The sequence below is a fragment of the Streptomyces sp. 6N223 genome (assembly GCF_052246635.1).
Classification (GTDB): Bacteria; Actinomycetota; Actinomycetes; order Streptomycetales; family Streptomycetaceae; genus Streptomyces.
Map to the genome: position 1 here is coordinate 1 of NZ_JBQQCA010000062.1, position 42,466 is coordinate 42,466.

Genomic DNA, 42,466 nt, shown 5'->3' on the forward strand with positions numbered 1-42,466 from the left:
TCCAGGAACGCACCGATCGCCAACGGTCCGGACTGCCCTTGGACCAGGACTCCAGCACCCGGCTCTGCCGCTGCGGAGAGCGAAATATCCGACCAACGCTCAACTCTGAGCAATAAGTAGGAAGCAGCCTACCTTTGCGAGGTAGTCGTCGATTTTCCGTCTCATGAAGCGCGACGACTCCTCGGCCCGGTCCTCCCACGCGAAGACGCAGGAGGTGAGGGTGCCGTCGAAGCCGTTGGCCCTGAGCTCGCGGAACAGCTCGTCGAAGTTCACCTCGCCCTGCCCGATGTCCAGGTGCTGGTGGACGCGGACGGGGGCGCCGGGCGGGTTGACGATGTAGCGGTTGCCGGAGGAGGCGGTGTGGTCGAAGGCGTCGGCCAGGTGGACGATGCGCAGCAGCCCGCCGGCGTGCTCGATGATGCCGGGCGCGTCGTTGCCCTGGTGGAAGGTGTGGGGGGCGCAATAGACGAAGCCGAGCAGCGGGCTGTTGATGCCGTGGATCATGTCCACGGCGGCGTGGCCGTCCTCGATGAAGTCGTACGGGTGGGGCTCCAGGGCGAGGCGAACGCCCGCGCGCTCGAAGACGGGGAGGAGTTCCTCCGTGGAGCGCCAGAACTGGGCCTCGCAGCGGGCGGCTTCGGTGTAGGCGCCGTTGAACTCGGAGTTCATCTGGTCGACGCCGAGCGCGGCGGTGATCTCGATGGCGCGCTTCCAGTAGCGCACGGCGGCCTGCCGGTCGTCCTCGTCCGGGCCCGCCCAGCGGAAGAGCGGCAGGACGGAGGAGATCCCGACGCCGGCGGCGGCCAGGGCCTTGCGGAAGGCGGTGACCGTGGCGTCGTCGACGCGGGGGTGGGCGTAGAAGGGGATGAAGTCCTCGCGCGGGGAGAGCTCGATCCACTCGTAGCCCAGCTCGGCGACGACGCCGGGGAGGTCGAGGAGGGGGACGTGGCGGAGCATGTAGGGGTCAAGGGCGATCTTCATCCGCGTCAGCCTCCCTCGGGGGCGTAGAGCGCGGGGCGGTCGATCATGGTCACGGCCCGGCGCTCGCCCGTGCGCTGGGCGGCGACGCCCGCCTCGCAGACCGCGGCGGCGGCGTAGCCGTCCCACGCGCTGGGGCCGGTGACCGCGCCGCGCCGCGTGGCGTCGGCCCAGGCCTGCACCTCGCGGTCGTAGGCGTCGGCGAAGCGGCCGATGAAGTCGGGGGCGATCTCGCCGCCCCAGCGGCCCTCGACGTTGGTCATCAGGCCGTGGGCCTCGCCGATGCGGGCGGTGCCGCGTTCGCAGACGGCCTCGGCCTGCACCTGGTAGCCGAAGCCGCAGGTGGCGAAGATCTCGACGTTGACGACCGCGCCGCGCTCGGTCTCGAGGACGACGAACTGCGGGTCGCTCAGCCCGGCGGGGGCGTGGGAGCTGGGGGCCGGGAGGATCACGGTCACGGCGGTGATCTCCTGGCCGAGGAGCCAGCGCGTGGCGTCCATCTCGTGCACCACGGCGTCGTTGATGAGCATCTCGCTGGTGAAGTAGGGGTGGAGGGACGCGTTGCGGTGGCGGCAGTGCAGCAGGAGGGGGCGGCCGAGGGTGCCGGCGGCCAGCAGCGCGTGGAGCTGCTGGTACTCGGCGTCGAAGCGGCGCATGAAGCCGACCTGGATGCGGCGGCGGCCGAGCTTCTGCTCGGCTTCGAGGACGCGCTGCGCGCTGGCGGCGTCCGGCGTCAGCGGCTTCTCGCACAGCACGGGCAGGTCGCGCTCCAGCGCCGCGAGCAGCGCGGCCTCGTGGGCGGGGCCCGGGGAGGCGATGAGCACGGCGTCCACGCCGGGGGCGTCCATGGCGGCGACGGGGTCGGTGTGGGCGGTGCAGCCGTCGATCCCGGCCGCGAGGCCGCCGGCCCGGGCGTCGTCGATGTCGGCGACGGCCGCGACGCGCGCGCCGCTGGTCACCTGGTCGAGGCGACGGACGTGGTCGGCGCCCATCATGCCGGCGCCGATGACGGCCACGCCGAGGGTGCCGGTGGGTGGGAGGGAGGCGTTGGTCATGCGTGGTTCCTCCTACGCCCCGCAGCTCGCCAGGAAGCGGCGGGTGCGCCGGGCGACGGGGAAGGGCTGGTCGGGCGGGCAGGGGTACATGTCCTGCTCGACGATGGCGAACAGGTCGACGCCGAGCGCCTGCGCGGCCTGGAGCACGGGAGGCATCTCGGGGATGCCGCGCGGGGGTTCCTGGAAGACGCCGCGCCGCACGGCCGGGCCGAAGGGGGTGGCGTCGCGCACGACCTCGGCGAGGATGGCGGGGTCCACCTGCTTGAGGTGGAGGTAGCCGATGCGCTCGCCGTAGGTCTCGATGAGCTTGACGCTGTCACCGCCGCAGTAGGCGTAGTGGCCGGTGTCGAGGCAGACGCCGACGAGGCCGGCGTCGGTGGCGTCGAGGAAGCGGGAGACGTTCTCCTCGCCGTCGATGTGGGTGTCGGCGTGGGGGTGGACGACGATGCGCAGGCCGAAGGTGTCGCGGACCGCGCGGCCGAGGCGTTCCATGCCGGAGGCGAGGTCGGCGAACTGCGCGGTGGTCAGCTCGGCGGGCTCGGTCTGCTCGCCGGTGACGGGGTCGCGCCAGAACTCGGGGATGACGACGAGGTGCTTCGCGCCCATGGCCCGGGTGAGGGTGGCGACCTGGGAGACGTGCTCCCAGGTGGCGTCCCAGACGGCGGGGCCCCGGTGGAGGGCGGTGAAGACGGTGCCGGCGGAGACCCGCAGGTCGCGCCTGGCGAGCTCGTCGCCGAGGCGGGCGGGGTCGGTCGGCAGGTAGCCGTAGGGGCCGAGCTCGATCCAGGGGTAGCCGGCCTCGGCGACCTCGTCGAGGAAGCGCTGCCAGGGCACCTGCTGGGGGTCGTCGGGGAACCACACGCCCCAGGAGTCGGGGGCCGAGCCGACCCGGAGGCGGTCCAGCACGGGCATGGACATGGGGGTGATCTCCTTCTTACGCGGACTTGCTGGTGGTGCCGGTCGTGCCGGTCGTGCTGGTCGTGCCGGTCGTGCCGGGTTCCGGGGCGGGTTGCGCGGCGGGGGTGTCGCCGACCTCGGCCCCCCCGGGCAGGGCCTCCACGTCCACGCCCCTGACCTGGGCGAGTTCGTGCTTGAGCGCGGCGAGCTCGACGCCGCCGGCCATGTGGTTGGTGAGCTCCTCCAGGCTGACGCTGTCGCGGGGCGCGCTGAGCTCGACCGTGCCCAGGCGCAGCACCGTGAAGTGGTCGCCGACCATGTAGGCGTGGTGGGGGTTGTGGGTGATGAAGACGACGCCGAGGCCGCGTTCGCGGGCGGCGGCGATGTACCGCAGCACGACGCCGGACTGCTTGACGCCGAGGGCGGCGGTCGGCTCGTCGAGGATGAGCACGCGGGCGCCGAAGTAGACGGCGCGGGCGATGGCGACCGACTGGCGCTGGCCGCCGGAGAGCGAGCCGACGGGCTGGTCGAGGTCGTCCAGGACGATGCCCATCTGGCGCAGCTCGGCGTCGGCGATCCGCTTCATCTCGGCGATGTCGAGCCAGCGGACGGGCCAGCGGCCCTTGGTGATCTCGGAGCCGAGGAAGAAGTTGCGCCACACCGGCATGAGCGTGACGGTGGCGAGGTCCTGGTAGACGGCGGCGATGCCGCGGTCGAGGGCCTCGCGGGGGCTGGAGAGGCGTACGGACTTCCCGTCGATGCGGAAGTCGCCCTCGGTGTGCTGGTGCAGACCGGAGATGATCTTGATGAGGGTGGACTTGCCGGCGCCGTTGTCGCCCAGCACGCACGTGACCCGGCCGGGTTCGACGGCGAGGTCGACGCCGCGGAGGGCGCGGATGTTCCCGTAGGACTTGCCGACGCCGGAGAGCTCGACGAGAGGGGGTGTCGTGGTGCTTGCCATGGGTGTCACCTCCGGGTGGCCTGCTTGCGGACGTACAGGTTCAGCAGCACGGCCAGCAGGAGCATCGCGCCGAGGAAGAACATGAACCAGTCGGGGTCCCAGTCGGCGTAGACGATGCCCTGGGAGACCATGCCGAACAGCAGGGCGCCGATCACCGGGCCGAGAATGGAGCCGTAGCCGCCGGTCAGCAGCACGCCGCCGATGACCGCGGCGGCGATGTAGAGCAGCTCGTTGCCGACGCCGCCGCCCGACTGGACGGTGTTGAAGGCGAAGAGCTGGTGCATGCCGACGAACCAGGCGGCGAGGCCGACGGTCATGAAGAGGCTGATCTTGACGAAGGTGACCGGAACGCCGACCGCCCGCGCGCTGTCCTTGTTGCCGCCGACGGCGAAGACCCAGCTGCCGTACTTGGTGCGGAAGAGCACCCAGGTGGCGAGGGCGGCGAAGGCGAGCCAGTAGAAGACGGTGATGCGGATGTTGGTGCCGAGGACGCTGACGTTGGAGGCGAAGACGCTCTCCGCCTGGTCGAAGCCCTCCATGTCGCGGATGGAGTCGGTGGCGACGTTGCCGCTGACGGCCTTGGTGATGGCGAGGTTGAGGCCCTGAAGCATCATGAAGGTGCCCAGCGTCACCAGGAAGCTGGGCAGGCCGGTCTTCACCAGCAGGATGCCGTTGAACGCGCCGATGGCGAGGGAGAGGACGAGCGCGACGAGCACGCCCATCCACACGTTCAGCGTGTACTGGTAGGCGAACATGCTGGCGGTCAGCGCCGAGGAGATGACGGCGACGCCGGAGGAGAGGTCGAACTCGCCGCCGATCATCAGGAGCGCGACGGCCACGCCCATGATGCCCAGGGTGGAGGCCTGGTAGAGGACGGTGGAGAAGGAGTCGAACTGCCGGAAGGGCTCGGCGACGACGTAGAAGAAGACGTAGACGGCCATGGCGCCGAGCAGGGCGCCCATCTCGGGGCGGGCCAGCAGGCGGCGCGGCAGGGAACGCCGGGTGGTCCTGCCGTCGTGCCCGGAGGGGGTGCCCCCCGCCGCCGTGACGGCGGGGGACGACGCGGCGTCCGCGGGCTGGCCCTGTTTGCTCACGGCTGTGTGGCTCATGGGATCACCGGGTGCCGTTCGCGGCGAACGCGGCCACTTGCTCGATGTTCGTCTCGTCGACGAAGGCGGGCCCGGTCAGCACCGGCTCCTCGCTGCCGCCGGGGAAGTTGCCGTTGGTGGCGTACAGCCAGAGGGTGTCGACGGACATGTAGCCCTGGAGGTACGGCTGCTGGTCGACGGCGAACCGCACGTCGCCGGCCTCGATGGCCTGCGCCAGCTCGTTGTTGAGGTCGAAGGTGGCGACCTGGGCGTCGCTGCCGGCGTCGCTGACCGCGCTGACGGCGGTCATGGCGAACGGCGCGCCGAGGGTGACGACGTAGTCGATGGAGTCGTCCTGGCGCAGCTTGGCCTCGATGGAGGACTTCACGGCGGGCATGTCCGTGCCCTCGACGTAGAGGGTCTCGGTCTCGCCCTCGAAGGTGTCCTTGACGCCCGCGCAGCGCTGCTCCAGGGCGATGTTGCCCTGCTCCATGATCACGCAGACGGCGTGCTGGGCGCCCTCCTCGTTCAGCCGCTCGCCGAAGGCCTGGCCCGCGACCTCCTCGTCCTGGCCGAAGTGGGCCAGCGCGCCGACGTCCTTCCAGGCGGAGAGGCCGGAGTTGAAGCTGACCACGGGGATGCCGGCGTCCTGGGCGTCGGCGATGGCGCCGCGCAGGCCCTCGGGGTTGGCCAGCGAGACGGCGATGCCGTCGACCTCCTGGTTGATGGCGTTCTGGATCAGGTTGGCCTGCTCGGCGACGTCGGGGTCGCTGGAGTAGACGAGGTTGACGTTGTCCTTCTTGGCGGCCATCTCGGCGCCCTTCTGGACGATGTCCCAGAAGGTGTCGCCGGGGGCCGCGTGGGTGATCATGGCGATCTTGAGTTCCTCGGTGCCGGCGTTGCCGACGACGGCGTCCTGTGCCTGCTCCTCGGCCTCGGCGCCACCGGAGTCGCTGGAGCAGCCGGCGACCAGCAGTGCTCCTGCGGCTCCGAGGGCGGCGAGGGCGGAGAGTCTGCGTGAACTGCGGAAACGAGCGATGCCGTTCATCGTCCTGGTACCTCACTTCGGTGTGAGCGGGGTCGGCGTCCGGGCAGGTGCCCGGGGGAGGGCCGTTGCGACGGGAGCAAACCCCCACCGGAGTGAATCTGTCAATAGATTGTCAGGACAATACTTCATCTTTACGTAACGACAGCACAACGATCCCAGGCGCCCCAGATCCGGACGTCCATATGTAATGACAAACTATTGACAGGTGATCCATCCCGGACCGACCCTTGGGTGGATCCGGCACGCACAGGGCCGACCCAGGGAAGCGAGCGTGGGCATGCCACTCGACGTCATCACGATGGGGCGCATCGGGGTGGATATCTACCCGCTGGAAACCGGCGTTCCACTCCCCCAGGTCGAGTCCTTCGCGAAGTTCCTGGGCGGCTCCCCCACCAACGTCGCCGTGGCCGCCGCCCGCCTCGGCCGCGCCGCGGCCGTCATCACCCGCACCGGGCGCGACCCCTTCGGCGACTACTGCCACCAGGCGCTGAAGGAGTTCGGCGTCGACGACCGCTGGGTGACGGCGGTGGAGGCGTACCCCACGCCCGTCACCTTCTGCGAGATCTTCCCGCCGGACGACTTCCCGCTCTACTTCTACCGGCTGCCCAAGGCCCCCGACCTCGTCATCCACGCCGACGAGCTGGACCTGGAGGCGATCCGGGCCGCCCGCGTGTTCTGGATGACCGGTACCGGGCTGTGCGAGGAGCCGAGCCGCACGGCCACGCTCACGGCGCTCGCCGAACGCGGCGCGGAGCGGGCGGCGCAGCGCGCGGACACCCGGGTCGCCACCGTCTTCGACCTCGACTGGCGGCCCATGTTCTGGGCGGACGGCGACGCGGCCGCGGCCCGCCCCCACTACCGCGAGGCGCTCGCCCACGCCACCGTCGCCGTCGGCAACCTCGCCGAGTGCGAGGTCGCCACCGGCGAGCGCGAGCCGCGCGCCTGCGCCGAGGCGCTGCTGGCCGCCGGGGTCGAGCTGGCCGTCGTCAAGCGCGGCCCGGAGGGGGTGCTCGCCCTGCACCGCGACGGCCGCGTCGCCGAGGTGCCGCCGCACCCCGTGGAGGTCGTCAACGGCCTGGGCGCGGGCGACGCCTTCGGCGGCGCGCTCTGCCACGGCCTGCTGGCGGGCTGGGGCCTCGCGCCGATGATGCGCTTCTGCAACGCCGCCGGCGCGCTGGTCGCCTCCCGCCTCGCCTGCTCCTCCGCCATGCCCTTCGCCCCGGAGGTCGAGGCCCTGCTGAAGAACGCCCCGGGCGCCCCGCACGCCCGGAACGCCGCCGGGAACGCCGCCGGGAACGCCGCCGAGGACGCCCAGGAAGGAAGCCCGAGTTGAGCGTCAGCATCTCCGACCTCGTCCGCGTGCGCACCCGGCACCCCGAGGCCATCGCCGAGGCCGCCGCCCGCCGCGTGCGCCGCCCGCTGATCGGCGAGAGCGGCCGGCTGATGATCGTCGCCGCCGACCACCCGGCGCGCGGCGCCCTGTCCGTCGGCGGCGACCGGCTCGCCATGGCCAACCGCTGCGAGCTGCTGGAACGCCTCATGCTCGCGCTGTCGCGCCCCGGCGTCGACGGCGTACTCGCCACCGCCGACATCCTGGAGGACCTGCTGCTGCTCGGCGCCCTCGACGGCAAGGTCGTCATGGGCTCGATGAACCGCGGCGGCCTGGCGGGTGCGGCATTCGAGCTCGACGACCGCTTCACCGGGCACCGGGCCGAGGACATCCGGCGCCTCGGCTTCGACGCGGGCAAGCTGCTGCTGCGCATCGACTACAGCGACGCGGGCTCGCTGGCCACGATGTTCTCCACCGCCCGCGCCATCGACGAGATGGCCCGGCACCGGCTGCCGGTCTTCGTCGAGCCGTTCATCTCCCGCCGCATAGCGGGGAAGGTGACCAACGACCTGAGCGCGGAGGCCGTGGCCACCTCCATCGCCATCGCCTCCGGCCTCGGCGGCACCTCGGCGTACACCTGGCTGAAGGTGCCGGTCACGGAGAACGTGGACGACATGGCCCAGGTGATGGAGACCTCGACGCTGCCGGCCGTGCTGCTGGGCGGCGAGGTCAACGGCGACCAGGAGGGCGCGTACGAGAAGTGGCGCAAGGCGCTGCGGCTGCCCACCGTGCAGGGGCTGGTCGTCGGCCGCTCGCTGCTCTACCCGGCCGACGGGGACGTGGCCGCGGCCGTGGACACCGCCGTCGGCCTGCTGTGAACGAAAGACGACTGCCGGACTGCCGGACTGCCGCGATGAAGGGGCGTAAGAGCACCGTGACCACCTCCTCCCACTCCTCCGACTCCCACCCCTCCGACTTCTACGTCCCGGCCGGGTCGTCCGGCTCGGGGTCCTACACCCTGGACCTCTCCCCCGAGCGGAGCGTGCTGGGCCACTCCTCGCTGCGCGTGCTGCCGCTCGCGCCCGGCGGCTCGCACGCCTTCTACGCCGGGGAGAGCGAGTGGATCGTGCTGCCGCTGGCCGGCTCCTGCACGGTCACCGCCGACGGGCAGCGCTTCGAACTGCGCGGGCGCGCCAGCGTCTTCGCGGGCGTCAGCGACTTCGCCTACGTGCCGCCCGGCGCGCGGGTCGGCGTCTCCTCGCGCGGCGGCGGCCGCTTCGCGCTCGCCGGGGCCCGCTGCGGTGGCGAACGCCGCCTGCCCGCCCGGTACCGGCCCGCCTCCGAGGTGCCGGTGGAACTGCGCGGCGCCGGGGCCTGCTCGCGGCAGGTCAACAACTTCGCCGCCGCCGGCACCTTCGACGCCGAGAAGCTGATCGCCGTGGAGGTGCTGACCCCCGGCGGCAACTGGTCGTCCTACCCGCCGCACAAGCACGACGAGTGCCGGCCCGGCGTCGAGTCGGAGCTGGAGGAGATCTACTACTTCGAGATCGCCGCGGCGGCGGCCGGCAACCCGGCCGCCGAGGGCGTGGGCTACCAGCGGGTGACGCCCTCCGGGCAGGGTAAGGGCACCGAGGTCCTGGCGGAGGTCCGCACCGGCGACGCCGTCCTGATCCCCGACGGCTGGCACGGCCCGTCGATCGCCGCGCCCGGCCACGACATGTACTACCTCAACGTGATGGCGGGCCCGGAGCCCGACAGGCAGTGGCTGATCTGCGACCACCCCGACCACGCCTGGATCCGCGGCGCGTGGGCGACGCAGCCGGTGGACCCGCGCCTGCCGCTGTACGAGGCGCCGGCGCCGGAGGTGGAGCGGTGAGGGCGCCCGCAACGCCGCGACACGGCGGCGGCGCGGCGGGCCCGGCGGGCCCGGTCTCCGGCCGGAGCCGAGCGCCCGCTGAGGCGATCCGGCATCAGGCAAGCGGAGGCTCGCGCCCTCGGGGCGTGACCGGGGGCTCCGCCCCCTGGCCCCCGGCCGCCGACGCCCCTGCACCCCACCCAGCGCTGGACGCCGTCGTCAGCCACCCCGGCCAAGTGGGCGCGGCCGCGCCGCGCCGCGGCCGACGGCCGTGCGCCGAACACCGCGCCGGAGGCGGAGTGGCCAGCCGCACGACGGCCTGCCCGGCCCCCACCGGCCGGAGCCGAGCGCCCGCTCAGGCAATCCGGCCGCGACCGACCGCGACCCCGGGGCTGGGCGCCGCCGTCAGCCACCCCATCCCAGCCGTCCCAAGCCGTCCGCAGGACACCGCACCGGAGGTGCACCCATGACGCACGAGAACACGGCGGCGTCTGCCGGCCGTCCGCAGGACGGAGCCCACCGCCTCACCGTCGCGCAGGCCCTCGTCCGCTTTCTCGCCGCGCAGTACACCGAGCGGGACGGGCGGCGGGAGCGGCTGATCGAGTCCTGCTGGGGGATCTTCGGCCACGGCAACGTGGCCGGGATCGGGCAGGCGCTGGTGGAGAGCGGGCAGGGTCCGGACGCCGCCCTGCCGTTTCACCAGGGGCGCAACGAGCAGGCGATGGTGCACGCCGCCGTCGCGTACGCCCGGCAGAAGGACCGGCTCTCCGCGCAGGCCGTCACCACCTCCATCGGGCCCGGCGCCACCAACCTGGTGACCGGCGCCGCCCTGGCCACCGTCAACCGGCTGCCGGTGCTGCTGCTGCCCGGCGACGCCTTCGCCACCCGGCCCGCCGACCCGGTGCTGCAGCAGCTCGAACACCCGGGCGCGGGCGACGTCTCCGTCAACGACGCGCTGCGCCCGGTCTCCCGCTACTTCGACCGCGTCCACCGGCCCGAGGCGCTCGTCCCGGCGGCGATGCAGGCGATGCGCGTGCTGGCCGACCCGGTCGAGACGGGCGCCGTGACCCTCGCGCTGCCGCAGGACGTGCAGGCGGAAGCCTTCGACTGGCCGGAGGCGTTCTTCGCCGAGCGGGTCTGGCGCGTGCCCCGGCCCGCGCCCGAGCCCGGCGCCCTGGCCGAGGCGGTGCGGGCGGTGCGCGCCGCCCGGCGCCCGCTGATCATCGCCGGCGGCGGGGTGCACCACAGCCGGGCCGGGGCCGCGCTCGCCGCGCTCGCCGACGCCACCGGCATCCCGGTGGCCACCACCCAGGCGGGCAAGGGCGCGCTGCGGCACGACCACCCCTGTGAGGTGGGCGGCATCGGCCACACCGGCACGGCCGTCGCCGACGACCTGGCGCGCCGCGCCGACCTGGTGATCGGCGTCGGCACCCGCTACACCGACTTCACGACCGCCTCCGGCACGCTCTTCGCCGAGCCCGGGGTGCGCTTCCTGAACCTGACCATCTCCCCCTTCGACGCGCACAAGATGGGCGGCCTGCCGCTGGTGGCCGACGCCCGCGCGGGTCTTGAGGCGCTGGGCGAGATGCTGCGCGCGGCCGGGTACGCCGTGGACGCGGCGTACCGCGAGGCGTACGCCGAGGGCCGGCTGCGGTGGGCGCGGGTCACCGACGCCGCCTTCGCCCCGGCATCCGAGGCGGCACGGCCGACGCAGACGCAGGTGCTCGGCGCGCTCGACGCCGTCGTCGGCGACGAGGACGTGGTGATCAACGCCGCCGGCTCGCTCCCCGGCGACCTGCACAAGCTGTGGCGGGCCCGCTCGCCGCGCCAGTACCACCTGGAGTACGGCTACTCCTGCATGGGGTACGAGATCCCGGCCGCGATCGGCGTGCGGCTGGCCGCGCCGGACCGGCCGGTGTGGGCGCTGGTCGGCGACGGGACGTACCTGATGATGCCGACGGAGATCGTCACGGCCGTGCAGGAGGGCCTCGCGATCAACGTGGTGATCCTCCAGAACCACGGCTACGCCTCGATCGGCGGGCTGTCGGAGGAGACGGGCGCGGAGCGCTTCGGCACCGCGTACCGGTACCGCGCGGCGGACGGCTCCTACACCGGGGAGCCGCTGCCGGTGGACCTCGCCGCCAACGCCGCCTCGCTGGGCATGGAGGTGCTGCGCGCCGAGAGCTACGCGCAGCTGCGCGCGGCGCTGGCGACGGCGCGCGCCTCGACGCGCCCGACCTGCGTGTACGTGGAGACGGACGCCTCTTCGGGCGCGGCGCCGACCGCCCCGGCGGCGCAGGCGTGGTGGGACGTGCCCGTCGCCGAGACCTCGACCCGCGACGCCGCCCGCAAGGCGCGCGAGGAGTACGAACGCCACGCCGCCACCCGGCGCCGCCACCTGTGAAGGGACCTGACATGCCTGGCACGACCGATTTGCGCACCATTTCTCACTTCATCGACAACGAGACCGCGCCGGGCACGTCCGGCCGCTCCGGGCCGGTGTTCAACCCCGCCACGGGCGCGCAGACGGGCGAGGTCGCCTTCGCCTCCGACGCCGAGGTGGACCGGGCGGTCGCGGCGGCCAAGGCGGCGTACCGCTCCTGGGGCACCGTCTCGCTGGCGCGCCGCACCGCGCTCCTGTACGCCTACCGGGAGCTGCTGCACGCCCGCCGCGAGGACCTGGCCCGCCTCATCACCGCCGAGCACGGCAAGGTGCACGCCGACGCGCTGGGCGAGGTGGCCCGCGGGATGGAGATCGTGGAGCTGGCCTGCGGCATCGCGGAGAAGCTCAAGGGGGAGCTGTCCACGCAGGTCTCGTCGGGCGTGGACGTGGCCTCGATCCGGCAGCCGCTGGGCGTGGTCGCGGGCATCACGCCGTTCAACTTCCCGGCGATGGTGCCGCTGTGGATGTTCCCGGTGGCCATCGCCTGCGGCAACACCTTCGTGCTGAAGCCGAGCGAGAAGGACCCCTCGGCCTCGCTGCTGCTGGCGGAGCTGGCGCGCGAGGCGGGCTTCCCGCCCGGCGTGCTGAACGTCGTCAACGGCGACCGGTCGGCGGTGGAGCGGATCCTGGCCCACCCGGACATCGCGGCCGTCAGCTTCGTCGGCTCGACGCCGGTGGCGCGCGCGATCCAGCGGGGCGCGCTGGAGCACGGCAAGCGCGTGCAGGCGCTGGGCGGGGCGAAGAACCACATGCTGGTGCTGCCCGACGCGGACCTGGAGGTGGCCGCCGACAACGCGATCAACGCCGCGTACGGGTCGGCGGGCGAGCGGTGCATGGCGGTGTCGGTGGTCGTGACCGTGGGGGACGCGGCCGGGGACGCGCTGGTGGAGAGGATCGCCAAGCGGGCGGCGGCGTTGCGGATCGGGCCGGGGGACGACCCGGCCTCGGAGATGGGGCCGCTGATCACGGCGGAGCACCGGGAGAAGGTGGCCTCGTACGTGCCGTCCGCGCGGGCGCAGGGCGCCGAGGTGGTGGTCGACGGCACCGGACTTGCGGTGCCGGGCCACGAGAGCGGCTTCTTCCTCGGCGTCTCGCTGCTGGACCGGGTCACGCCTGAGATGGACGCCTACCGGGACGAGATCTTCGGGCCGGTGCTGTGCGTGGCGCGGACGGGCTCGTACGACGAGGCGCTGGAGCTGATCAACTCCTCGCGCTGGGGCAACGGCACGGCCGTCTTCACGCGCGACGGCGGCGCGGCGCGGCGTTTCCAGCTGGAGGTGGAGGCGGGCATGGTCGGCGTGAACGTGCCGATCCCGGTGCCGGTGGGCTACCACTCCTTCGGCGGCTGGAAGGAGTCGCTCTTCGGCGACCACCACATCTACGGCAACGACGGGGTGCGGTTCTACACGCGCGGCAAGGTCATCACCACCCGGTGGCCGGACCCGGCGACGGCGGAGGGCGGCATCAACCTCGGCTTCCCCAGCAACCACTGAGCTGCCGCCGCCGGTCGGGGTCGGGGGCGGGCGGCCCGCCGGATGCCCGGACGCGGCTCCCGGTGGGGCGGGCGGCCCGGGCGGCGGCGCGGCGGGAGCGCCTGCTGAGGAGCTGGGCGGCGGTCGCGACGAGGAGGGAGAGGGCGGGGCCGATGGCCAGGGCGACCCAGGTGTTGTCGAGGACGGAGCCGCCCCAGTAGCCGATGCCGACGGAGTAGGACGCCCATATCGCCTCGGCGATGGCCGCGCCGAGGAGGAAGCGGTGCAGGGGGTAGCGGACGATGGCGGCGGTCAGCCCGCCGATGAGGCGGCCGCTGGGCAGGAAGCGGACGGCGGCCACGAACGGCACGCCGTGGGCGTGGATGCGGCCGGCGACCCACTCCAGGGCGGCGCGGCGGCGTTTGGTGCGGGAGAGCCAGCCCAGGGCGCGGCCGCTGGTCAGGCGTCCGAGGCCGAAGACGGCGGCGTCGCCGGCGAGGGCGGAGCCGGCCACCACCAGCAGCAGGACGACGAGGTTGAGTTCGCCGTCGGCGGCGAGGGCTCCCGCGGTGGCGATCATCGCGGAGTTGGGGACGAGCGGGGGCGCGGTGCCCAACGCCAGCAGGGCGTACATCCACAACGCACCGTCCATGCCTGCCCGTCCGTTTCCGTCGACTTACCTGAAAGCCAAAGCTGACACGTCTAGCCCACGGCCGGAACAAGCTCGGGCCGATACTGGGGACTTACCCGGGCAGGCGCGTTCCGTCCCCTAGGGGGCGGGTGACGGCACGTGCGTGCGGCTTCATGCCGGTGTCATACCGCACTTCATACCCCTCAGGGGTATTGCGTATGGTGGGGGGAAGCCGACAGGAGGAAGCCCATGACCACCACCACGTACAAGGTCTCCGGAATGAGCTGCGGACACTGCGAGGGCGCCGTCTCCTCGGAGGTCTCGGCCCTGCCGGGCGTCACCGAGGTCAAGGCCACCGCCGCCACCGGGCTGGTGACCGTCGTCTCCGAGGCGCCACTGACCGACGACGCCGTGCGGGCCGCCATCGACGAGGCCGGGTACGAGCTCGTCGGCAAGGCCTGACCGCCGGGAAGCGCACAGGGAGAAGCGCCCCGCTACGGGTCCCCCCACAGGGCCCGGCGCGGGGCGCTTCCTGCCGTCCGCTCAGAGCGTCCCCCCACGGGACCCCGGCTGGACGGCCGCCGGCGTGGATCCAGCCGAATCCGCGCCAACGTCGACCGGTTAGACCCACAGCTCGGAAAAAGGTTGCAGAGCAGTTGGTGTGACCCGTGTCACAGTATAGGGCGCTGCCCGCAACCCTTCCACCGCGGGTTCAACCACTTCTCCTAACGCTGCTCCACCGGCAGGTAGTCACGCTCCACCACACCCGTGTAGACCTGCCGCGGGCGGCCGATCCGCGTGGACGGGTCGGTGATCATCTCGTGCCACTGGGCGATCCAGCCCGGCAGCCGCCCCAGCGCGAAGAGCACCGTGAACATGCTGGCCGGAAAGCCCATGGCCCGGTAGATGAGACCGGTGTAGAAGTCGACGTTCGGATAGAGCTTGCGCGACACGAAGTAGTCGTCGCTCAGGGCGTGTTCCTCCAGGCGCAGGGCGATGTCCAGCAGCTCGTCGGACTTGCCCAGCGCGGACAGCACGTCGTGCGCCGCCGCCTTGATGATCTTCGCGCGCGGGTCGAAGTTCTTGTAGACCCGGTGCCCGAAGCCCATGAGCTTGACGCCCTGCTCCTTGTTCTTCACCTTGCGGATGAAGGTGTCCACGTCGCCGCCCTCGCGCTGGATGCTCTCCAGCATCTCCAGCACCGCCGCGTTCGCCCCGCCGTGGAGGGGGCCCCACAGCGCGTTGATCCCGGCGGAGACGGAGACGAAGAGGTTGGCCTGCGAGGAGCCGACGATCCGCACCGTGGAGGTGGAGCAGTTCTGCTCGTGGTCGGCGTGCAGGATGAGCAGCTTGTCCAGCGCGCCGGTCACGACCGGGTCGAGCTGATAGTCCTCGGCCGGGACCGAGAAGGTCATGCGCAGGAAGTTCTCCACGTACCCCAGGTCGTTGCTGGGGTAGACGAAGGGATGGCCCATGGCCTTCTTGTAGGCGTACGCCGCGATCGTCGGCAGCTTCGCCAGCAGCCGGATCGTGGAGATGTGCCGCTGCTCGGGGTCGAGCGGGTTGTGGCTGTCCTGGTAGAACGTGGACAGCGCGCTCACCACGGAGGTGAGCATCGCCATCGGGTGGGCGTCCCGGGGGAACCCGTCAAAGAAGCGCTTGACGTCCTCGTGCAGCAGCGTGTGCTGGGTGATCTCGTTACGGAACGCCGCCAGCTCGTCCACCGTCGGCAGCTCGCCGTAGATCAGCAGGTACGCCGTCTCCAGGAAGGAGCCGCGCTCCGCGAGCTGCTCGATCGGATACCCACGGTAACGAAGAATGCCCTTCTCGCCATCGAGGTACGTAATCGCCGAAGTGCACGCCGAAGTGTTGCCGTAACCGGAGTCCAGGGTCACCAGACCGGTCTGGGCGCGCAGCTTGCCGATGTCGAAGCCCTGATCGCCGACCGAGCTCTCCACCAGCGGGTAGCGGTACTCGTTCTCTCCGTACCGCAGGAATACTGCTTTGTCTGCTGTGTCGTCGTAGCGGTTTTCGCTCACGTCATCCCTCACCGACGTTGTGCCTCTTCTTCGAGGTGCCCTGACTCCTTCCACTGTCCCTCATCCGGGGCCGAATGGTGCACTCGGGGTCGGATTTTGGCTCAGCTTCTGGCACGCGGTGCCGCATTCGCGCCCCCCAAACACCGCATAGCGGGAGCTTCAGGGCCGCGGCTCGGCCAGCGACTCCAGCCGCCCCGCCAGGCGGGCGTCGAGCGCGGTGCACCGCCGGCCCGCCGAGACGCTGCGCACGGCCTGGCCGAGCGCCCGCCGCGAACCGACCAGCACCACCAGCTTCTTGGCCCGGGTGACGGCCGTATACAACAGGTTCCGCTGGAGCATCATCCAGGCGCTCATCGTCACAGGAACGACCACGCAGGGATACTCGCTGCCCTGGGAGCGGTGGATGGTGACGGCGTAGGCGTGGGCCAGCTCGTCCAGCTCCGAGAAGTCGTACCCCACCTCCTCGTCCTCGTCGGTGACCACGGTCAGTCGCTGCTCGTCCGCATCCAGGCCCGTCACCACGCCGACCGTGCCGTTGAAGACGCCGTTGGCGCCCTTCTCATAATTATTTCTGATCTGCGTAACTTTGTCGCCCACGCGGAAGACGCGGCCGCCGAAGCGCTTCTCCGGCAGCCCCGGGCGGGCCGGGGTGACCGCCTGCTGGAGCAGCCCGTTCAGCACCCCCGCCCCGGCCGGGCCCCGGTGCATGGGCGTGAGCACCTGCACGTCCCGCCGCGCGTCGAGCCCGAAACGGGCGGGGACGCGGCGGGCGGCCACGTCCACCGCCAGCTTCCCCGCCTCCTCGGTGTCGTCCTCCACGAAGAGGAAGAAGTCGGCCAGCCCCTGGGTGACCGGCGGCATGCCGGCGTTGATGCGGTGGGCGTTGGTCACCACACCCGACTGCTGCGCCTGCCGGAAGATCCGCGTCAGCCGCACCGCCGGCACCGGCCCGCCCTCGGCCAGCAGGTCCCGCAGCACCTCCCCCGCCCCCACCGAGGGCAGCTGGTCCACGTCCCCCACCAGCAGCAGGTGCGCGCCCGGCGCCACGGCCTTGACCAGCTTGTTCGCCAGCAGCAGGTCGAGCATGGACGCCTCGTCCACCACCACCAGGTCCGCGTCCAGCGGCCGGTCCCGGTCGTACGCCGCGTCCCCGCCGGGCTTGAGCTCCAGCAGCCGGTGCACGGTGGACGCCTCGGCGCCCGTCAGCTCCGCCAGCCTCTTCGCCGCCCGGCCGGTGGGCGCCGCCAGCACCACCTTGGCCCGCTTGGCGCGCGCCAGCTCCACCACCGAGCGCACGGTGAAGGACTTGCCGCAGCCGGGCCCGCCGGTCAGCACCGCGACCCGCTCGGTCAGCGCCAGCCGCACCGCGTCCCGCTGCTCCGGCGCCAGCTCCGCCCCCGTCCGCTGCGCCAGCCACCCCAGCGCCCTCTCCCAGTCCACGCCCTGAAACGCCGCCAGCCGGTCCTCCTCCGCGCGCAGCAGCCGCCGCACCTGCCCCGCCAGCGACAGCTCGGCCCGGTGGAACGGCACCAGGTACACCGCCGTCACCGTGCCGTCGGGGTGCTCCGGGTCGGGCACCGCCTCGCGCACCACGCCCTCCGGGTCGGCGGCCAGCTCGCCCAGGCAGTCGATCACCAGGCCCGTGTCCACCTGGAGCAGCTTCACCGCGTCGGCGATCAGCCGCTCCTCCGGCAGGTAGCAGTGGCCGGCGTCGGTGGCCTGGGACAGCGCGTACTGCAGGCCCGCCTTGACCCGCTCGGGGCTGTCGGGCGGGATGCCCACCGCCCGCGCGATGCGGTCCGCGGTGAGGAACCCGATGCCCCACACCTCGGCCGCCAGCCGGTAGGGCTGGTTCTTCACCACGGAGATCGAGGCGTCGCCGTACTTCTTGTAGATCCGCACCGCGATGGAGGTGGAGACCTCCACGCCCTGGAGGAAGACCATCACCTCCTTGATGGCCTTCTGCTCCTCCCAGGCGGCGGCGATCAGCGCCGTGCGCTTGGGGCCCAGGCCCGGCACCTCGATCAGCCGCTTCGGCTCGGCCTCGATCACATCGAGGGTCTCCAGCCCGAAGTGGTCCACGATGCGCTCGGCGGTCTTCGGCCCGATCCCCTTGATCAGCCCCGACCCCAGGTACCGGCGTATGCCCTGGACGGTGGCCGGGAGGACGGTCGTGTAGTTCTCCACCGTGAACTGGCGGCCGTACTGCGGGTGGGACCCCCAGCGGCCGGTCATCCGCAGCGACTCGCCCACCTGCGCGCCCAGCAGCGACCCCACGACCGTCAGCAACTCGCCGCCGCCCCGGCCGGTGTCGACCCGGGCCACGGTGTACCCGTTCTCCTCGTTGGCGTACGTGATGCGCTCCAGCACGCCCTCAAGCACCGCGTTCCCCGACAACATGCCTCAGACGTTAGACCCCGGCACTGACACTCGGCGACTACGCGGCGTAACGGCATGGTGAGGCCCGGGGGACGGCGTGACGGCGAAGGGCCCGGCCCCCCACCCTCCGGGCCCTTCGCTCCCCTCCTGTGAACCTTTCTGACCCACCACGCCCCGGAATGGTTGCGTCCTCAGCAGGCGTTACCCAGTGGCGAGATCTCCGACACTTCCCGTTTTGCTGTCAGGTACCCGTGCTTTCCCGGCGTCTTTCATCACGGGCCGGTCGGATCGGAGGAGGCAGATGTTGAACATCGACGTCAACAGCGGTCGCGATCCAGAACCAGAGACCGAGGGACGGCCGGAGGGAGAGCCGCCGTGGCAGCCGGACGGCATCGCGCTGCCCCTCACCGACCAGCGGGCCCGGCACGCCCAGCTGACCGGCGGCAAGGCGTCCGCGCTGGCCCGCGCAGCCGGGGCGGGCCTGCCGGTGCTGCCGGGCTTCGTCGTGCTGCCGCCCGGCCCGGGGAACGCGGGAACACGCCCCGCCGCCGGGCCCGGACTCCTCACCGCCTGGCGGAAGCTGAGCCTCAACGGGGCCAGGCCGCTGGTGGTCCGCTCCTCCTCCGCGGCCGAGGACACCGCCGAGTCCTCCATGGCCGGCCAGTTCGACTCCGTGCTCGACGTGCGCGGCTGGGACGCCTTCACCGAGGCGCGCACCGTGCGCGCCTCCGCCGCGCGCCTGGAGTCCGAGGCGGCGATGGCCGTGCTGGTGCAGCCGATGGTGCGCGCCCGCCTCGGCGGCGTGCTCTTCGGCGCCGACCCGGTGGCCGGACGCACCGACCGCTTCCTGGTGAGCGTGGTCCGCGGCGGCCCCGACAGCCTCGTCAGCGGCGCCCAGCAGGGCACCAGCTTCCACCTCACCCCGCACGGCAGGCTGGAGCCGGGCGCCGACCCCATCGTGATCGCGCGCCTGCTGAGCGCCGCCGAGCTGCGGCGGCTGGCCTCGCTGGCCCGCCGCGCGGCCCACGTCTTCGGCGGGCCGCAGGACATCGAGTTCGCCTTCGACGGGCGCACCGGCACGCTGTGGCTCTTCCAGAGCCGCCCCATCACCGCCATGGCGCCCCGCCCCGCCCGCCGCGCCCGGCTGCTGGGCCCCGGCCCGGTGGCCGAGACGCTGCCGGGCGTGCTCCAGCCGCTGGAGGAGGACCTGTGGGTCACGCCGATGGCCCACGGCCTGGCCGCCGCGCTGGACCTCGCCGGGGCCGCGCCCCGCGCGCGGCTGCGCGAGGTGCCCGTGGTCTCCACCGTCGAGGGGCACGCCGTGGCCGACCTGACGCTGCTGGGCGTCGCGCCGCGCCGCCACCGCCTCCTCAACGCCCTCAACCCGCTGCCCCCCATGCGGCGCCTCGCCGCCGCCTGGCGCGTCGGCCGGCTGCACGGCACGCTGCCGGACCTGGCCGCCGCGCTGGTGGCCGAGGTGGACGGGCAGCTCGCCGAGGCGCCGCCGCCGACGGAGCTGAGCGCGGCCGGGCTGGTCACGGCGTTGCGCTGGTCGCGCGGGACGCTCGTGGCGCTCCACGCCCAGGAGGCCCTCGCCGGGGCGCTGCTCGAAGCCGGCGGGCCCGGCGGGCCGGGCGGGCCGGGCCGCCAGGCCACCGGCACCGGCACCGCCGCCGCGAGCGCCCTGGCGGCGTTGCACCACGGCCGCGCGGAGGGGCTCGACGACGCGCGGATCGTCGCGGCCCGCCCCGAGGTGCTGGCGCTCGTGCCGCCCTCGCTGACCGAGCCGCTGCGGCTGCCCGCGCAGGGCCTGGCCGGATCCGGGCCCGGCACCGGGAGCCTGGGGCCGAGGGAGGCGCTGCGGCTGCGCGTCCGGTGGGTCCAGGAGTTCCAGGTACGTCTGGTGCGGGAGGTGGCGTACCGCATCGCCGCCCGGGACGGCCTGGCGTGGCCGGAGCCCGAGCGGTTGGCGAGGATCGCGCTGCTGCGCTGGCCGGAGCTGGTCGGCGCGGCCGAGGGCGGCCCGCTGCCGGAGGACCTGCCCCAGCGGCAGCCGCGTCCGGGCGGGGCCCCGCTGCCGGACGCCTTCCGGCTGGCCGAGGGCGGCCTGGTGGTCGCCGAGCGGGCCGGGGCCGGCGGCGCGGACGCCGCGTCGGCGCCGGGCGGCGGGCAGGGCGTCTCCGGCGGCCGTGTCTCGGGCGTGGTCTGGGACGGCACCGGGCCGCGCCCGGACGGGGCCGTGCTGGTGGTGCGCACCCTCGACCCGGCGCTCGCGCCGGTGCTGCCACGGCTGACCGCGCTGGTGGCGCAGACAGGCAGCCCGCTGTCCCATCTCGCGGTGCTGGCAAGGGAGTTGCGGCTGCCGACGGTGACGGGGGCGACGGGCGCGGTGGACCGCTTCCCACCGGGGACGCGGGTGGTGGTGGACGGCTCGACCGGCGAGGTGGCGGCCGTCGCCGACTCCGGCTCCGGCTCCGGAACGCCGGGTGAGCCGGACGCGGATGCCGGGCCGGAGGACGGGGCCGGGGGCGCCCGGCGGCTGGCGAGTGAGGCGCGGTCATGAGGTCGGCGAGGCTGCTGGCGTACCTCTTCGCCGGGATGGTCGCGCTCGGCGCGGCCAGCTACGTCGTGGTCTACCTCTACCGCTGGCAGTGGCAGCGCGCCATCCTCAGCGGCGTCCTGCTGCTCGTCGTCGAGGTGCTGCTGCTCGGCCTGATGCTGCTGGACCGGATAGGGCGGCTGGAGCAGCGGGTGCGCGACGGCGACCGCAGGCAGGAGGAGATCCTCACGCGGCTGCGCGAGGCCGGGCGCATCGGGGACGCCGGGGGAGCCGAGTTCCCCGAACGCGGCGAACTCCCCGGCCGCGTGGGCCGCGCCGCGCCCGCCGCCCGCTTCGCCTGGCTGGACCAGGCGCTGGAGCGCGAGCGGCACACCTTCGTCTTCGTGCCGGTGCTGATGGCGGCCGGGGTGGCCATGTCCGGGCTCGCCTGGGTGGTCGAGCGCGTCGCCCGCCGCACCGTACGGCCCGCCGCCACCCGGCGTCTGGCCGCCCGCCTCGCGCCGCTGGCCGCGCCCCCGGGCGGCGTCGGCGGCGAGGTGGCCGACCTGCCCGAACGCCCGGCGCTCGGCCGCGGTCCCGGCCGCGGTCCCGGCCCCGGTCCTGGCCCCGGAGGCGGACGTGGGCGCGGCTGGCTGCGGGCCGCCGGCTGGGTGGCGCTGGCCGCGGGCAGCGTCGGCCTGGTCATCGGCCTGGCCAAGCTGACCCAGACCCAGCCGCCGGCGCACGGCACCGACTCGGCGACGACGGTGCTGTTCACGCTGGACTCCCAGGGCCTGCCGGAGGGCCGCGCGCAGCTCGCGGCCCGGCAGCAGTGGGAGCGCTGCCGGGACGCCACATCGGTCCCGCTGGAGCAGGCGGGGATGACCGCGCTGGACGAGAACCTGTTCGCGGCGACGATCCACCCCTCGCTCAGCGAGCACGACGAGATGCGGCTGCTGGGCTGCCTGGAGGACGCCACCATCGACCGGATCCAGCTCCACGTCGTCGGCACCGGCGCCGTCGGAGCGGCGCGTGTCAGCGGCAACGACACCCGCTGATCGGGGCTTTGCCTGGTGGCGATGGGCCCTCCCACCCCTCCCACCCCGCCGCGCCGCGCGCCAGGGAACCGAGTTCACCTGGTGAAGCGTCACTTCCCCCGCGTACGTGTGCCCGTGTGGGCGTGCGTGCCCATCACAACGGGGAATCGGGGAACGGGGATTCGGGGGAAGGACGCCACACCATGACCAGGGGCACGACCATGCGCGGACCGCTCGGCGTCGTCGCCGCAACTGTGCTGGCCCTCACCTGTGGGGCTCTCACATCGTGCGAGCCGGAGGAGATCGACGGGGGCGGCGGGAACGGCGGGGGCGGCGGCCCCTCGCAGGAGCAGCAGCAGGAGCAGGCGGCCGTGGAGCCGCCGACGAAGGAGCCGGAGGCCGCCGAGTTCTCGATCGTCCCGGCCGACGAGTCGGGCGACGCGTCCAGCGCCCAGTCCGGCGACGAGCCGCTGTGGGGCTGCACGCTCAACTGGATGCTCGACTGGCCCATGGAGACCACCACGGAGCCCACGGTGGAAGCCACCTACGGGATGAACCTGTCCTGCGAGTGGCCGGAGATCGGCGGGCCGACCATCGATTCTGACCTGCAGGTCGACCTCAAGGAGGAGGGCGGCGGGACCATCGACGAGGCCCCCATGGTCACGGGCGGCTGGGACACCGACGACTACCTCGAAAGCTCCGACACCGTCGAGGTCGCCTACCCCCGCCAGCTGTGGATGAGCTCCCACCTGGTGATGCAGCTCATCCCCGGCTGCGGCATCGACGGCTGCGGCGACCCCGACCCGGGCTTCGTATGGGGCGCCATGCCCCCGGAGTGCCTGGGCACGGGCACCTGGATCGCGGTCTGCGACTACGAGTGGCGGGACATCAACATCGGCAACGCCGCCTGCGATGACGCCCCCAGCTACAACGAGGAGTCCAGCAGCGTGCGTTACCAGGTGACCTGTGACGGCGGCACCGCCACGGTCACCGCCCAGATCACCAACGCCGACGACGGGAAGTGCACCTACGCCCACGCGTACTTCTACGGCGGCCGCTGGGAGTGGGCAGGCCGCTGCGAGCCCGGCTCGGGGAGCGTCACCCTCGGCACGGGCAGAGGACCGGTCGTCCACATCGTCCCGATGACGCGCGAGCCCTCCACGCAGTAGTGGCAGTCCCAGGCGCCCGGTCAGCCGGCGAACGGGCCGGGCGCCCGACGCCTCACTGCCCCTTGGCGTCCGGCTGCAACTCGCTGGGCCGCACGATCACGAAGCCGTTGCCGGTGAGCTCGAGTTGCACGGCCTCCCCCGATCCCCCGCGGATCATGGAGCCCAGGCTCTGCGAGCGGTGCAGCCCCGTCTGGAGCTGGGCGCTCCAGCCGACCACCGCGTCGGTGTCGACGTAGACGGGCGCCTGCGGCGTCACGGGTATGACCACCGGGTCGCCGTCGCAGATGAGGCCCAGGTTGCCCTGCCCGGAGAAGACGCAGTTGAACAGCCCGCCGCCGCTCATGCCCGCGCCCTTCACCATCTTGATGTCGTAGGACAGCGTCGCGTCGAAGCAGAGCACGTTGTTGCCGTTGATGGTGAGGCTGTCGCCCGGGTCGAGGCTCACGATGAAGCAGTTCTCCGCCTCGTGCGCGAACCACGCCTCGCCCTGCCCGCGCACCGCCATCAGGGCCAGGCCCTCCCCGGTCACCCGGCGCTTGAGGTAGTTCCCGACGCCCTGGCCCTTCTTCTCGAACTGGAGGTTCCCCCGAAACGCGATCATGGCGCCCTGGCGGGCGTAACACTCGCCGTTCACGGCGTACTTGATCGACTTGGAGTTCTGCAGCGTCATGCCCGGCTGGGTGGCAGCCGTCGCCGCGTAGCGCGTGTTGAACAGGTCACTGTGCACTCCCGCATCCTCACCCGCCAGGCCCGCGCCGTCCACCCCTGTCGCTAGGGCAGGGCCCGCCACCGCCCGCCGGCGGTGTCGTACCCGTACGCCGGGAGCCCGTCGACGCCGCTGGTGCGGAACGGGCGGCCGGCGTCGTCGATGCGGACCGAGCCCGAGCGTCCCTGGCTGGACCACTCCAGCTCCAGGTACCAGCGGCAGTCGCAGCGCGCGGTGTGGGCGGTGACCAGCAGGACCTCCGGCTCGCCTGCGGAGACGCGGTAGGGGAACGTCACGGCGGGGATCTCCTCCCCCGTGTCGTTGCCGGGGCGGGGGCGGGCCGTCGGGCGGTCGGCGTCGAGGTCGACGTCGAGCGTGCGGGGGGTCAGGGCGCCGCCGCATCCGTCGCTCATGCGGAAGACGCTGCCCGGGGCGGGGGCGGCGCGTTCGACCACCCGGACGCGCAGCGCCTGGAGCACGACGGCCGTGGCGTCGCGGCCCTGGACCGTGATCCGCACCAGGGTGTCGCCGCCGTGCACCGCGCCGAGCGACTCGGCCCACGCCCGGGCGTCCTGCTCGGCTGGGGGCGCGGGCACCTCGGCGGCGCCCGGGCTGTCGATGAGGTAGCGGTGGTCGCAGTGGTACTGCCAGACGTGCGAGTCCGCCGTCCAGCTCAGCGGCACGGGCCGCACCGGCTGCACCGGCTGCCTGTCCTCGGCGCGGCCGGGCATCAACCCGGCCAGCGCCGCCACGACGAGGGCGACGGCCCCCGCCGCCACCGCCGCGACGACCCGCCGGCGACGGCGGCGGCGCGGCGGCCGTGCGACGGGCACGGGCTCTGGCCCTGGGTCTGGCCCTGGGTCTGGCCCTGGGTCTGGCTCCGGCTCCGGCTCCGCCGCCCCGGCCCCCGCCGCCCCCGCCTCCCGGCCCTTGCGCGCTCCGGTGGCGGCGACCCACAGCCGGTGGAGTTCCACCCGCTCCTCCGGCGTTGCCCCGCACAGCTGGGCGAGCCGTTCCAGCAGCGCGAAGTCGGCGGGCACCGCCTCGCCGGAGCAGTAGCGGTGGAGGGTGGAGGCGCCGACGTTCAACCGCCGGGCCAGGGCTCCGTAGCTGCGCTCGCTGCGTTCCTTCAACCCCCGCACGTACGCGGCGAAGTCCTCGACGTCCCGGCTCAACGTGACCCCCGTTTGTACGCACCATCCGCTCGCGCGCCGGCGGTCAAACTCTCCCACACCTCCCGCACCGGCGTTCCATCCCCCTGGCGGAACCGCAGGTCACGGAGCCGAAAGCGTTCCACCGTCCCGGATCCGGGCAGAGGTATTGCCCGCCCGGCCCCGCGCGCGCACGCTCCTGGCATCGCACACGCCACCATTCGAGGGGGGACCCAACGCATGAGCATGACCATGACCACCCTGAGCGGCCTCGCCATAGCCGTCGTCGCCGCCACCACCGCCGCCTCCGGCACCGCCTCGGCCGCCGCGAGCCCCGGCTTCCTCAGGCCGGCCGACCTGCCGCCGCACCCCACCTCGCCGTGGACCGCGGGGAAGGTGACCACCGGCCTGCCGGACGCGCTGCCCTTCTGCGTCGGCGATGACCTGCCGGGCGGCAACTCCACCCGGCACCGGGCGTTCCGGACCGAGCTGGACACCAACGCCCTCCAGGTCACCACCGAGCGGCGCACCGCGGCGGCGGCCCGCGACCTGGCGACGCGGCTCAACCGGTCGCTCAGGCAGTGCGCGACGGAGACCGAGCAGCAGTACCCCGACGTCACCGCCGAGTGGCGGGACTTCGGCACGCTGCCCGTCGAGGAGGGCGCCCACGTCTACGGCGTGCACACCGAGACGACCTGGGGGGCCACCGACATCCACCTCTTCGCCGTGGGCCGGGACGGCGACACCGTCACGGTGGTGCACTGGGGCCAGATGGGCGACTTCGCCGACGCGCCCGTGGCGTCCTTCGAGGACACCGCGACCACCGCCGTCAACCGGCTGCGCTGAACGCCGCAGCCGCGCCGCCGTCAGTCCGATCCCCGCTCCGGCAGGGACCGGTAGCGGTCGGGCCCCGGCGTCTGGCCCTCCGGGGGGTAGTCACAGTCGATGCTGGTGATCTCGTGGTCGTCGCCCTCGTTCTGTTCCTGGTCGACGACCACTGCCGCGGTGCAAACGCGGCCGTGCTCGTCGGTGAACGTGACGATCTCGCTGTAGTCCGACGGGGTGCCGCACCCCGCGAGCAGCAGCACCGCCGCCGCACCGGCGGCCACCGCCGCACCGAGTCTCCACAGCCGTCTCATGCCTCACCCCTCAATGTCCGTCTGCGCCCTGCGACTTGGTCGCCGCGCACACGGTAGCCCGCGCTCAGCATGGGAGGAATCCGCGCGTCACAACGGACGCAGGTGCTCGATCGTGACGCGGTGCCGCTCGGTCAGCCGCTGGGCGATCAACGAGCGGTGGCATGCCTCAGGGTCGCGCTCGACACAGAGCAGCGCCGCGGTCCCACGGCTCGACAGCACCGACACGATCGGCGTGAGGTCGGCGTGGTCGAGGATCTCGGTGGTGTAGCGGCGGGTGTACTCGGCCGCGAGCTCGCGGCGCGAGCGCTTGCCGACCCCTTGGCGGTCGTCCTCGGCGTACTGGAGCCGGCGCAGCTCGGTGGTCGGGGCGAGTTCGGGGTGGTGCTCGTAGGCGATCCCGGCATGGGCGAGGGCCGCCTGCAGCCGGCGTGAGTTCGCCCAGGCGTACTCGGGTCCGCGGACACCGCGCCGCTGGCGCACGTCGAGCAGCAGGCGGACGTCCGCGTGCCGCAGTCGTCGCAGGAACGACTCGCCGTCGAAGCCATAGACGCCGATCGTCACCATCCTGATCCTGAGCACCGGAAATCACCCGCCTGCCTGCCGCTCGTGCCGGTTCGACCGGCACGGGCAGCGGAGGCGGCGAGGTCGCGTCACGCGACGGCCGTCCCCTCGATCTCGACCATCAGGGTGGGGATCGCCAGCCGTGTCACCCCGAGCATCGTGGTGGCCGGCGCCACCCCGGCGGCGCCCAGCCGCGACGCCAGCACGCCGTAGTGCTGGAAGAGCAGATCGACGTCGGTGGTGTAGACGTTGAGCCGGACGAGGTTCACGAGGGACATGCCGGCCTCGCCGAGAACGGCCTCCAGGTTGTCGAGGCTCAGCGCCACCTGCGCCGCCATGTCACCGGCATGCTGGGGCTTGCCGTCGCCGCTCATCGCGGTCTGTCCGGCGCAGTACAGGGTCCGGGTGTGCCCGGAGACGATCTCGCCCTGGTTGTACCCCATCTCCACGGACCACGTGCACGGGTTGACCGCCGTTCGCCCCACAGCCACATCAGCTCCATTCGATTCATCGGCAGGACGCACGTCCATCGGCTCGGTAGCCGCCCGTCTCTGACGTCCGTCGTGTTGAAAGCCTCCCAACGAATCACGACATCCTGCGTCGTGTATCCCGGTAGTGTTTTCGTATGCGCGCCAACCGGTTGGTCTCGCTGGTGCTGCTGCTGCGCCAGCGCGGCCGGCTGTCCGCGGCCACGCTCGCCCGCGAGCTGGAGGTGTCCACCCGCACCGTGCTGCGCGACATAGAGGCGCTGTCCGCAGCCGGCGTCCCGGTCTACGCCGAACGCGGCCGGCACGGCGGCTTCGCGTTGCTGCCCGGTTTCCGGACAGAACTCACCGGGCTGAACCACGACGAGGCGCTCGCCCTGCTGGTCGCCGGATCACGGCGCGGCGCGCAGGTATTCGGCCTCGGCTCGGCGCTCGCTTCGGCCATGCTCAAGGTGGTTGACGCGCTACCCGAAAGCCATCGGGACACGGCGGCCGGCGTTGCCGAGCGACTGCTCATCGACCCGGAGACCGACCTCCTCTCGCGCCGGCTGGCCACCGACGAGGTACCCGACGCCATAGTGGCCGAGGTCCGGCGCGCGGTGCTCGCCGGACACAAGCTGCGCATCCGCTACGCCGCTGTGGACCAGACCCCTCATTGGCGCACGGTGGACCCGATCGGCCTGGTCACCGTACGCGACCAGGGCTACTTGCTGGCCACGAGGTCTGGCGCGGACCGCACCTACCGGCTGTCCCGGATCCTGGCCGCCGAGGAACTGACCGAACCCGCGCAGCGACCCGACCGGGTGGATCTGGACCGTGCCTGGCAGGAACGCAGCACGCGGTTCCGGACCGGCGGCGACCAAGTCGCCGTGCTGGCACGGGTGGACCCGGCGCGGCGGGAGGACCTGGTGGGCACCGCGCTGGCCGTCCGCGCCGAAGAAACCGACGCGGACGGCTGGCTGCGGCTGGAGGTGACCTTCCAGGATCCGAGACACGCCGAATGGGCGCTGTGGCAGCTCGCCACGAGCGGGGAAGCCCTGGCCCCGCAGTGGCTGCGCGACTCCCTGCGCGACCGCGCCGCCGCGATCGCCACCCGCTATGGAGCGTCCCCCTGAGAGTTGCCGCCGTCCGTGGGCCGCCGTCGACGCAAGAGCTGCCTGTGCACCTTGACGCGTGTGCTCGCCGTCGGGCGACCATGGCCCATGACTCGCGCTCTGTCGACGCCGCCCGTCATTGCCTCCGGCCTTCTCGCCAGCTCCCCCCAACCCGTGCTCCCCGCCACCGGAGGGCTGCTGCTGCGCCCCTGGGTTCGGGCCGACGCACCAGCGTTCCTCTCCGCCTACCAGGACGACGAGACCCGCCGCTGGCACACCCGCCGTCCCTCGACGGAGGCCCAGGTCCGGGAGTGGTTCGACGCATACCGCCGGGACTGGGAACGCGAGATGGGCGGCCACTGGGCGATCACCCGCGACGGCGTCGAGGTGCTCGGCCGGGTCGCACTGCGCGGCCTGGACTTCGACGACGGCGTCGCCGGCGTGGCCTACTGGGTGCTCCCGGCCGCCCGCGGCGCCGGCGTGGCCTCACGCGCGCTCTCGGCGCTCACTGCCTGGGCCATGGACGAGGTCGGCTTCCACCGGTTGGAGTTGGACCACTCGACGCGCAACCATGCCTCGTGCAGGGTCGCCGCACAGTGCGGCTACCTTCTGGAAGGCACCAAGCGCAGCGCCGCTGTGCACGACGATGGCCGGCACGACATGCACCTGCATGCCCGCGTCCGAGGTGATTGAGCCCGTCCGATCAATGACGTGCGGAGCGAGACAGGGACTGCGGCGGCGGTCACGGGCCGAGTCCGGAGAGCGGCAGACCCCGTCCCGTCCACGCAGACCCGCCACCGTCACGGCAGAACCCGGCGGAGGGACCACCGGCGGAACGCTTGGCGACGACGTCATCATCGGCACCGAGGGCCAGGATCTGATCATCAACTGAAGCGGCGTGGGCACCTGGGTCCCCACGCCGCCTTGCAGGTTGCCGCCTAGGCGGAGGTTCCGGTCACGGTCGTGCCGGTCTTGGTGATCGTGTAGTCGACCGTGCCGCCGCCCCAGAAGTGGAAGGTGAGGGTGACGGGCTCGTCGTCCCTGACCTCGTTGAAGAACTCAGGGGTGAGGCTGATCGCGCCCGCAGTGTAGTCGGGCCGGAAGGCCACCCAGAACTCCTTGAAGGCAGTCCAGTCCTGGGGCCCGGCACTGGTGCCGTCGGCGTACTTGGCCTCCATCGTGGCGAGCTGGTCGCCCGCGAACCGGGTCGGGATCGCGAACGAGTCCGTGGCCCCGGACGCGTCCGAGAGCTGCGGCGTGTCGTAGGTGATGATGTGGATCCGCCACGGCAGACCGTCCGAGAAGCGGGCCTCGATCGTCGCGTTGGTGCCGTACGCGCGGTCGCCCGCGAGGCGGGTGAGCGCGGCGGCGGTGAGGGTGAGCGTGTCGCCCTCGACCGTGTAGTCGGCGCCCTCGGCCAGTGCTGTGTCCCCGTGCCACAGGCCCTCGAACTCCAGGCCGTTACGGTTGAGAGTGAGCGACTCGTCCGCGATGGTCCCGGCCTTCTCGAGGTAGATCGAGTCGAACGAGGCCGTGCCCGAACGCGTCGTCAAGCCCGACGACAAGTACGAGTGCAGGTACGGGTCGCGCCATTCGAGGGTTTCGCGGTTGAGGTACGAGCCGGCGTCCCACAGCATCAAGGTCACCTGTTTGTCCCGGGCCTGGTACATGGTGGCCTCGAAGAACTTCAGCAGCTCGCCGTACTGCTGGGCGTTGGGGATAGGGCGTGTGTAGTCGTAGCCGAGGACGCCCCACTCCCCGATGATGACCGGGATGTCGTGGTCGACGAAGGTGTCGTTCACGCGCTGGAAGGTGGACGTGAGGTCCTGCTCGACCTCCTCGTTGTAGGTGGTGACCCCGGCGACGTTGACGCTGAAGGGCCAGAACCCGTAGAAGTGGACGGTCGCGGCGATCATCGGGTCGTCCAGGGAGTCGATGGTGGCCTTGAGCGCGTCCAGGTGCGGCTGCTCGGAGTTGGTGACCATCGTCGGCAGCACCAGGAGCCGGTCCTCGTTGTTTCCGCCGGAGCCGCGGATGATCTCGTGGAAGGCGACGTTGAGCTCGGCGGTGTAGGCGTCGGCGGCCTCGCCCTCGGCACCGGCGAACTGCGGCTCGTTGATGCTCTCGAAGGACAGCTCGGACGGGTAGTCCTTGAACCGCTCGGCGATCTGGGTCCACATCGCGTTGAACCTCGCCAGCACGTTCTCGCGGTCGTTCGGCAGCTCGCTGGCCCACATCCACGAGTCGTGGTGGAGGTTCAACAGCACGTGGAGGTCGTTCGCGATCGCCCAGTCGACGACCTGCGCGACGCGCTCCATGCGCTCCGGGTCGATCGTGTAGTCCGGTGCCGGGCCGGTGAACTCGTCCCAGGTCACCGGGAGGCGGAGCGAGTTGTAGCCCTCGGCCTTGACGGTCTGGAGGAGTTCCTCGGTGATCAGCGGGTTGCCCCAGCCGGTCTCACCGCCCAGCGCGTCCAGGGTGTTGCCGACGTTCCAGCCCGGCTGCATAGCCGCGACAGTCTCCTGAGCGGTGGACGCCTGTCGCGGCTTCCGATCTGTTTCGGCCTCGGCGTTCGAAGCCAGGGCGGTCATAGGTACGGCCACCAAGCCGAGGAGGACCGCCACCAGGGCGATCAGGAGTTTGCGCTTTCGATGCTTCACAAGGCGTCCCTTTTCTGTGGGGGTTGAGGCGGCTCGCGCCCCGTCGACGGAGGCGATGGGGAATGGGCGAACGATCCGGTCAGGGAAAGCGGCTCATCGCTTTTGGGTGGATTGGTCGCCTGCGGTACGGAGGTCTGCGAATCACGCTGTGCGACATGAACTTCTCCTCGCTGTCCGTGGCAGCTCCGGGCCGGGCCGGTCAGGGGCTGTCCGGCCCCGGAGCGCCGCCTGTGGGGGGTGTCGCGTGGTGTCGATGCGTGATACGTAAGACGAGTGATCGAAGCGCTTCGATCGCGCAGAGATTAGGACTGATGAACGGGTCGCACAAGCCTTGCGGCAGGAGACGCAGGGAGTTTCCGTCGTTGCCTCACGGCCTCTTGGGCCACGTGGGCTCCCAACCAGCATCGAAGCGCTTCGAAAGATGATGGTCGAGGAGCGTGTCCCCGAGTCGCGCCGGTCAGGAGGGGGTCAGCAGGACGAGTTGGTCTGGCTGAGCAGCCCCATACGCCATGGCAACTGGCTGCAGTCACCGCTCGAGCTGAGATTCATTCCCTGGCAGAGGAACTGGAGCCGGCACGGGTTGATGGTCAGGATCTGGTCGGCCCCGGATGCGGTGCCGTACCCCGCAAATCGGGACAACTGGGCTGCCGGGCGCGCCCGATCAGGGCTCCGCGGTCTTGACGGCGAGTGCCACCTGAGGCAGTTTCTGTGTCAGAAACATCGCGAGAAACCCTCCGTCATGTACGGCACTCACGAGGAAGTACGAGACGGCCAGCCGACGGTCGGATCCGCACCGCTCAGTTCTTCGCCAAGGCGCGATTGCCGCCTTGCCCCCCACGCGAGGAGATTGATCTTCCATGTCCTGCCTCTATGCGGAGCCCCCTCTCCGCCCGGCCTTCGCGGTGGTCACCGGTTTGATCGCCGACGAGGTCCCGGCCGGTGGCCGGCACCACAGGTCCGCCCTCCGTACCGGCGCCCTGAGAGCGCGGGTGGCTGAGCACCGGCGCTGATCCGGTACGACGGCGGCAGCGGGGGATCCGCATCCGCAGCGTCCCGCGCGGGCCCCGGTCTCGATCAGAGCGAATGGCTCGCGGAGGACGTGGGGTCCCCCCGTGCGGCGGGCTTGCACCGCGACGATCAACGGCTGACACAGGCCGGTGCGTTTCGCGGCGGCCCGAAGACTCCAGGCGCCACCGGTCTTTCAGAAGGTCTCGCAGGACCGGCAAGCCGCAAGGGTCAGCCCGGTGCCTACGGACCGCTGCGCACCGCACCACATCGACAGTCCGGACAGCCTCTGGCGGAACGAGGCCGACCGGAACCGCTTGCTCAGGAATCAGTCAGGGACGAGGAGGTCCCCCCATGCGAATAAAACGAATCAGCCGCGGGCGTCTGTCCGCGATGCTCACCGCCGCCGTCGCGGCCTCGGCCGCGGTCGCGGCGTTGCTCGTCGGCAACACGGCTCAGGCGGGCACCAACGACACCAAGCAGTGTTCTCTTCCGTCGACGTACCAATGGTCGTCGACGGATGCGCCGCTGGCGGAGCCGGCCAACGGCTGGGTCTCGCTGAAGGACTTCACCAGCGTCGTCCACGACGGCCAGCACCTGGTCTACGGCTCGATCGTCAACGGGTCCGGGTACAGCTCGATGGGCTTCGCTCCCTTCACGGACTGGCCGGAGATGGCCACGGCCACCCAGACCCAGATGAACGTGGGCACGGTGGCGCCCACGCTGTTCTACTTCGCGCCCAAGGACATCTGGGTGATGGCGTCCCAGTGGGGTCAGTGGCCGTTCTTCTACAGCACCTCCACCAACCCCACCGACCCCACCAGCTGGTCCCAGCCCCAGGAGCTGTTCACCGGCAGCATCCCCAACTCCGGCACCGGCCCGATCGACCAGACCCTGATCGCTGACGGCGAAAACATGTACATGTTCTTCGCCGGCGACAACGGCCAAATCTACCGGTCCAGCATGCCGATCGGGGACTTCCCCAGCAGCTTCGGCTCCGACTACGAGACCATCATGACCGACACCACGGAAAACCTGTTCGAGGGTGTGCAGGTCTACAAGGTCGACGGCCAGGACCAGTACCTCATGATCGTCGAGGCGATGGGCGCGAACGGGCGCTACTTCCGCTCCTTCACCTCCCCCACCCTCGACGGTGAGTGGACCCCGCAGGCCGCCACCGAGGACAACCCCTTCGCGGGCAAGGCCAACAGCGGTACCACCTGGACCAACTCCATCAGCCACGGTGACCTGGTCCGCAGCAACCCCGACCAGACCATGACCATCGACCCCTGCAACCTGGAGCTCCTCTACCAGGGCATGGACCCCGCCACACCGCCGGACACCCCCTACGACCAGCTGCCGTGGCGGCCGGGCCTGCTCACCCTGCAGCAATGACCCGCCCGATCCACGGTGATCACGACGCGGGGCGGTCCACCGACGCGTAGACGAGCGGTTTACGCCGTGGGCAACGTCACCCGCTGACCGATACACACCCCCTTGAGGAACCCCAGCCGCGCGTCGGCCGGGGTTCCTCTCTTTCGTGGACTGTCAACGTGGGCACGGACCGAAGCCCTATGACGCCGCCGGAGATCCACTTGCCAGCCGTGGTGTGCCGTGGATTCCCTACCAAACCCGTTGCAGGCCAGCGAGGGATCCAACGAGTTCTCTTCTCATGCTGCGGTGCGATAGAGGGTTTCCTCCAGGAGTGCGAGGAACGCATGCGCGGCTGCGAGGCTGTCAGGGCGTCCGAGCGTCGAGAATCCATCGAGCAGTCGGCGCAGGGCGGCGAGCTGGTCTTCCCATGCGGCTTCGGGCTCATAGGGACCGCCGAGGAACTCGATCGTCCGGGCCGCCTCCGGTGAGCGGCGGGCGAGTTGCTTTCCCGCGACCGGGACGAGCGCCAGCAGCATGGCCTGATGCTCCTGGGGACTCTTGGGGATGAAGGGCTCATGCTGGCCGCGATTGAGGTATTCGGAGAAGTCCGCCGAGGTGCGACCGACGCCTCGCGGGTCGAAGACGACGCTGCAGTCGGACGGCCAGTGCGCAAGGGAGACCGGATGAACGTGCCAGTCGACCCACAGCGGCAGCCGGTCGAGGATGTATTGGGCGCTGACAGCCCTGGTGCCGCGGGGACCGTTGTGGCGGGCGTCGATGGCGAAAGTCAGCTGACCGGGGCCGCTGGGCAGGCGACCGGGTGCGACGAAGTCATGGAGGGCGGCATCCTCCACGACCACGAGCAGGTCGATGTCGCTCCAGTCGTCGGCGCGGCCACCGCCGAGCGAGCCGACCAGGGCCGCGCCGACCACCGGCTGATCGTCCTGGAGTGCGGCGATCACGGCGTCGAGCCAGCGGGATCGAATCTCGGCGAGGCGCGGAGCCTGTGGACCGCTGCGCTTGGCATCCATCGACGGATCGTAGCCCGGCAGATGCCCATGCACTCCACGAATTTCCGGCTTTGGAACCACCGCAATACCGGTCGTTCTGGGCTCTCTGTCGTTGGGCATCCCTGCGCACGTTCGACTTCCGGGTCAACCTTTAACAAAGGGCCCCATACCCGCCGTTGGCCCCTGAGGCGAGGGCGGTGGTGAAGCCGGCCCATACGGCGGGGGCGAAGGTGAGGGTGGGGCCGTCGGGGGCCTTGGAGTCGCGGACGGCGAGGGTGCGGTTGGGGAGGCGGGCGGCTTCGAGGCAGGCGCCGCCCTGGTTGTCGCTGAAGCTGGACTTGAACCAGTGAGCGTCGTTCGACTCGTTGGCACAGGTGGACACTCAGAGCTCCTTGCGTACTTCCTCGATGAGACTCAGCGACGCTCGATGCCCCAGCGCGGTGGCCGTGATGTCGCTGAACGCCTCCTCGTATCTACCCACGGACTCAGCCTTGGTGACCACACCGGCAGAGACCAGGTTCTCAAGGTAGACGATCGGCTTCATCGCCTGATCGACAAACTTCAGCAGGATGAAGGGACCGTTCATGCCAGGGTGTACACCCGCGTCGAAGGGGACTACCTGAAGCTTCACGTTGGGGAGGCGAGCGATCTTCGCGGCGTGCGTCAGCTGGTTGCGCATCACGGCAGGGCTGCCGACGACCCTGCGCAGCACGGCTTCGTTGAGGATCACAGAGAGCTTCAACGGGTCCTGGCTACGAGTCAGCACCTCCTGCCGGTTCATGCGCACGGCCACTCGGCGGTCGACCTCCTCGGGCGAGTGATGTGCCGGCTGGTAGATGGCCCGGGCGTACTCCTCCGTCTGCAACAGCCCTGGGACGAACTCAGACGAGTACTCGTGCGTCTGCGCCGCCGTCGCCTCCAGGCCGATGAACGCCTGGAAGCCGGGGCGGATGGCGGGCCGGTACTCCGCTGTCTGCCACCAGTCCTTCTTCGTCTTGGTGACGAAGGCGTAGTTCTCCAGCCGCGAGGTGGTCTCCGCGTCGGCCTGGTAGAGCTGGCACAGGATGCGCACGTCCATCGGCTCCACGGGAGAGGTGCCGGTCTCCATGCGGGTCACCTTCGGCGGCGACCACGTCGTCTCGTCGGCGACCTGTCCTGCCGTGAGACCGGCCGCGTGGCGTAGCTTGCGCAGTTCCATCCCCAGGTAGCGGCGGCACAGGGCGGGCGTGGCGGCCTCGATCTCGTCGGGCATGGTCTCCTCCCCTACGGCATATGCCTGTTGGCGACGTGCGCACCGCTCTGGTGCGCGACTCACCTCCGAGCATGGCAGTACATGGCCGCCTCTGCACAACCGCCCGTGCCAGCAACCCAGTTCGACAGGAATCAGATCTCGTGAAATTACACGGAACGACTTACATGACGGCCGACGCCGTGCCATTCTTGCGTCATCCATCGCACAGTACCGGACCGCACGCAGTGAGTTACGAGCGGCCGGATGCCGAGCTGGGAGGCTGACCATGCAGCGATCAAACCCGCACAACAACGACGCTCCACCGCCCGAGGGCAGCCCCGACCCCGCCGCGTGGGACGACAGCACGCCCACGCTGTGGCGGATCGCGGAGGCCCTGCACGCGCCCGCCGAGTTCTACGAGGAGACCTACCGGCTGTGGCGGGAAAGCCTGCTCCCGCCGACGCAGGCCGGGCTGCGGTCGGCGCGGCTGTGGACCAGCGAGCCGGACCTGCGGGACGAGGCCGCGCCCTGCACGCACCGGATGCGCTGCGACGCCTGCGGGCGGCGTTCGGCGGTCAGCGCGGAGTTCGGCATCGTGCGCGCCTGGCAGCTCGGCCACGCCGACCGGCACCCCACCCACCGCGCGTACACCGAGATCCTGACCCGCCCCTGGCGGGCCCGCATCCTCGGCGAGAGGGGAAGCGAAGGATGCTGACGCTGATCGAGAACCGCACCGTCACCGGCAGCACGGTGCGGATAGGCGACGCGGTGCCCATCGGCGGCGACCACCACGAGGTGGTGGACCTGCGCACCCTGCCGGGGATGCGCAAGATGCTGGTCTTCGCCGACGGCAGCTACTACGTCCTGCCCTCCGGCGCGCCCATCACCGTCACGCGCGCCCGTGTGGCCGGAGCGCGGGCGCGCCGGGTCAGGTGAGCGCTATCGCATGCTGTAATAGTTTCTGTCGTACACTGGGGTGTGTGACGAACCGACCTGGCAGCACGGAGAACATCTCCGTGTCCATGCCCTCAGACCTCGTGGGTATCCTGCGCGCCCGTGCAGGGAAGCGTGGCGTGTCTGCCTACGTCACCGAGGCTGTCCGCCATCAGCTTGCCATGGAGGGGCTCGCCGAGATCGTCGCTGACTTTGAGGCCCAGCACGGCGCCCTCACTGAAGACGAGATCCGCGCGGCGCGGCGTGAGCTGTTCGGCGACGAGGGAGAGCAGCACTCGGCCGGGCAGAGCGCGGCGTGAAGGAGCCCCCGGCTCGCTCGATCATTCTCGACTCGCAAGCCCTGTCCCTGCTGCTGCGCTATGACCGGCAGATGATGGCCAGGATCGAGGCCGCTCGTCGGAACAGCGTCCCGGTGCGGGTCTCTGTCCTGACCATCGTGGAGGCCGTCTACGGCAAGACGGACACCGCACGGCTGCACTGGCTGTTGTCCCGGCTCCAGATCGAGGAGGTCACTCAGGCGGACAGCCTGACCGCCGTTGGGCTTCTTCAGGACGCGGGCGGCCTCCACGGTCACAAGTACGCCATCGACGCTCTTGTCGCCGCCATGGCTCTGCGCTCGCCAGCTCCCGTACTCGTGCTGACCTCCGACCGCGACGACTGGACTCGACTCTGCGGCAGCCGCGTGGGGATCCGGGACCTGTGAGCATGGCCATGGGGCCGGGCGCGTTCATGCCGCGCGGCTCCCAGCCTTTTGCTGCTTACGGGCACGCGTGAGGGCATCGCGCTTCTGCTGGATCACCTCCTCGGTGATCGGACCATGCACAGCCTCAGCCGCCTCGATGATCTCGTTGAGCTTGTCCCGCTCGATCTGCCGGGCGACGGCCGCCGCTACGTACGCGGAGAGCCCTGACGGGCCGCTGCGGGCCCGCGCCGCCTCCGCGATGTCACGCGGCATGGTGATCGAATATGTACCGGTAGCTTCGCTCATGCCGCTTTCCTCCCTGTCATCCACGTTTCAGCCGCTAGCCGGACGGCTCGCCGATGGCGGAGGACTGGGCCTCACGCACCACGGGGGTCAGCACAGTGCCGTCGCTGCCACGCGGAGCGGTCGTGGACGCGATCGGTGCCGGTGTCAGGGCCAGGAGCGGGGCCGGGGTGCCCGGCCGGATGGCGTAGCAGTGGTTGGGAAGGTCGCCGGTGATCCACAGCAAGCCGTGGCCGTCGGTCATGCCCTGCCACATCTCGCGCGGCATCAGCGTCAGGAACGCCGCCACCACCGAACCGTCGGGCGACAGCAGCTCCAGCCGCAGCAGCTCGCCCCCGAACGCGCGGCGGGCGTCTCGGGACTTCTTCCTGATCTCCTTGTCGCGCACGGGCTCCCCGCGCGATGGCACGTAGTCGCGTAGTCACGTAGTTCAGCCTACGACGCCTGAACCATGGGAGTTTGAGGGCTCGCGAAGTGGCTTCAGAGCGCGTGCTCGCGGAAGCGGGCCACCGTCTGGGCCAGCATCTCCTGGCCGTCGCGGGACCACATGTCGTCGTTGAAGATCTCGATCTCGATCGGGCCGGTGAAGCCCGTGGCCTCGACCCTGTCACGGAACCATCGGAAGTCCACGACGCCGTCGCCGAGTTGGCCCCGGCCGGTGAGGACACCCGCCGGAAGGGGGGTGGTCCAGTCGGCGAGCTGGAAGGAGTGGATGCGGCCGCCCGCGCCCGCGCGGGTGATGTGGGTCTCGATGGTGTCGTCCCACCAGAGGTGGTAGGTGTCGACGACCACGCCGACCCATTCGGAGGGGAAGCGCTCGGCCAAGTCGAGGGCCTGGGCCAGGGTCGAGACGACGCAGCGGTCGGCGGCGTACATCGGGTGCAGCGGCTCGATCGCGAGGCGTACGCCGCGCTGGGCGGCGTACGGCCACAGCTCGGCCAGCGCGTCGGCGATGCGCTCGCGCGCCGCGAAGAGGTCGCGGCTGCCGGGCGGGAGGCCGCCGGAGACCAGCACCAGGGTGTCGGTGCCCAGGGTGGCGGCCTCGTCGATGGCGGCGCGGTTGTCGTCCAGGGCGCGGGCGCGTTCGGCCGGGTCGGCGGCTGTGAAGAAGCCGCCGCGGCAGAGGGAGGTGACGGTCAGGCCCGCTTCGCGGACGAGGCGGGCGGCGGTGTGCAGGCCGTGCTCGGCGACCGGCTCGCGCCACAGCGCGACGGCCGGGACGCCGAGGTCGGTGCAGCCCTTGACCAGGTCGGGGATGGAGAGCTGCTTGACCGTCATCTGGTTGATGGAGAGGCGGGAGAGGCCGGGGGCGACGGTCACTGGGCGACTCCGTAGAGGGCGAGGAGCTGCTTCATGCGGGACTCGGCGAGCGCCGGGTCCGGGAAGAGGCCAAGGCCGTCGGCGAGTTCGTACGCCCGCGCGAGGTGCGGCAGGGAGCGGGCCGACTGGAGGCCGCCGACCATCGTGAAGTGGGACTGGTGGCCCGCAAGCCAGGCCAGGAAGACCACGCCGGTCTTGTAGAAGCGGGTCGGGGCCTGGAAGAGGTGGCGGGAGAGGGGGACGGTGGGGTCCAGGCGGGCGCGGAAGGCGGTGACGTCGCCCGTGTCGAGGACGCGGACCGCGTCGGCGGCGAGCGGGCCCAGGGGGTCGAAGATGCCGAGGAGGGCGTGGCTGAAGCCGTGCTCGTCGCCCGCGATCAGCTGGGGGTAGTTGAAGTCGTCGCCGGTGTAGCAGCGAACGCCGTCGGGGAGGCGGCGGCGCAGCGCGACCTCGCGGTCGGCGTCGAGGAGGGAGACCTTCACGCCGTCCACCTTGTCGGGGTGGGCGGCGATGATGTCGACGAAGGTGTCGGTGGCCTTGTCCAGGTCCTCGCTGCCCCAGTAGCCCGTCAGCGCCGGGTCGAACATCGGGCCCAGCCAGTGCAGAATCACCGGCTCGGCGGCCTGGCGCAGCAGCCGGCCGTACAGCTCGGCGTAGTCGTCGGGTCCGGAGGCGGTGGCGGCCAGGGCGCGGGAGGCCATGAGGATGGCCTGAGACCCGGATTCTTCGACCACGGCGAGCTGCTCCTCGTAGGCGGCGAGGATCCCGGCGAGGCCGGTGGGCCCGGGCGGGAGCTGGTCGGTGCCGACGCCGCAGGCGATGCGGCCGCCGGACGCGCGCGCCTCCGCGCCCGAGCGGCGGATCAGCTCGCGGGCCCCGCCCCAGTCCAGGCCCATGCCGCGCTGCGCGGTGTCCATGGCCTCGGCGACGCCCAGGCCGTGCGACCACAGGTGGCGGCGGAAGGCGAGGGTGGCGTCCCAGTCCACGGCGGCGGGGCCGTCGGGTGTGGTGTCGGCGTAGGGGTCGGCCACGACGTGGGCGGCGGAGAAGACGATGCGGGAGGCGAGGGGGGCGCCGCCGGGCGGGAGCGCAGCGGGCTCGGCGCGGGGCTCGTAGGAGCGCAGCGCGCCGGTCGTGTCGGGGAGGCGGATCATCGGTGTTTCCTCCTCACAGGCTCAGCTCGGGGACGGGGAGGCGGCGGCCCTCCGCCGAGGAGCGCAGGCCCAGTTCGGCGAGCTGGACGCCGCGGGCGCCCGCCATGAGGTCCCAGGTGTAGGGCTCGCCGCGCACCACGTGGCGCAGGAAGAGCTCCCACTGGGCCTTGAAGCCGTTGTCGAACTCGGTGTTGTCCGGGACCTCCTGCCACTGCTCGCGGAAGCGGTGGGTGGCGGGCAGGTCGGGGTTCCAGACGGGCTTCGGCGTTGCGGAGCGGTGCTGCGCGCGGCAGCGGCGCAGGCCCGCGACGGCCGAGCCCTCGGTGCCGTCCACCTGGAATTCGACGAGCTCCTCGCGGTTGACCCGCACGGCCCAGGAGGAGTTGATCTGGGCGATGGCGCCCCCGGCGAGCTGGAAGATGCCGTACGCCGCGTCGTCGGCGGAGGCCTCGTACGGCTTGCCCTGCTCGTCCCAGCGCTGCGGGATGTGGGTGGTGGCCAGCGCCTGCACGCTCTCCACGCGCCCGAACAGCTCGTGCAGCACGTACTCCCAGTGCGGGAACATGTCGACGACGATGCCGCCGCCGTCCTCGGCGCGGTAGTTCCAGGACGGGCGCTGCGCGGGCTGCCAGTCGCCCTCGAAGACCCAGTAGCCGAACTCGCCGCGGACGGAGAGAATACGGCCGAAGAAGCCGCCGTCCACGAGCCGCTTGAGCTTCAGCAGTCCGGGGAGGAAGAGCTTGTCCTGGACCACGCCGTGCTTGACGCCGGCCTCGGCGGCCAGCCGGGCCAGCCGCAGTGCGCCGGCGAGGCTGGTCGCGGTCGGCTTCTCGGTGTAGACGTGCTTGCCCGCCTCGATCGCCTTGGTGATGGCCTCCTCGCGGGCGAGGGTGATCTGGGAGTCGAAGTAGATGTCGACCGAGTCGTCGGCGAGGACGGCGTCGAGGTCGGTGGCGACGGCCGTGTCCGGGTCGAGCCCGTGCTGCTCGGCGATCGCGAGCAGGGCGTGCTCGCGCCGCCCGACCAGCAGCGGCTCCGGCCAGATGGCCGTCCCGTCGCCGAGGTCGATGCCGCCCTGCTCGCGGATGGCGAGGAGGGAGCGGACCAGGTGCTGGCGGTACCCCATGCGGCCGGTGACGCCGTTCATGGCGATCCGGACGGTGTGGCGGCGCGCCCGCTTGTCGGCGTCCGGCTGTGTCGTGCCCGCGTTCATACCCGGCGTTCCTCCCAGAAAGCGCTTACTACCAAGAGAGAAGCTAACCTCTCCCCAGTGGCTGGGACAAGTGTGGAGCGGACCATGTCAGTAACGCTTGCCGATGTGGCGGCCCGGGCCGGGGTCTCCGCGGCGACGGTTTCCCGGGTGCTGAACGGCAACTATCCGGTTGCCGGGCCCACCCGGCGCCGCGTGATGCAGGCCGTCGACGAGCTGGAGTACGTGGTGAACGGCCCGGCCAGCGCCCTGGCGGCGGCCACCTCGGATCTCGTCGGGGTGCTCGTCAACGACATCGCCGACCCCTTCTTCGGCATCATCGCCTCCGCCGTCCAGTCCGAGCTGGGGCCGGCGGACCCCACGGGCGGGCGCGGCGGCCGGGCGCAGCAGAAGCTCGCCGTGGTCTGCAACACCGGCGGCTCGCCCACGCGCGAGCTGACCTACCTGACCCTGCTGCAACGCCAGCGAGCCGCCGCCGTCGTCCTCACCGGCGGCGCGGTGGAGGACCCGCACCACTCCGCCGCCCTCATCTCGCGCATCGGCCGCCTGGAGGCGGCGGGCGCGCGCGTCGTACTGTGCGGCAGGCCGCCGCTGCGGGCCCCGGAGGCGGGGAGGCAGGCGGAGACGGGGACGGAGGCGGAGAGGGACACGGAGGGGGAAGAAGGCGAGGGCGCCGCGGCGCGCGGGCCGCTGGCGGTGACCTTCGACAACCGTGGCGGCGCCCGCCAGCTCACCGCCCACCTGCTGACCCTCGGCCACCGCCGCCTGGGATACCTGGCCGGGCCCGCCGCCCGCACCACCACCCGGCACCGTCTTGAGGGCCACCGCGCCGCCCTAGCCGAGGCGGGTCTCGACGGGGACGCCGAGCGCCTCACCGTCTACGGGCGTTACGACCGCTCATCCGGCTACGACGGCGCGATGGAGCTGCTGCGCCGCGAGCCCGGCCTGACGGCGATCGTCGCCGCCAACGACACGGTCGCGCTCGGCGCCTGCGCGGCGTTGCGCGAACGCGGGGTGCGCATCCCGCAGGACGTCTCCGTCACCGGCTTCGACGACCTGCCCTTCGCCGCCGACGCCGCCCCCGCGCTGACGACGGTCCGCCTGCCGCTCGCGGAGGCGGGCATCCAGGCCGCGCGCCTGGCGCTGGGGCGCGACGCCGCGCCCCCCGGCGGCGTCGCCACGTGCCCGGCCTCCCTCATCTCCCGCGCGTCGACGGCTCCGCCGCCTCCCGCCTGACGAACGGTTGGGCGGGCCCGGAACGCCCGGGGCAGGCCCCGGCGGTCCGGGCGTTCCTGGGGGTTGACCCGGCCACGGCTTCGGTGGGAGGTTTACCGCGCTGCTGCGCTTGAACGATTCAAACCGAGTGGGACGACCGGTGAGGAGGAGAGGTCTAGTGGCTGATTCTTGCCTACTGCTGCCCAGAGTTATCTACGGTGATCAGCATGTACCGGATCGGCGAGTTCGCAGAACGAATCGGCCGTTCCCCTTCCACCGTGCGGCGGTGGG

Annotated in this window: 40 protein-coding genes and 1 pseudogene; 18 read left to right on the forward strand and 23 right to left on the reverse strand. The window is 71.8% G+C overall.

The genetic code is table 11. From position 1 onward, the window contains the following. Positions 1-99: 99 nt before the first annotated feature. The 6 genes from ACTWQH_RS27900 to ACTWQH_RS27925 are packed head-to-tail and all read right to left on the reverse strand — an operon-like array spanning position 100 to position 6,027. Positions 100-981: a sugar phosphate isomerase/epimerase family protein gene (locus ACTWQH_RS27900; RefSeq protein ID WP_443289547.1), complete on the reverse strand. Its 882-nt coding sequence runs from the start codon at positions 979-981 to the stop codon at positions 100-102. 5 nt (positions 982-986) lie between these two features. Next, entirely contained in the window at positions 987-2,033 is a 1,047-nt protein-coding gene (locus tag ACTWQH_RS27905) for a Gfo/Idh/MocA family protein (RefSeq protein ID WP_443289548.1), read from the reverse strand. 12 nt (positions 2,034-2,045) lie between these two features. Continuing rightward, complete coding sequence (locus tag ACTWQH_RS27910; protein WP_443289549.1) at positions 2,046-2,951, reverse strand: sugar phosphate isomerase/epimerase family protein; 906 nt, start codon at positions 2,949-2,951, stop codon at positions 2,046-2,048. Positions 2,952-2,967: 16 nt separating this feature from the next. Then, entirely contained in the window at positions 2,968-3,891 is a 924-nt protein-coding gene (locus ACTWQH_RS27915; RefSeq protein ID WP_443289550.1) for an ATP-binding cassette domain-containing protein, read from the reverse strand. 5 nt (positions 3,892-3,896) lie between these two features. Continuing rightward, positions 3,897-5,000, reverse strand: coding sequence for an ABC transporter permease (locus ACTWQH_RS27920; RefSeq protein WP_443289551.1), 1,104 nt, complete (start codon positions 4,998-5,000; stop codon positions 3,897-3,899). 4 nt (positions 5,001-5,004) lie between these two features. After that, positions 5,005-6,027 (reverse strand): sugar ABC transporter substrate-binding protein, encoded by a 1,023-nt coding sequence (locus ACTWQH_RS27925; RefSeq protein ID WP_443289552.1) that lies wholly within the window; start codon positions 6,025-6,027, stop codon positions 5,005-5,007. Between the two features lie 277 nt (positions 6,028-6,304). On the opposite strand from ACTWQH_RS27925, the gene iolC reads away from it, so the two are divergent. The 5 genes from iolC (at position 6,305) to ACTWQH_RS27950 (ending at position 13,148) form a co-directional block, all read left to right on the forward strand. Next, positions 6,305-7,360 carry a 5-dehydro-2-deoxygluconokinase gene (gene iolC, locus ACTWQH_RS27930; protein ID WP_443289581.1) on the forward strand — a complete coding sequence of 352 codons (1,056 nt, stop codon included), beginning with the start codon at positions 6,305-6,307 and terminating at the stop codon, positions 7,358-7,360. Further along, the gene (locus ACTWQH_RS27935; protein ID WP_443289553.1) at positions 7,357-8,235 is read left to right on the forward strand and encodes a Cgl0159 family (beta/alpha)8-fold protein; all 879 of its coding nucleotides are present in this window, start codon (positions 7,357-7,359) and stop codon (positions 8,233-8,235) included. Before iolC ends, ACTWQH_RS27935 begins: the two co-directional genes overlap by 4 nt. 35 nt (positions 8,236-8,270) lie before the next feature. Further along, positions 8,271-9,233 carry a 5-deoxy-glucuronate isomerase gene (gene iolB, locus ACTWQH_RS27940; RefSeq protein ID WP_443289554.1) on the forward strand — a complete coding sequence of 321 codons (963 nt, stop codon included), beginning with the start codon at positions 8,271-8,273 and terminating at the stop codon, positions 9,231-9,233. A 445-nt stretch (positions 9,234-9,678) separates the two neighbouring features. Then, positions 9,679-11,616, forward strand: a complete 1,938-nt coding sequence (gene iolD, locus ACTWQH_RS27945; protein WP_443289555.1) for a 3D-(3,5/4)-trihydroxycyclohexane-1,2-dione acylhydrolase (decyclizing) — start codon at positions 9,679-9,681, stop codon at positions 11,614-11,616. Positions 11,617-11,645: 29 nt separating this feature from the next. Then, positions 11,646-13,148 carry a CoA-acylating methylmalonate-semialdehyde dehydrogenase gene (locus ACTWQH_RS27950; protein ID WP_443289582.1) on the forward strand — a complete coding sequence of 501 codons (1,503 nt, stop codon included), beginning with the start codon at positions 11,646-11,648 and terminating at the stop codon, positions 13,146-13,148. On the opposite strand, the gene ACTWQH_RS27955 is transcribed toward ACTWQH_RS27950, so the two are convergent. Continuing rightward, positions 13,120-13,779, reverse strand: a complete 660-nt coding sequence (locus ACTWQH_RS27955; RefSeq protein ID WP_443289556.1) for a DedA family protein — start codon at positions 13,777-13,779, stop codon at positions 13,120-13,122. The two genes, ACTWQH_RS27950 and ACTWQH_RS27955, sit on opposite strands and share 29 nt — an antisense overlap. 138 nt (positions 13,780-13,917) lie before the next feature. Here ACTWQH_RS27955 and ACTWQH_RS27960 point away from each other — a divergent pair, with 138 nt between their 5' ends. Continuing rightward, entirely contained in the window at positions 13,918-14,220 is a 303-nt protein-coding gene (locus ACTWQH_RS27960; protein ID WP_443289557.1) for a heavy-metal-associated domain-containing protein, read from the forward strand. A 263-nt stretch (positions 14,221-14,483) separates the two neighbouring features. On the opposite strand, the gene ACTWQH_RS27965 is transcribed toward ACTWQH_RS27960, so the two are convergent. Together ACTWQH_RS27965 and recD2 are read right to left on the reverse strand one after the other, a co-directional pair. Beyond that, positions 14,484-15,809 (reverse strand): citrate synthase, encoded by a 1,326-nt coding sequence (locus tag ACTWQH_RS27965; RefSeq protein ID WP_443289558.1) that lies wholly within the window; start codon positions 15,807-15,809, stop codon positions 14,484-14,486. A 147-nt stretch (positions 15,810-15,956) separates the two neighbouring features. Further along, positions 15,957-18,194 carry an SF1B family DNA helicase RecD2 gene (gene recD2 / locus ACTWQH_RS27970; protein WP_443289583.1) on the reverse strand — a complete coding sequence of 746 codons (2,238 nt, stop codon included), beginning with the start codon at positions 18,192-18,194 and terminating at the stop codon, positions 15,957-15,959. 283 nt (positions 18,195-18,477) lie between these two features. On the opposite strand from recD2, the gene ACTWQH_RS27975 reads away from it, so the two are divergent. The 3 genes from ACTWQH_RS27975 (at position 18,478) to ACTWQH_RS27985 (ending at position 22,921) form a co-directional block, all read left to right on the forward strand. Then, positions 18,478-20,739 carry a PEP/pyruvate-binding domain-containing protein gene (locus tag ACTWQH_RS27975; RefSeq protein WP_443289559.1) on the forward strand — a complete coding sequence of 754 codons (2,262 nt, stop codon included), beginning with the start codon at positions 18,478-18,480 and terminating at the stop codon, positions 20,737-20,739. Then, a complete protein-coding gene (locus ACTWQH_RS27980) occupies positions 20,736-21,773 on the forward strand; it encodes a hypothetical protein (protein WP_443289560.1) in 1,038 nt (345 codons plus the stop codon). Before ACTWQH_RS27975 ends, ACTWQH_RS27980 begins: the two co-directional genes overlap by 4 nt. A gap of 182 nt (positions 21,774-21,955) precedes the next feature. Next, positions 21,956-22,921, forward strand: coding sequence for a hypothetical protein (locus ACTWQH_RS27985; RefSeq protein WP_443289561.1), 966 nt, complete (start codon positions 21,956-21,958; stop codon positions 22,919-22,921). Positions 22,922-22,973: 52 nt separating this feature from the next. On the opposite strand, the gene ACTWQH_RS27990 is transcribed toward ACTWQH_RS27985, so the two are convergent. Both ACTWQH_RS27990 and ACTWQH_RS27995 read right to left on the reverse strand, forming a co-directional pair. Then, on the reverse strand, positions 22,974-23,648 hold the full coding sequence (locus ACTWQH_RS27990) for an AIM24 family protein (protein ID WP_443289562.1): 675 nt from the start codon (positions 23,646-23,648) through the stop codon (positions 22,974-22,976). A gap of 44 nt (positions 23,649-23,692) precedes the next feature. After that, the gene (locus ACTWQH_RS27995; RefSeq protein WP_443289563.1) at positions 23,693-24,802 is read right to left on the reverse strand and encodes a helix-turn-helix domain-containing protein; all 1,110 of its coding nucleotides are present in this window, start codon (positions 24,800-24,802) and stop codon (positions 23,693-23,695) included. A 216-nt stretch (positions 24,803-25,018) separates the two neighbouring features. Between ACTWQH_RS27995 and ACTWQH_RS28000 the strand changes: the two genes are divergently transcribed. Further along, the gene (locus ACTWQH_RS28000) at positions 25,019-25,624 is read left to right on the forward strand and encodes a hypothetical protein (protein WP_443289564.1); all 606 of its coding nucleotides are present in this window, start codon (positions 25,019-25,021) and stop codon (positions 25,622-25,624) included. A 20-nt stretch (positions 25,625-25,644) separates the two neighbouring features. Here ACTWQH_RS28000 and ACTWQH_RS28005 read toward each other — a convergent pair whose 3' ends face one another. The 3 genes from ACTWQH_RS28005 to ACTWQH_RS28015 all read right to left on the reverse strand — a co-directional run bounded on the left by ACTWQH_RS28005 (position 25,645) and on the right by ACTWQH_RS28015 (position 26,963). Beyond that, positions 25,645-25,917: a hypothetical protein gene (locus tag ACTWQH_RS28005; RefSeq protein ID WP_443289565.1), complete on the reverse strand. Its 273-nt coding sequence runs from the start codon at positions 25,915-25,917 to the stop codon at positions 25,645-25,647. 87 nt (positions 25,918-26,004) lie between these two features. Next, a complete protein-coding gene (locus ACTWQH_RS28010; RefSeq protein WP_443289566.1) occupies positions 26,005-26,481 on the reverse strand; it encodes a DUF488 family protein, N3 subclade in 477 nt (158 codons plus the stop codon). 86 nt (positions 26,482-26,567) lie between these two features. Next, positions 26,568-26,963, reverse strand: coding sequence for a RidA family protein (locus ACTWQH_RS28015; RefSeq protein ID WP_443289584.1), 396 nt, complete (start codon positions 26,961-26,963; stop codon positions 26,568-26,570). A 140-nt stretch (positions 26,964-27,103) separates the two neighbouring features. On the opposite strand from ACTWQH_RS28015, the gene ACTWQH_RS28020 reads away from it, so the two are divergent. Beyond that, the gene (locus ACTWQH_RS28020; RefSeq protein WP_443289567.1) at positions 27,104-28,078 is read left to right on the forward strand and encodes a helix-turn-helix transcriptional regulator; all 975 of its coding nucleotides are present in this window, start codon (positions 27,104-27,106) and stop codon (positions 28,076-28,078) included. 87 nt (positions 28,079-28,165) lie between these two features. Beyond that, the gene (locus ACTWQH_RS28025; RefSeq protein ID WP_443289568.1) at positions 28,166-28,750 is read left to right on the forward strand and encodes a GNAT family N-acetyltransferase; all 585 of its coding nucleotides are present in this window, start codon (positions 28,166-28,168) and stop codon (positions 28,748-28,750) included. A gap of 245 nt (positions 28,751-28,995) precedes the next feature. On the opposite strand, the gene ACTWQH_RS28030 is transcribed toward ACTWQH_RS28025, so the two are convergent. Beyond that, positions 28,996-30,717 carry a cellulase family glycosylhydrolase gene (locus tag ACTWQH_RS28030; protein ID WP_443289569.1) on the reverse strand — a complete coding sequence of 574 codons (1,722 nt, stop codon included), beginning with the start codon at positions 30,715-30,717 and terminating at the stop codon, positions 28,996-28,998. A gap of 1,242 nt (positions 30,718-31,959) precedes the next feature. Between ACTWQH_RS28030 and ACTWQH_RS28035 the strand changes: the two are divergent. After that, positions 31,960-33,117, forward strand: a pseudogene (locus ACTWQH_RS28035) (non-reducing end alpha-L-arabinofuranosidase family hydrolase); the annotation flags it as partial. Positions 33,118-33,392: 275 nt separating this feature from the next. On the opposite strand, the gene ACTWQH_RS28040 reads toward ACTWQH_RS28035, so the two are convergent. The 3 genes from ACTWQH_RS28040 to ACTWQH_RS28050 form a co-directional block, all read right to left on the reverse strand. Continuing rightward, the gene (locus ACTWQH_RS28040) at positions 33,393-34,127 is read right to left on the reverse strand and encodes a nucleotidyltransferase domain-containing protein (RefSeq protein ID WP_443289570.1); all 735 of its coding nucleotides are present in this window, start codon (positions 34,125-34,127) and stop codon (positions 33,393-33,395) included. 130 nt (positions 34,128-34,257) lie between these two features. Beyond that, complete coding sequence (locus tag ACTWQH_RS28045; RefSeq protein ID WP_443289571.1) at positions 34,258-34,488, reverse strand: DUF397 domain-containing protein; 231 nt, start codon at positions 34,486-34,488, stop codon at positions 34,258-34,260. Next, positions 34,489-35,358, reverse strand: a complete 870-nt coding sequence (locus tag ACTWQH_RS28050; RefSeq protein WP_443289572.1) for a helix-turn-helix domain-containing protein — start codon at positions 35,356-35,358, stop codon at positions 34,489-34,491. Positions 35,359-35,623: 265 nt separating this feature from the next. Between ACTWQH_RS28050 and ACTWQH_RS28055 the strand changes: the two genes are divergently transcribed. The 4 genes from ACTWQH_RS28055 to ACTWQH_RS28070 all read left to right on the forward strand — a co-directional run bounded on the left by ACTWQH_RS28055 (position 35,624) and on the right by ACTWQH_RS28070 (position 36,994). Then, positions 35,624-36,052 carry a DUF7848 domain-containing protein gene (locus ACTWQH_RS28055; protein ID WP_443289573.1) on the forward strand — a complete coding sequence of 143 codons (429 nt, stop codon included), beginning with the start codon at positions 35,624-35,626 and terminating at the stop codon, positions 36,050-36,052. Next, on the forward strand, positions 36,046-36,273 hold the full coding sequence (locus tag ACTWQH_RS28060) for a hypothetical protein (protein WP_443289574.1): 228 nt from the start codon (positions 36,046-36,048) through the stop codon (positions 36,271-36,273). Before ACTWQH_RS28055 ends, ACTWQH_RS28060 begins: the two co-directional genes overlap by 7 nt. 86 nt (positions 36,274-36,359) lie before the next feature. Further along, complete coding sequence (locus tag ACTWQH_RS28065) at positions 36,360-36,590, forward strand: hypothetical protein (RefSeq protein ID WP_443289585.1); 231 nt, start codon at positions 36,360-36,362, stop codon at positions 36,588-36,590. After that, a complete protein-coding gene (locus ACTWQH_RS28070; RefSeq protein ID WP_443289575.1) occupies positions 36,587-36,994 on the forward strand; it encodes a type II toxin-antitoxin system VapC family toxin in 408 nt (135 codons plus the stop codon). The genes ACTWQH_RS28065 and ACTWQH_RS28070 overlap by 4 nt, the downstream gene beginning before the upstream one ends. Before the next feature lie 24 nt (positions 36,995-37,018). On the opposite strand, the gene ACTWQH_RS28075 is transcribed toward ACTWQH_RS28070, so the two are convergent. The 5 genes from ACTWQH_RS28075 to ACTWQH_RS28095 all read right to left on the reverse strand — a co-directional run bounded on the left by ACTWQH_RS28075 (position 37,019) and on the right by ACTWQH_RS28095 (position 40,963). Continuing rightward, positions 37,019-37,279, reverse strand: coding sequence for a CopG family transcriptional regulator (locus tag ACTWQH_RS28075; RefSeq protein ID WP_443289576.1), 261 nt, complete (start codon positions 37,277-37,279; stop codon positions 37,019-37,021). Positions 37,280-37,313: 34 nt separating this feature from the next. Further along, entirely contained in the window at positions 37,314-37,664 is a 351-nt protein-coding gene (locus tag ACTWQH_RS28080; RefSeq protein WP_443289577.1) for a hypothetical protein, read from the reverse strand. Between the two features lie 92 nt (positions 37,665-37,756). After that, positions 37,757-38,554 carry a sugar phosphate isomerase/epimerase family protein gene (locus tag ACTWQH_RS28085; RefSeq protein WP_443289586.1) on the reverse strand — a complete coding sequence of 266 codons (798 nt, stop codon included), beginning with the start codon at positions 38,552-38,554 and terminating at the stop codon, positions 37,757-37,759. Between the two features lie 38 nt (positions 38,555-38,592). Further along, positions 38,593-39,750 carry a dihydrodipicolinate synthase family protein gene (locus tag ACTWQH_RS28090; RefSeq protein ID WP_443289578.1) on the reverse strand — a complete coding sequence of 386 codons (1,158 nt, stop codon included), beginning with the start codon at positions 39,748-39,750 and terminating at the stop codon, positions 38,593-38,595. A gap of 13 nt (positions 39,751-39,763) precedes the next feature. Then, positions 39,764-40,963, reverse strand: a complete 1,200-nt coding sequence (locus tag ACTWQH_RS28095; RefSeq protein ID WP_443289579.1) for a Gfo/Idh/MocA family protein — start codon at positions 40,961-40,963, stop codon at positions 39,764-39,766. Positions 40,964-41,047: 84 nt separating this feature from the next. On the opposite strand from ACTWQH_RS28095, the gene ACTWQH_RS28100 reads away from it, so the two are divergent. Beyond that, positions 41,048-42,196: a LacI family DNA-binding transcriptional regulator gene (locus tag ACTWQH_RS28100; RefSeq protein ID WP_443289580.1), complete on the forward strand. Its 1,149-nt coding sequence runs from the start codon at positions 41,048-41,050 to the stop codon at positions 42,194-42,196. Positions 42,197-42,466: the final 270 nt, after the last annotated feature.

What these genes read in the sequence shown, in the direction of transcription:
- ACTWQH_RS27900 (WP_443289547.1), bottom strand. Translation starts at nt 981, where the DNA reads ATGAAGATCGCCCTTGACCCCTACATGCTCCGCCACGTCCCCCTCCTC.
- ACTWQH_RS27905 (WP_443289548.1), bottom strand. Translation starts at nt 2,033, where the DNA reads ATGACCAACGCCTCCCTCCCACCCACCGGCACCCTCGGCGTGGCCGTC.
- ACTWQH_RS27910 (WP_443289549.1), bottom strand. Translation starts at nt 2,951, where the DNA reads ATGTCCATGCCCGTGCTGGACCGCCTCCGGGTCGGCTCGGCCCCCGAC.
- ACTWQH_RS27915 (WP_443289550.1), bottom strand. Translation starts at nt 3,891, where the DNA reads ATGGCAAGCACCACGACACCCCCTCTCGTCGAGCTCTCCGGCGTCGGC.
- ACTWQH_RS27920 (WP_443289551.1), bottom strand. Translation starts at nt 5,000, where the DNA reads ATGAGCCACACAGCCGTGAGCAAACAGGGCCAGCCCGCGGACGCCGCG.
- ACTWQH_RS27925 (WP_443289552.1), bottom strand. Translation starts at nt 6,027, where the DNA reads ATGAACGGCATCGCTCGTTTCCGCAGTTCACGCAGACTCTCCGCCCTC.
- iolC (WP_443289581.1), top strand. Translation starts at nt 6,305, where the DNA reads ATGCCACTCGACGTCATCACGATGGGGCGCATCGGGGTGGATATCTAC.
- iolB (WP_443289554.1), top strand. Translation starts at nt 8,271, where the DNA reads ATGAAGGGGCGTAAGAGCACCGTGACCACCTCCTCCCACTCCTCCGAC.
- iolD (WP_443289555.1), top strand. Translation starts at nt 9,679, where the DNA reads ATGACGCACGAGAACACGGCGGCGTCTGCCGGCCGTCCGCAGGACGGA.
- ACTWQH_RS27955 (WP_443289556.1), bottom strand. Translation starts at nt 13,779, where the DNA reads ATGGACGGTGCGTTGTGGATGTACGCCCTGCTGGCGTTGGGCACCGCG.
- ACTWQH_RS27975 (WP_443289559.1), top strand. Translation starts at nt 18,478, where the DNA reads ATGTTGAACATCGACGTCAACAGCGGTCGCGATCCAGAACCAGAGACC.
- ACTWQH_RS27980 (WP_443289560.1), top strand. Translation starts at nt 20,736, where the DNA reads ATGAGGTCGGCGAGGCTGCTGGCGTACCTCTTCGCCGGGATGGTCGCG.
- ACTWQH_RS27985 (WP_443289561.1), top strand. Translation starts at nt 21,956, where the DNA reads ATGACCAGGGGCACGACCATGCGCGGACCGCTCGGCGTCGTCGCCGCA.
- ACTWQH_RS28000 (WP_443289564.1), top strand. Translation starts at nt 25,019, where the DNA reads ATGAGCATGACCATGACCACCCTGAGCGGCCTCGCCATAGCCGTCGTC.
- ACTWQH_RS28005 (WP_443289565.1), bottom strand. Translation starts at nt 25,917, where the DNA reads ATGAGACGGCTGTGGAGACTCGGTGCGGCGGTGGCCGCCGGTGCGGCG.
- ACTWQH_RS28010 (WP_443289566.1), bottom strand. Translation starts at nt 26,481, where the DNA reads ATGGTGACGATCGGCGTCTATGGCTTCGACGGCGAGTCGTTCCTGCGA.
- ACTWQH_RS28020 (WP_443289567.1), top strand. Translation starts at nt 27,104, where the DNA reads ATGCGCGCCAACCGGTTGGTCTCGCTGGTGCTGCTGCTGCGCCAGCGC.
- ACTWQH_RS28025 (WP_443289568.1), top strand. Translation starts at nt 28,166, where the DNA reads ATGACTCGCGCTCTGTCGACGCCGCCCGTCATTGCCTCCGGCCTTCTC.
- ACTWQH_RS28040 (WP_443289570.1), bottom strand. Translation starts at nt 34,127, where the DNA reads ATGGATGCCAAGCGCAGCGGTCCACAGGCTCCGCGCCTCGCCGAGATT.
- ACTWQH_RS28050 (WP_443289572.1), bottom strand. Translation starts at nt 35,358, where the DNA reads ATGCCCGACGAGATCGAGGCCGCCACGCCCGCCCTGTGCCGCCGCTAC.
- ACTWQH_RS28055 (WP_443289573.1), top strand. Translation starts at nt 35,624, where the DNA reads ATGCAGCGATCAAACCCGCACAACAACGACGCTCCACCGCCCGAGGGC.
- ACTWQH_RS28060 (WP_443289574.1), top strand. Translation starts at nt 36,046, where the DNA reads ATGCTGACGCTGATCGAGAACCGCACCGTCACCGGCAGCACGGTGCGG.
- ACTWQH_RS28065 (WP_443289585.1), top strand. Translation starts at nt 36,360, where the DNA reads ATGCCCTCAGACCTCGTGGGTATCCTGCGCGCCCGTGCAGGGAAGCGT.
- ACTWQH_RS28075 (WP_443289576.1), bottom strand. Translation starts at nt 37,279, where the DNA reads ATGAGCGAAGCTACCGGTACATATTCGATCACCATGCCGCGTGACATC.
- ACTWQH_RS28085 (WP_443289586.1), bottom strand. Translation starts at nt 38,554, where the DNA reads ATGACGGTCAAGCAGCTCTCCATCCCCGACCTGGTCAAGGGCTGCACC.
- ACTWQH_RS28090 (WP_443289578.1), bottom strand. Translation starts at nt 39,750, where the DNA reads ATGATCCGCCTCCCCGACACGACCGGCGCGCTGCGCTCCTACGAGCCC.
- ACTWQH_RS28095 (WP_443289579.1), bottom strand. Translation starts at nt 40,963, where the DNA reads ATGAACGCGGGCACGACACAGCCGGACGCCGACAAGCGGGCGCGCCGC.
- ACTWQH_RS28100 (WP_443289580.1), top strand. Translation starts at nt 41,048, where the DNA reads ATGTCAGTAACGCTTGCCGATGTGGCGGCCCGGGCCGGGGTCTCCGCG.